Genomic DNA, 55,453 nt, shown 5'->3' with positions numbered 1-55,453 from the left:
CGTCCGCATCCATCATGAAGCGACCTACCGTGTCTTCGCCTTGGGCAGTGCGCCGGGTTTCGGCTATCTGCATGGCCTCGATCCGCGCATCTACATGCCGCGAAAGACCGTGCCGTCGCTGAAGATGCCGAAGGGCTGCGTGACCATCGGCGGCATGCAGACCGGCGTCGCCATGCTGACCGGTCCCAATGGCTGGAACTCCATCGGCTTCGCGACGCTTGAGATGTTCGACCCGAGCTCGCCGACCCCCGCCATGATGGCGCCCGGAGATACGGTGCGGTTCCTGCCTGCAAGGATCGAGCTATGATCGAGATTTGCGAAAGCGGCCCTTTCAACACGGTGCAGGATATGGGACGCCCCGGCTATCGTGATATCGGCGTGTCGGCGAGCGGCGCGATGGATCCGCTGGCGGTCAGGATCGGCAATATTCTCGTCGGCAATGACGAGAATGCGGCTGTGTTCGAGGTGCAGACCTTCCCGTTCAGCCTGCGTTTCGAGCGGCGCACCGTCTTTGCCGTGACCGGCACCGACGGTCATCCTCATCTGGACGGATCGGAACTCATTCCTTGGTGCGCCTATATGGCGGAGCCCGGACAGGTTCTCGAACTGAAGCAGCCCCCGCAGCTGGCGCGCGCCTATATTTCGGTCGGCGGCGGGCTGGATATTCCAGTTGTCATGGGGTCGCGCAGCACGTCGCTGCGCGGCGGTTTCGGCGGCAATGCCGGCCGGCCGCTGGCGAAGGGCGATCGGATCGCGGTCGGCGAGGACTTGGAGATTGCCATGCTGCCGGCCACGGGCCTCGCTGTCATCGAGCCGGCCGTGGCACTGCGTGAGATCTTCCCGGCGCCCGTCGATGGCGTGCTGCCGATCCGCGCCCTGCCTGCCGGCGAGCATGGTCTTTTCGCCGGAGACGGCGAAGCCTTCTGGAGCCAGATCTGGCGGATTTCCTCGCGTAGCGATCGCACGGGCTACCGCCTGTCCGGCGAGCCGATCACGCCGACCGCCACCATCGAGATGCGCTCTCATGGCGTCGTGCCCGGCGTGATCCAGGTTCCGCCCGGCGGCGAACCGATCGTGCAGATGAGCGATGCGAATACCGCCGGCGGCTATCCGAAGATCGCCGGCGTGATCGAATGCGACCTCTGGCGGCTCGGTCAGGCCCGCATCGGCGCCCGCCTGAAATTCGTCCGCTCGACGCATGCGGAAGCGCGCGCGGTCGAACAGGCCGCCGCCCGTTACGTCGAGGATGTCAGGCTGACATCCGGGATGGTCAAGCGTGCCCTGAAGGCTATGGCCTAAGGGAGGCAAGAGGAGGAACGGATGAAGATCGATCTGAATTCCGACATGGGCGAAGGATTTGGTCCCTATCGGCTGTGCGATGACGAAGCGATGATGAAGATCGTCTCCTCGGCTAATATCGCCTGCGGTTTCCACGGCGGCGACCCCGATACGATGGGGCGCATGGTGCGGCTGGCAAAGCAGAATGGCGTCGGCATCGGCGCCCATCCCGGCCTGCCCGACCGGCTGGGCTTCGGCCGGCGCGAAATCCCCTTTCAGGCGGACGAGCTTCGCCAGCAGATGCTCTACCAGCTCGGCGCGCTGATGGCGATTGCCAGAGCCGAGCGGGTCGCCGTCTCCCATATCAGCTTCCATGCGGCCATGGGTAACATGGTCAACCGCGACTCGGTCCTTGCCGATCTGATGATGGATGCGATCGCGGCCGTCGACGCCAATCTCGTCGTTTTCGTCACGTCAGGCAGCGAGATCGAGCAGGCGGCGAAACGCGCGCGCCTGAAAACGCTAGCGCTTTTCCTCGCGGATCGGGCCTATGACGCCGGCGGCAAGCTTGTCACGCGTGGGCTGCCCGGAGCCGTCATCAAGGACGAAGCCGCCGTACGCGCCCGTGTGCGGAAATTCCTCGTCGACGGCAGCGTCGAGTCGATCGACGGTGCGGTGATCGCCATGCCGGCACGCTCCATTCTCGTCCACAGCGACACACCGGGCGCCCTCGAGCTCGCCGGCATCGTGCGCGGTGAAATCGAAGCCACGGGCGCCACCCTCGCACCTGCCGCCGAACTCGCCGAATAACGCAATTCCGATCGCCTGCGGGCGGTCTCTCGTTTCAATCCCTCATCGAAGGACCATGTCAATGTCCGTCATCGCCGACCGACTGAAAAACGTCTCCATTTCAGCATCCGCCGCCATGACCCAGCGCGCCCGGGAATTGGCGGCCAAAGGGATCAAGGTGGTCAGCCTCTCCTCCGGCGAGCCGGATTTCCCCACCCCGGCGCATGCGATCGAGGCGGCCCATGCGGCTGCACTTGCCGGCGATACGAAATATCCGCCGATGGACGGCACGCCGGCGCTCAAATCCGCCATCATCGAAAAGTTCAAGCGCGACAACAATCTCGACTATGATGCCAGCCAGATCGTCGTCTCCGGTGGCGGCAAGCAGGTGATCTTCAATGCCATGCTGGCGACCTGCAATCCGGGCGACGAGGTCGTCATCCCGACGCCCTCCTGGGTCAGCTACGCCGACATCGTCAAATTCGCCGGCGGCGTGCCGGTTGCCGTGCCCTGCCACGAGCAGACCGGCTTCAAGCTTCGCCCGGAGGATCTGGAAGCGGCGATCACGCCTCGCACCAAATGGCTTTTCCTGAATTTCCCGAACAATCCCACCGGCGCAGCCTGCTCCCGGGCGGAGATGGCCGCTATCGCCGAGGTCATGCTGCGCCATCCCAACGTCTGGATCATGACCGACGATATCTACGAACACCTGGTCTATGACGACTTCCAGTTCTGCACGATTGCGGAAGTCGAGCCGAGACTATACGACCGCGTCCTGACGATGAACGGCGTCTCCAAGGCTTACGCCATGACCGGCTGGCGGCTCGGCTTCTGCGCCGGCCCGAAAGAGTTGATCTCGGCTATCAGCAACGTCAACGGCCAGAATGGCGGCGGTATCGCGACGCTGACCCAGGCGGCAGCGACCGCGGCGCTGGACGGGCCCCAAGACCTGCTGAATGAGCGGGCGGCGATCTACAAAACGCGACGCGACTTCGTCCTCGACAAATTGTCGGAGGTGGAAGGGCTGCGCTGCCATCGGCCCGAAGGCGCCTTTTATATCTATCCCAACATATCGGAGCTGATCGGCAAGACCAGCAAGGGCGGCCGAAAGATCGAGACCGACGTCGATTTTGTCATGGGTCTGGTTGAGGAGCATCATGTCGCGACTGTGCAAGGCGCGGCTTACGGAATGAGCCCCTTCTTTCGCATTTCCTACGCGACAAGCATGGAAAAGCTCGGGGAAGGCTGCGCGCGTATCGCCCAGTTCTGCAAGGAGATGCGCTGACCGCTTTTAACCCTTCAGCCGCGCCGTCAATTCCAGAAGGATGTCGCGGACGGCAAGGGCCGGTTCCGACAGGGGATTCTGGTCGGAAACGCAAAGCGACAGGGTTTCTTCGATCCGCGGCGAGACCAGCCGGCAGATCAGCGGCTCGCTCGATTCCGAGACGATGCGATCGGCAATCGCCTTCGGCATGATCGTCGCGCCGAGGCCGCTGCCGACCGCGCGGGCGAGCGTGCGCACGATCTCGACCTCCGCCACGACCTTCAAATTGGTGCGTGTGCGGGTGAAGGCAGTGTCGACCGCGCGGCGGACGAAGTTATAGGCCGGCGGCAGGAGCAGCGGTATGCCGTCGAGAGCGGTGACCGCAACGGGTTTCGTATCCGCTTCGATGGCAAAGTCGCGATGGGCGACCAGAAAAAACTCTTCGCTCAGGATCGGTTCGAAGCGCACGCCTTTGATCGGTCCGGTTCCATGCAGAAGCGCCATCTCCAGCCGGCCGTTCATGATCATCTGGCTATAGGTCTGGCCGACGCTTTCTGTCAGGTGCAGCAGAATACCGGGATGCCGCTTCCGGGTTTCCGCCAGCAGATCGACGGAGAGCGTCGCCGCACTGCTGAATGGCACCAGGCCGACCGAGACGCGCCCGGCAAGCGAATTGCCCGCCGCCGATGCATCGGCCTGCGCCTGCTCCATCTGCCGAAGGATGATCTGCGCATGGCGATAAACCGCGTGCCCGGCATCGGTCATGCTGACGCCCTGCTGGCTGCGGATCAGCAGCTTGTGGCCGAAATGCTCTTCCAGCGCCGCGAGCTGCTGGCTGAGAGCCGGCTGGGCGATATGCAAGAGATCCGCCGCGCGCGTGATGCTGCCGCTGTCGACGATCACGATGAAAGATTTGAGGCGTCTGATGTCCATGGGGATCGGGGGTACCATTCTGATCTGCGGATGGCATGTTTGCAGAGGCGCATTGCTTTTGCAACGCGGCGCGGCCTGAAGCGGGGCCGCGAGAGAATACCGGCATCGCCGCTTTCTCTTCTTCGGCAGACCGCGCCGGCTCCATAACCGTTGCTTATTGCTCCAGAGATAATCGGTCTTAGGCAAGGGGTTAAAGCTTCGCTACTGTCTCAATCAACCACAAGGGAACGACAATGCCATTCTCCGATTACAAGACCGCATTGGTGACCGGCGCATCCTCCGGGATCGGCGCAGCCGTGGTTGAGCGGCTTCGCCGGGAGAATATCGAGGTCCATGCCGTTGCCCGCAGCGCTGAAGCGCTGCAGCAGCTGGCCGAGCGTACGGGCTGTATTGCCCATGCCATCGATGTGACCGACCGGGCGGGGATGGCCGCGCTCGCAGGCCGGGTGGAGTTCGACATTCTCGTCAACAATGCCGGCGTCGACCGGCCGAAGAAGTTCCTCGAAGCCGACGAGAGCGATATCGACCTCCTCGTCGACGTCAATCTCCGCGCGGTTCTGCACATCTGCCGCCTGGTGGTGCCGGGCATGGTGGCGCGCGACCGCGGGCATGTCATCAATATCTCGTCGATCGCCGGCGCCTATAATTTCGGCGGCAACTCCTCCTATCACGCCACCAAGGCCGGCGTGAGCATGCTGTCCAACCAGCTGCGCATCGACGCGTTCGGCAAACGGGTGCGGGTCACCGAAATCTGCCCCGGCCGTGTCGCCACCGATATTTTCAATCACGTCCACGGCGATGATCCGAGCATCCGGGAAAAGTTCATCGACGGTTTCGAACTGCCTCAAGCGGCCGATATCGCCGACGCGATCGCCTTCGCCATATCGGCTCCCGTTGCCGTCAACATCGGACATATGGAGATCACGCCGACGCTACAGGTCATGGGCGGCCTGCAGACCGCAAGGCCGCAGCCGAAGACGGCTCCATCCGGGGAGCCAGGCTCGTGAGCGGCTTCGACCTTTCGGCAATCCTGGGGAATCCCGAATATGCGGCCATGCTGCTGCATGGCATCGAGATGACCTTCATCATCTATGCCGGGTCCTGGTCTCTGGCGATGGCGCTCGCACTGCTGCTGCTGGCTGTGCGCCTGTCGCCCTTCCGCTTCGGCGATCCGTTGGTCGCCGCTTACGTATCCTACCACCGCAACGTCCCCACCCTGGTTCAGCTGATGCTGTGGTATTTCGGGATTTTCACCCTGATGCCGAACGGGGTGGCGACTTGGCTCGCAAGCCACAATGCCGAGGCGATCTTCGCGGTGATCGGGCTCGGGCTCTGCCAGGCGGCCTATTTCAGCGAAGACCTTCGTTCGGGCGTGCGCTCGGTCGGTCCCGGCCAGATGGAGGCAGCCCGCGCTCTCGGCCACGGTTACGTCTCGGCGATGCGTTTCGTCATCATGCCGCAGGGCGTGCGCAACGCGCTGCCGCCGCTCATCAATCACAGTGTCTCCCTGTTCAAGAACAGCAGCCTCGCCGTCGTCATCGGCGCGTCGGAACTGACCCATGCGGTCAAGGAAATTGAAAACCTCAGCTTCCGCACCTTCGAGATCTACCTGATCGGCACGGTTCTCTACCTCTTCTTCTCGCTCGTGATCATGAGCATCGGCGCCTATCTGTCGATGCGCGCCGATCCTGCCAGGAGTGCGCGCGCATGATCCACGACATGATCGCCATCGTCCGCGACTACTGGCTGCTACTCCTGATCGGCCAATATCCGAACGGACCGCTCGGCGGGCTCGCCAATACGCTGATCCTGTCGGCGCTCAGCATCGCTCTCGCCTTTCCGATCAGCATCCTGTTTGCAATGGCGCGGCTCTCCAAATCGCCGCTGCTGCGCTGGCCGGTCACCGCCCTTGTCTATTTCACCAGGGGCGTGCCGCTCTTGATGCTGATTCTGTGGAGCTATTTCCTGGTTCCGCTGCTGACCGGCGCCGACGTGCCGAGCTTCGTCACCATGCTGACGACGCTCGTGGTCTATCAGAGCGCGTTTTTGAGCGAAGTCGTCAGAGCCGGCATCGTCGCGCTCGGTCCCGGCCAGATGGATGCGGCGCGGGCGCTTGGCCACAGCTATATCGGCGCAATGCGCTACATCATCCTGCCGCAGGCGCTCTACAACATGATCCCGAGCATCCTCTCCACCTTCGTCTCGACGATCAAGGATACGACGCTCGGTTACGTGATCAACGTGCCGGACCTGACCTTTGCCGCAAGCCAGGTCAACAACCAGCTGCTGACGCAGCCCTTCCAGGTCTTCCTCATCCTGGCGATCGTCTACTTCGCCATCTGCTGGACGCTGACCTACTTCGCAAATCGCCTCGAGCGGCGCATCACGCGGCGGCGTGCGGGACTTCTCAACGTCCCCGCCGCCGTGGTCACGCCGTCGAAAATCGTATCGGAGCAGCTATGACCATGTCCGTTTCAATGCAGGAATCGCAGACGATCCGGCTTTCACGGGTCTGCAAGAGCTATGGCGACTATCCGGTTCTGAAGGATATCGACGCCGAGGTGGCGCGCGGCGAGGTCGTGGTCATCTGCGGACCGTCCGGTTCGGGAAAATCGACGCTGATCCGCACGATCAATCGTCTTGAGGAGATCAACAGCGGATCGATCACGCTGGACGGACAAGATATTCATGCCTCGATGCGGGCAAAGGCGCTCAATGCGATGCGCAGCCGGATCGGCTTCGTGTTTCAGAACTTCAACCTGTTTCCGCATCTTTCGGTCGCCGAGAACGTATCGATGTCGCCGATCCGGGTGAAGGGCGTGGCGCCCGGTATCGCGCATGAAAAGGCCCTCAAGCTGCTCGATCGGGTCGGCCTCGCCGACAAGGCCCGCGCCTATCCCGGGCAGCTGTCTGGCGGTCAGCAGCAGCGGGTGGCGATCGCCCGTGCGCTTGCCATGGAACCGCCGGTGATGCTGTTCGACGAACCGACGAGCGCGCTCGATCCCGAAATGGTCGGCGAAGTGCTCGCGGTCATGAAGAGCCTGGCCGCCGAAGGCATGACCATGCTCTGCGTCACCCACGAAATGGGTTTTGCGCGCGATGTCGCCGACCGGATCTGGTTCATCGATGCCGGCCAGATCATCGAAACGGCAACTCCCGAGGACTTCTTCAAAAATCCGGCCCATCCCCGGGCTCAGCGTTTCCTCGCTGATCTCAGGCATTGATACCAACCACCAAAAACAAAGGAGAACAGCAATGAACTGGAAATACTTAAGCCTCACCGTCGCATTTGCCGGCCTGGCAGCCGCCTTGCCCGCGAAAGCCGATCAGCTCGACACCATCATGTCGGCCAAGACCCTGCGCTGCGCGACGTTCGCCGACGTTCCTCCCTTCGCTTCGCCGGATCCGAAGACCCGCGAAATGGCCGGCTTCGACGTCGATCTCTGCGGCGCCATCGCCAAGGAATTGGGCGTCAAGGCCGAGATCAAGCCGGTTTCGGTCGAAGCCCGCGTGCCGGAGGTCAAGCTCGGCCGCGTCGACATCACCGTCGCCAACCTTGCCTATACGCTGAGCCGCGCCGAGCAGATCCAGTTCAGCGATCCCTATTATCTCGCCAAGGAGATGCTGATCGTGCCGGCCGACGATGCCGGCAAGTCGAAGGCCGATTACGCCGGCCAGCGCATCGCTTCGACCAAGGGCTCGACCTCGGAAATGTCGATCAAGCTCAACAAATCCGACCCGCTGACCTTCCAGGATACCGCTTCGGCCTACCTCGCCGTCCAGCAGGGCAAGGCGCGCGGCATGGTCGCCAACACCATGACGACGACCAAGTTCGTCAATGAATCGAAGAGCAAGGGCAAGGAAATGCGGATGATCGAGGAGCCGATGCTCTATCAGCCGATCGGCATCGGCATGGCCAAGGATCAGCCGGCGCTGACCGCCAAGATCAACGAGATCCTGCACAAGCTCGACGAGTCCGGTGAAATCAACAAGATCTGGGACAAGTGGCTCGGCCCGAACACCGAGTACAAGATGACCCGCACCGACAAAGTCGTGCCGCTCGCGCAGCTGAAATTCGACCCGATCCCGTAGACCGACCGGTCTCGGAACCTCCCGAAGACATTCAACCGAGACAAGACGGCGGGATTTGCCCGCCGTCTACCAACGATGTGAGGCACCCATGATTCATATAAAAGACATCGCTGAACGGCCCAGCAAAGCTGACATCGAGGCCGTTTCGAAATTTTCGCCGGCGACCATCCACGAAGCCCAGGGGCGCCGCGGCGCACTTTCCTCCCGCCTCAAGCCCGTCGACTACCGCATGAAACTGTGCGGCCCGGCATTCACGGTCAAATGTGCGCCGCGCGACAACATCATGCTGCAGCTCGCTATCAACTATGCAAAGCCCGGCGATATCATCGTCGTCTCGGCCGGCGAATACGAAGAGGCCGGATCCTTCGGCGACGTGCTTGCCAATGCCTGCCTTGCCAAGGGCATCGGCGGTCTCGTCACCGACACCGGCGTGCGCGACACGCTGCAGTTGCGGGAACTCGGTTTCCCCGTCTTCTCGCTCAGCGTCTGCATCAAGGGCACGGTGAAGGAAACCATTGCGGCGGTGAACGACCCGATCATCGTCGGCGGCGAAATCATCAATCCCGGCGATATCATCGTCGGCGATGCCGACGGGCTGGTGGTCGTGCGCAGGCAGGAAGCCCGGGAAGCCGCCCGGCTGTCGCAGGCTCGCGAAGATGCCGAAGCCGGTTATATCGCCGCCTACAAGGCGGGCAAATCGGTCATCGAGGTCAGCAATCTGGCGCCGGTGCTGAAAGCCAAGGGCCTTGTCGTCGACATCTGACAAGGAACAGCAAAAGGCCTGAGCGCGCCAAAGTCACTCTGGACACCATTATGGACACATGTTCTATAAAGTGGACAGACTTGAGCGGAGCGCGCCATGCACCTTTCCATGTGGACTTACCCCTGGGATATCCAGGACCAGGGGCTCGATGCGATTGCCGCCGAGCTTCGCAACAGGGTAGGCCTCAACACGATCAGCATGGCGACCTCCTATCATGCCGGCCGCTTCCTGCAGCCGCGCAGCCCGCAGCAAAAGGCCTATTTTCCCGAGGACGGGACGGTCTACTTCCGGCCGGACGAGAGCCTGTGGCAGGACAAGCTGATCCGGCCGCTGATGGCGGAGAATGTCACCGAGCGCGGCGACATGCTGGAGGCGCTGACCAGGGGACGCGACGCGACCGGTCTGCGGGTCTCCTGCTGGACGGTCTGCCTTCACAACAGCCGCCTCGGCATGCTGTATCCCGACCACGTGACGCGCAACGCCTTCGGCAATCCCAACTATTATAATCTCTGCCCCTCCAGCCCGGCGGCGCGCGCCTATGCCGTCACCCTTGTCCGCGACATCACGGAGAATTACCGGCCGGATATGGTGGAGTTGGAAAGCCCGAACTTCATGGGCTTCGCGCATGAATACCATCATGAGAAAGACGGCGTCGGCCTCAATGCCGAGGATGATTTCCTGCTGTCGCTCTGCTTCTGCGACCATTGCACGGCGCGCGCGGCAAAGGCCGGTGTACCGGTCGAAGGCGCACGCCGAACGGCTGCGCGCTTCATCGCCGAATTCTGCGAGCGTGATGTCCCGGAACGCCAGTTCCCGGATTTTCCGGCGGCCGGCATCGACGCCTTCCGCGACCACCCCGATCTGCACGCCTATCTCGCCTGGCGCAGCGAACCGGTGACCAGCCTGATCGGTGAGATCAAGGCGGCGGCCGATCCGGCGAGCCGGATCGTGCTGATCGACCTGAAGGACGGCTGGCTCGGCGGCGTCGATCTCTCAGCTGTCGGCAAGCTCTGCGACGGGGCGATCCTCTGCTGCTACGACATGACGCCGGATGCTGTCGCCGATGTCATGCGCGCCGGCCGGGCGGCACTTGGATCGGAGAAATTCCTCGGTGTCGGCCTGCGCGTCTTCTATCCCGAGGTCGGTGAAGCCTCGGTGCTGGCGGCACGCGCCCAGGCGGCCGTCGATGCCGGCGCTGACGGCGTGAACTTCTACAATTACGGCCTGATCCCGGCCAAACGTCTCGACTGGGTCAGCGCGGCAGTCGACGGGCTTCGCTAAGCGGCAATCGGTTCGGCGACCTGGATCAGGCAATCGCCGGCCTGGCTGTCGCAATGCAGCCGGTGGGAAATGACGATACCGCCCTCGGCAAAGTGCAGCTCTTCCTCCGGCTGCTCCAGGCGTTCCAGGTCATGATACCATCCGGCCAGGTCGCCGGCCGAAACCATGGCGCCAAGGGCTGCGGCCGGCTCGAACCAGCCTCTGCGATCGGCGTAGATGCCCTGGCTGTGCCGGGACAGCGAGAGGAGTTGCAGCGGCCCAAGCTCAGCCAGTGGCGTGCGGGAAAGGACCGGACGCCTAATAATGCCGAGCGCCAAAAGCAGCCGATCGATCGCTGCCGCCGTGAAGGCCATCGTCGCAGGCGTCACGGTTCCACCGCCGCCGAACTCGCCGGAAAGACCGACGATACCGGCCCTTGCCGCAGCCCCCATCGATGTCGGCGCCGCCGGGCCATTGTCAGCGATGAAGGCATGCGATGCGCCCATCGCCCGCATCAGCGCGACCGACCGCTCGAAGCGGACGGCGTCGGCCTGCCGCTCGATCAGCGTGCAGGGCAGGTGCGCCATCGACGTGCCGCCCGAATGCAGGTCGAGCATGACGTCATGGCGCGGGAAGAGTTCGTGTTCGAGGAAATGCGCCAAGCGCGCCGTTGGGACCCCCGCGGGATCGCCGGGAAAGGCCCGATTGAGGTTGCCGCCGTCGAAGGGCGAGCAGCGTTTGGCCGCCATCACCGCCGGCAGGTTCGCCATCGGCAGGATGGTGACGGCGCCACTTATATCAGCAACATCAAGCAGGCGCATCAGCCGGCCGAGCTGCAGTTCGCCCTCGTATTCGTCGCCGTGGTTGCCGGCCATCAGCAGCAAAGACGGCCCTTCGCCATTTTTGAGGCGAAGGATCGGAATGCGGATCTGATAATAGGGCGAACGGTCGATCGAATAGGGAATGGCGAGATGGCCGGCCTGCCGGCCCTCACGCGAAAAGTCGATCGGATTGACGAGGCCGCTATGCATGGTCCCTCCAGTGCGGGGCGGTGCCGCGCGGTTACAGCGCCGCGACCGCGGTCATTTCGACGCGCAGGTCCGGATCGGCCAGACGCGCTTCGGTGCAGGCGCGGGCCGGCGGGTTTTCAATGTCGATCCAGCTGTCATAAACGCCGTTCATTGCTTCGAAATCGGTAATCGCCGGCAGGAAGACGTTGACGGCGAGGAGACGCGAGCGATCGGTCCCAGCTTCCGTCAAAAGGGCGTCGATCTTGCCGAGCACATCGCGGGTCTGCTCCTCGATATCAGCCTTGCGATTTTCCGCGACCTGGCCGGCAATATAGACGAGACCGCCGTAGCTGACGGCCTGGCTCATACGCGAGCCCTTCTGATAGCGCTGGATCATGCAGCTTTTCCTTTTCTTGGTTTTACATTCTTGGTTTTGCAGGGAGAATTCAGCCGAAGCTTGTGAGATAGGCTGCCGTTACCGAATGATCCGGATCGAGGCCATAAAGGATCGCATGCCGGTCCAGGCAGGTGCAGGGATGCGAGATGCCGAACTCGATGATGTCGCCCACGGCGACGTCGCTGTCATCGGCAAGCGCCATGAAGGCGTGCTGGTCGTTGAGGCGGAAAACTCTGGCGCCGTCGAGATCGGCGAGGCGCACGCCATTGCGATAAAGCGCCAGCGGCCGCGGCAAGTCCTGGTCTATCGCCACGTCGCGCACGCCCATGCCTGAAATCGCAAGCCCTGGCTCCGGCCGCGACAGGACCTCGGCCCAGACCCTGAGCGCCGGACGGAAACCCGCCGCCGCGGAAACGATGTCGCCGCCGATGCGAAAGCCGCCGCGCGCATCGAGACCGGCAAGGCCGCGCTCATAGACGCCGTGGTCGTGAAAGAAGATCGCGCCGCTGCGCAGCACGAGCCGGCAGGCGGGATCGGCCGCGACGACGGCCGAAAGCCGCGCGACGACGATATCGAAAAAAACCGAACCGCCTGATGTGACGAGAAGCGGCCGCTCTCTTCCGATGCGGACGCGGATCTTCGGCAGGAAATCTGATATCATCGCCATCAGCGCGTCGATGCGAAGCATCGTTTCTTCCGGATCGGCGGTCGCGGCCGCACCCTCATAGGCGGCGATGCCGCTCAGCCGCAAGGCCGGCGTCTCCACGGCAAGGATTGCGTCGAGAATTCCCGCCGCGGCTTCGGCGCTGCGAAGACCGGCGCGGCCGGCGCCGAACTCCACCAGCAGGCCGAGAGGCGGCAGGTCTCCGCGCTCCTGCCAGGCGAAGGCAAGCGCCTCGACGAGCGCTGTCGAATCCACGAAGACATGGAGCTCCGCATCGGGATAATGGCCGAGCAGGGCCGCCAGCCGGCGGGCCGCGGCGACCCCGCCGATCTCGTTGGCGAGGATCAACCGGCGCTGTCCGGCCTTGAGCAGCACGGCGGCCTGACGAATGTCGGCAACCGTCGCGCCCCAGGCGCCCGCCGAAAGAAGCATGTCCGCCAGCGCCGTCGACATCGGCGTCTTGGCGTGCGGCGCGATTTCGGCCCTATTGCTCTTCACATAGGCCATCATCAGCTCGACATTACCGGCGAAGGCCTGCCGGTCGAGCGAGATCAGCGGCAGCGCCATCCGGCCGTCATAGGGCTTCCATCCCCGGGTTCCGATGGCCGCGAGCGGCAGCGGCGGGTGGCCGGGCGGAAAGCCCCGCACCCGCTCGTCGATCAGCACGTTTTCTGTCATCGCATGAAGGTCAGACATGGGAACCTCTCCCGATCTCGGCCGGATCGGCCAAACCAAGGCGATAGGTGTCGTTGGCGGTGGCAAAGAACAAAGCACGCTGCTCGTCCAGAGAGAACTCGGCGGCGACCGCGCGGAACACCTGATAGACCTCGTCGAAAGACGCATGCAGGCCGGCGACCGGGAAGTCGCTGGCAAACATCGCGCGCTCAGGGCCGAAACAAGCGAGGCAATGTTCGATCACCGGCCGCAGGCTTTCGAGCGTCCACGCATGGTCATAGGCGACGAGGTCGGAGATCTTCAGGCGCAGGTTCGGCTCTTTGCCGAGCGCCCGCAGGCCGCGATGCCAGAGCGCCATGCCGTCCTCCGTCCGGTCGGCAGGGCTGCCACCGTGATTGAGAACGAAAAGCGTTTGCGGAAAGGCCCGCACCAGATCGAGCGCCTCCGCCATCTGCCAGGGATAGAGCATCAGGTCGAAGACCAGCCCGAGCCGCGTGGCATGGGCAAGCCCCGCGCGCCAGGCGGGATCGCCCATGCGATCCGGGCGCGGCGCAAAACGCTTCGCCGCATCGGGATGCCAGCTCAGAATATCGCGGATGCCGACGACGTTGGGGTTTTCCGCTTCTGCCTCGAGCAGGCGCGCGGCATCCGGCCCGTCGAGAGGAACGCGTGCGACATAGCGGCGCGCCACGCCGGAACTGCGGTCGAGACCCTCAAGCCAGCGGCTCTCTTCCAGCGGGTAGGCAACCGACCAGCCGGCCTCCACATGCACCGTCGCAATGACGTTCTGTCGCGCGGCATCGGCGCGATAATCGTCGATGCCGTAATCACGCAGGATCGGTCCGAGGTTTCCGACCACCATCTCCTCGCCGGTCTCGCGCGCTTTCTGAAGCCAGGGATGGCGCTGCAGGCTGAGGTCCCAGAGATGATGATGCGGGTCGATCACCGGCCCGTCATAGCGCTTCGTCATCTGCGCGCCTCGCGGCCGGAAACGAGCAGCAGGGCAAGGATCAGCGTGCCGAACATGATCGAGCGCCAGCCGGGCGAGGCATTGACGACGGTGATCAGCGCTGTCGTGGTGACGAGCAGGATCGCCCCCGGAATGGTGCCGGCATAGGTGCCGCGGCCGCCGAGGATGGAGGTGCCACCGAGCACGACGGCGGCGATCGAGGTCAGCAGATAGGGGTCGCCGATGCCGACATAACCTTGCCGGTTCATGCCGAGCACGAGAATGCCGGCAAGCCCGGCGAAGAAGCCGGACAGGGTGTGGACGATCAGCGTGTTGCGGGTGATACTGACGCCGGAAAGCCGGGCGGCGAGCGGGTTTGCCCCGAGCGCCCGGAACCGGGCGCCGATCGGCATGCGGTGGACGAGTAGCAGCACGACGATCGAGACGGCGAGCCATAGCAGAATGCCCGAGGGAATGCCGAGCGGCCGCGCCTGCCCGAGCAGAATGACTGCCGGGTTGCTGACGGTGACGGCGCTGCCGCCGGCGACGATGACGAGCAGGCCCTGCAGGAAGGTCGCCATGGCAAGCGTCATGATGATCGGCGGCACGCGAAGATAGGCAGCACCCGCACCGTTCATCAGGCCGATGCTGGTGGCGATGGCAAGCGCCGCCGCGATGCCGGCAAGGCCGGTCGGATCCCAGGCCGGCGAAATCAGCGGCAGCAGGATCGCCGTGACGGTGATGACGGCCCCGACCGAAAGATCGATGCCGCCCATCAGGATGACGAGCGTCTGCCCGGCAGCGACAATGCCGATCACCGCGGCGAGTTCAAGCAGGTAGCGCAGATGGCCATAGGCGCCGAAACCGCGCAGCGTGACGCTTGCGACGATCCAGACGAGCGCGACCAGAAGGAAGGTGAGCAGCGGCGGATTGCGAAACGCGGATCTGACGATGTTCATCGCCTTGCCCTCCAAACCTTAAGAAGTTCCGGAATGGCGACCGCGCCGACGATGATCAACCCTTGAGCGACATATTGCGCAACCGGCGGGAAGCCGAGGAAAAACATCACGTTGATCATCACCGAGAGCAGCAGGCTGCCGCAGATCGCGCCGCGCATCGTGCCCTTGCCGCCGAGGAAGCCGACGCCGCCGAGCACGGCGGCGGCGATCGAGTTCAGCGTGAAGGGTGTGCCGATCACGGGATCGCCCGAGCCGGTCTGCGCCGCGACGAAAAGGCCGGTCAGCGCCGCAAGCAGACCGGAGAGCGCGAAGGCTGCGACCTTCACCTGCTCGACCGGGACGCCGGAGCGGAAGGCACCGACCGGATTGTCGCCGGCCGCATAGATGCCGAGGCCGAGCGGCGTTGCGAGAAAGGCTTTCCAGAGCATGAGGATGACGACCAGCAGCAGGAAGGCGACGGGCGTGTGGCCGGCAAGCGCCGTCGACAGCCAATCGGGAATGAACCCGCCCGGCCGCGGCAGCAGGATGAGCGCGACGCCGCTGATGATGAAGGAGCCGGCCAGGGTGACAATGATCGCCGGCAATCTCAGATGCGTCACGATGGCGCCGATGACGGCGCCGATCGACAGGCCGGCGAGCACGACAGCCAGAATGCCGCCCGGCACACCGAGCACCCCTTGCATCGTCGTCGCCGCGATCACGGCGCCGAGGCTGACGAGCGGGCCGATCGCCAGGGTGATGCCACCGTTCAGCATGAGCAGCGCCTGCGCCATGGTGACGAGCGCGAGCGGGAACCAGTTCTGCGTGAATTTGGAAAAGCCGCCGATCGAAAGAATGCCGGGAAAGAGCACCGCATAGAGGATGAGAAAGGCGGCGACGACGAGATAGAGGCCGGCGAGGCCGCGGTTGCGGCGGAGCTGGATCGACCCGTAAAGCCGGGATGATGAAATCGTGCTCATGCCGCCTCTCCCTGCGTCGCAGCCGCAATACCCATGGCCGCGCCGACGATTGCGCCTTCGCTGATCGCATCCTGTGATAGTGTTGCCGCGACCCGCCCCTCGCGCAGAACCACGACGCGGTCGCAGAGATGGACGAGCTCCGGCGTATCGGAACTGACGAGAATGACGAGCTGCCCCTCGGCGGCGAAAGCGCGCAGCATCAGGTAGATTTCCCGCTTGGTCTCGATGTCGACACCGCGCGTCGGATCGTTGAGCAGCAGAATGGAGGGATCGAGCGGCAGCCATTTGGCCAGCGCCACCTTCTGCTGGTTGCCGCCGGAAAGCGCCTGCACCGGGCGGGCCGTATCGCCCTTGATCGTCAGCCGGCGGGCGAGATCGGCAACCAGACCGCTTTCCGCCGTCAGGTCGCGCAGCCCCTTGCGGGTGAGCCGTCCGAGCGAGGGCAGGACGAGATTGGCGGCGATGGAATGGGGCAGCACCAGCCCCTCGTGTTTGCGGTCGGCCGGCACATAGACGATGCCGGCTGCATTCGCCGCACCGACATTGGCGGGCAGGTCGGGCTTGCCCGATATTTCCGCCCGGGCCGCCGACGCGGGAATCGCGCCGTAGAGCCCCAGCAGCAGGTCTTCCTGCCCCTGTCCCACCAGCCCGCCGATGCCGACGATCTCGCCGGCGCGGGCAGAGAAGCCGATATGGCGTACGATGCCGGCGGAAAAATCCTCGACGCTGATGCGCATCGCACCGGGCTTGGCGGCGACACGCGGCGGGAACAGGTCGCCGGTTTCACGGCCGACCATCAGGCGGACCAGCCCCTCGCCGTCGATGCCGGAGAGCGACTGATCGGCCGTGACCCCGCCGTCCTTCAGCACCGTGACATGCGAGCAGAGCGCCTGCACCTCGTTGAGGCGGTGGGAAATATAGAGAAGAGCGATGCCGCGGCCCTTGAGCGTCTCGATGAGGCGGGCAAGGATGCCGGCTTCATGCGCGGAGAGCGATGAGGTCGGCTCATCCAGGATCAGCACGCGCGGTTTGCGGAACAGCGCCTTGGCGATCTCCACCATCTGACGGCGGCCGAGCGCGAGATCGGCGACCGGCATGTCGAGCAGTTCAGTGAGCCCGACCATATCGCAGACCTCCTGCACGCCACGATGCAGCGCTGCGTAATCGATCAGGCCGAACCGGCGCGGAAAGGCGCCGGTCCCGATGTTTTCGGCAATCGACAGGCTGGCCGTCAGGCTCAGCTCCTGCTGAACCACGGCGATACCGGCCGCGCGCGCCGCCGCCGGGCTGAAACGCCCGACAGGCTTGCCGTCGATGAGGATGGAGCCGCTGTCCGGCTGAAGGGCGCCGGACAGGAGATTGATCAGCGTCGACTTGCCGGCGCCGTTTTCGCCGAGCAGGGCGTGAACCCTGCCCGGCAGAAGGGCGATGTCGACGCCCTTCAAAACGAGGTTTCCGAAAAATCCCTTGAACACCTGCCGGGCTTCCAGCAACGGCCGTTCTTCCGTCATGACGGTTTCCTCAGCTCAGGATTACTTGGCAAGCAGCTTGTCGAAGAGCGCCTGGTCGTAATCCGAGTAGATATAGCCGTCGGCCGGGAACTTGTCGGCCCGGGCGAGGTAGCTGCCGATGGTGCTGTCGTCGATGACGGGCAGCGGCACCTTGACGAAAGCCGGCACGTCCTTGCCTTGCAGCGCCTGTACGGCGGTATAGACAGAGAGCGCGCCGAGCCAGTTCGGCTGCATCGTCGCCCAGCCCTTCAGGCCCTTCTCCTTCCACAGCTCCAGGAACTGCCTGGCATTTTCGCCCGTCGTCGGCACCTGGTCACGGCCCTGGCGCTCGAAGGCGAGGACGGAACCGGCCGACAGCGCGCCGCCGAGCGACAGCACGCCGTCGATGTCGGGGTTGGCAAAGAGCAGGCTGGTCATCGCTTCCTGTGCGGGCGCGACGTTATATTCGGTGTTGGTCTCGGTGATCACCTGCAGACCCGGATTGGCGTCGAGCACCGGCTGGGCACCCTTGCGGCGATCATCACTGACCGAAATGCCGGCCGGGCCGTTCATGATGATGATCTTGCCCTTGCCGCCGAGCTGGCTGACCATCCACTTGGCAGCGGTCGCACCCCATTCGTTGGAATCGGTGTTGATCTTTGCCGTCACCTTGTCGGTGTTCACCAGACTGTCGAAATTGACGACGGCGATGCCCTTGTCGCAGGCATCTGAAATGACGCGGTCGAGCGCGTTGGAGGAGCCGGCGATGACGACGATGGCGTCGACATTGGCGTCGATCATCGACTGGATATGCTGGATCTGCGTCTGGGCGTTGCCCTGCGCGTCGGTGATCATCAGGTCCTTGACGAGACCCGCCTTCTTCAACTCGTCCACCTCGGCCGCGATGGTGCCTTCGGTCTGCTTCATCCACGTCGGCACCGAATAGATGTTCGCCCAGCCGACCGTATAGGGCGCTTTCCTATCGCCCTTGATGCAATTGGCGGCGGCCAAGGCCGTGCCCGTAGAAAAGACGAGGAGGGCCGCGGCAGCGGCAGCGCCGGCGAGAAGGCGGCGGCGTAGTGAAGCGGAAATGCTGTGTTCAAAATTCTTCATGTCGATCCCCTTTTTTTGTGCGGCAGCCTTGACGGCCTGCCATCGATGTCCAATATACCGTACACATGATCTTTATACCGGACGAGGCGATCTTATGCCGATTTTTCTACCTCGCAAGAGGGGTGAAAAAAATTTTCGTCTGCTGTGAAATCACGGAGGTCGGTTGACAGATGCGGCGGAGGATTTGAAAAGCTTGGCCGAACAGAAATTGGGATCGACAGCAATGGATGCAGTTCAGGACGAAGCAGCCGGCAAACGCGCCCGCGGGCTCGACCGCGCCTTCGAAATCCTCGATTTCCTGCGCCAGAAACGGCAAGCGCTGAAGCCGAACGAAATCGCAGCGCAGATCGGCGCGCCGCGCTCCTCGGTCTACGAACTCGTCAACCTGCTGCTGAGCAACGGCATTCTGGAATTCACCGGCGGCGAGGGACGGGTCTATCTCGGCCGCAAACTCTATTTCCTCGGCGCCGCCTATGAAAATCATTTCGATTTCACCCGCGAATGCGAGGCGACGCTGGAACGGCTTGCCGACGAGACACGCGAGACGGCGCAGTTCTGCATGCTGGATGGCAACCGGTATACGGTGGTGCGCATGCGCGAAGGCGCGCGGCCGTTCCGCATTTCGACCGATGTCGGCCAGTCGGTGCCGATCCCGTGGACGGCGTCGGGACGGCTGCTGGTTGCGCATCTTTCGGATCAGGACATCCTGAATTTCATTCCGCCGCAGGATTTCCGCCTGCCGGGCGGCGAATGGCTCGAGCCCCAGACCTTCATCGCCGAGGTGCGCCAGGCCGAGCGCGAGGGCCTCTTCACCTTCAACAGCATCGTCGACAGCTTCACCCATTGTTTTGCCGTGCCGGTGCGCGGCGAGGAAGGCCATGCCGCCGCAACGCTCTGCCTCGTCACCCCGCGCGACGACGGCATCGCCAACCGGGACCGCTATCTCGACTGCCTGAAGAGGGCCGCCGCCGGCCTGGAGCATGCCCCGGCCCGGCCAAAACGAAGCTGACGCCCGGGCGGAAACATATGATCGATCGCCGGCGATACGGGAATCGTGCATAAACCGGTCACCAGCGGCATGCCCTTTTAGTCACGCGCCCCAGGCTCTTCGCCGGGCTCGCGGAATGCTGCGTATCGACCTATCCGGACCGAAGACGTGGAAGACCTCCCCGTTTAGCCCGATCGTTGATTTCCAGATTCAAGCCAATCCCGAAAATCTATTCACTCTTCTCCCGAAACTACGGAATGAAGTTTCTCTATAAAATCTATGGAGAACGTATTTTAGTACTCCGGCAGCCGACCTTTCATACCTTGGCTTGGGAAAGACCGGGCTGCGGACGGCAAACGGAGAGGACACGAAATGACACGGAAAATCAGGCTTGGAGCATTTCTCCCCGGTGGCGGTCAGCACGTCGCCTCGTGGCGCCATCCCGACCAGCCGGCCGACGGCGCCACCAGTTTCGAGTTTCACAAGCAACTCGCCCTGACGGCTGAGCGCGGCCTCTTCGATGCCTACTTCCTGGCCGATGGGCTGGCCGTCGGTTTTGGCGGCGCACGCGAAGGCGGCAATGCCCGTGTCGCCGGCTTCGAGCCTGTCACCTTGTTTTCCGCACTCGCGCCTCTGACCACCCATCTCGGTTTTATCGCCACCTCCTCGACCACCTATGAGGAGCCTTATACGACCGCCCGTAAATTCGCTTCGCTCGACCTGATCTCGGAGGGCCGCGCCGGCTGGAATGTCGTCACCACCACAGGTGATCTCACGGCGCAGAACTTCAATCGCGACACGCAGCTTCCGCATGCCGAGCGCTATCGCCGTGCTGCCGAACATGTCGACGTCGTCCGCAAACTCTGGGAGAGCTTCGAGGACGACGCGTTCATCCGCGACAAGGAGAGCGGCGTGTTCTTCGATCCGGCGAAGCTGCACGATACCGACCATCGCGGCGAGCATTTCAGCGTGCGCGGCCCGCTCAACGTCTCGCGCTCGCCGCAGGGACATCCCGTCATCGTCCAGGCCGGGCAGTCGGACGACGGGCGCGGGCTTGCCGCGGCAACGGCCGAAGTGATCTTCACCGCCCATCAGCACATCGAAACCGCCCAGGAATTCTACCGTGATATCAAGGCACGCGCCCGCGGTCTCGGTCGCAACCCCGATCACATCCTGGTCATGCCCGGCGTCTCCGCCTTCGTCGGCAGGACCGAAGCCGAGGCGCGGGAGAAATACGACCGCCTGACCTCGCTCATCGTCGAAGAGGACGGGATCGGCCTCCTCAACGGCCTGACCGGCGGCACGCTCGACCTGCACGGCTATGATCTCGACGGTCCTTTGCCGCCGGCGCCGCCGACCGAAGGTATGAAGAGCCGCCAGGCCCTCATCCGCCAGATCGCCGATGAAAACAACTTCACCATCCGCCAGCTCTATCAGTGGATCGCATCGGCCCGCGGCCACTACACCATCGTCGGCACGGCCGAGCAGATCGCCGACACGCTGCAGACTTGGTTCGAGAACGAAGCGGCCGACGGCTTCAACATTCTGCCGCCCTGGCTGCCGACGGCCCTCGACGATTTCGTCGATCTGGTCATCCCGGAACTGCAGCGCCGCGGCCTGTTCCGCACCGCCTATGAGGGCAGGACGCTCCGGGAAAATCTCGGCCTGCCTTTCCCCGCCAATCGATGGGCTGCCGAACACGCAGCCCTTCAGGCAGCAGAGTGAGGAGCGACCCATGGCCTATGAAATCAACCAGGTCCTCCCGAGAAGCTTCGGCCGCCTGAAAAGCGGCGAAACAAGCACGATCTCGATCCTCGCATCCTATCTGCGCGGCGCGCTGGCATCGCTTTTGCCGCGTTATGGCCTGCTCCTCGCTTTCCTCGCGCTCTGGCAGGTATCGAGCACCGAAGGTTGGGTCAATCCCGCCGTCTTCCCGCCCTTGAACGCAATCCTCTCGGCTCTGTGGACCAACCTTGCCAACGGCGCGCTGCTCGATGACATCGCCATCAGTCTGCAGCGATCCGGAACCGCCTTCGTCTTTGCCGTCGTGATCGGCATTCCGCTCGGTCTGTTCATGGGCCAGGTTCGTGCCGTCGAGCAGGCACTCGATCCCATCCTGCAACTCTTCCGCCAGACCTCGGCGCTGGCGCTCTATCCGGTCTTCATCCTGCTGCTCGGCCTCGGCGAAACGTCCAAGATCTTCGTGATCTTCTGGGCGACGCTGTTTCCGGTGCTGCTCGCCACGATCGGCGGCGTCAAGGAGGTGGACCAGAAGCTTATCGAGATGGCGCGGACCTATGGCGCCGGATCGCTGACTGTCTTCCGCCGCGTCATTCTGCCGGCCTCCGTCCCCGCAATCTTCGTCGGTCTGCGCCTCTCGGCGACGACGGCGCTGCTCCTGCTGATCGCCGCCGAGATGATCGGCGCCAACAAGGGCATCGGCTTCCAGGTCATGAACGCCCAGTACAATTTCCAGATCCCGCTGATGTTTGCGGCGATCCTGCTGCTCGCCTTTCTCGGCCTTGCCGCCAATGCCTTGCTGGTTCTCCTGCAACGCCGCCTCTGCCGCTGGTCTCAGCCGAACGCTTGATCTCTTTCTCCGATTTTCCTCTTCCGAAAGGACACGTCATGACTTTCCATCCTCGCAACCTTCTCCTGCCGGCCGTGATCGCGCTCGGTCTCGCCACGCCGGCAGCCGCCACCGATACCGTCAAGCTGCGCTATCTCGCGAGCCAAGGCGGCCTTGCCGCCCATGAACTCGCCGATGCGCTCGGCTATTTCAAAGACACCGGCATCACGCTGGAAAATGTCGGCTATGCCCAGGGCGGACCTGCCTCTCTCATCGCGCTCGCATCCGGTGACGTCGAGATCGGCAGCGCCGCCACGTCAGCCGTTTTGAACTCGATCATCGGCGGCAACGACTTTGTCGCCGCCTATCCGTCGAACGGCATCAATGACGAGGTGCAGTCGACCTTCTACGTGCTGGAAGACAGCCCGATCAAAAGCATCAAGGACATTGCCGGCAAGAGCATCGCCGTCAACACGCTCGGCGCCCATCTCGACTATACGATCCGCGAGGCCCTGCACTCTGTCGGCCTGCCGAGCGACTCCGCCAATCAGGTCGTCGTTCCCGGGCCGCAGCTCGAACAGGTGCTGCGCTCCAAGCAGGTCGACATTGCCGCCTTCGGCTATTGGCAGACGACCTTCGAGGGTGCGGCGCTGAAGAATGGCGGCCTGCGGGCGGTCTTCGACGATACCGACGTGCTCGGCGACATTGCCGGCGGCTTCGTGGTTCTGCGCCGCGATTTCATTCAGAAGCATCCCGAAGCCTCGAAGATCTTCGTCGAGCAGTCGGCCCGCGCCCTCGATTATGCCCGCGAACATCCCGAGGAAACCAAGAAGATCCTGGCCAAGGCCCTGACCGAACGCGGCGAAAACCCTGATATTGCTCAATACTTCCGCGGCTACGGCGTGCGCGCCGGCGGTCTGCCTGTTGAACGCGATATCCAGTTCTGGATCGACGTCCTGGTTCGCGAGGGCAAGCTGAAGCAAGGCCAGCTAGCGGCGAAGGACATCATCTTCGCGGCCGATGCCAAGCCGGCAAGCAACTGAGGAAGAGTGATGAGCCTCGCCCAAGACATTCGCCGCGGAGAGGTGACGATCCGTCACCTCTCCAAATCCTACAAGCTGAACGGCAGCCATCTGCAGGTTCTGAAAGATATCAATCTCCACATCCGCTCCGGCGAAAGCCTTGCAATCGTCGGCGCCAGCGGTTCGGGCAAGACGACCCTGCTCAGGGTTCTGGCCGGCCTCGAAGAGGCCGACACTGGTGACGTGCTTGTCGACGGCAAGGCGATCCGCGGCGTCGGCGCGGAACGCGCCGTCATCTTCCAGGAGCCGCGCCTTCTTCCCTGGCTCGATGTCCTCGGCAACGTCGCCTTCGGCCTGGAAACCAGAGGCCTCACCCGCGAGCAGGCGAGGGCGCGTGCGCGTCACTACGTCAAGCTCGTCGGTCTGCAGCAGTTCGAGGCGGCCTATCCCCGGCAACTCTCCGGCGGCATGGCACAGCGCGTCGGCATCGCCCGGGCGCTTGCCGTCCAGCCGGAAATCCTGCTGCTCGACGAACCGCTCGGCGCGCTCGATGCGATGACCAAGATCGGCATGCAGCAGGAACTCGCCCGGATCTGGCGCGATGAGGATGTGACGACCATTCTCGTCACCCACGATCTCGAGGAAGCGATCTATCTCGCCGACCGGATCCTGATCCTGCCGCGGGAAAAGGGGGCCGAACCGCGCCTGATCGATATCGATCTGCCGCGCCCGCGCGACCGAAGCGCACCGGAATTCGTCCGCCATCGCGAGGAACTGCTGAACCTGTTCGGGTTGCATTGAAGGCTGTTTGCCGCAGTCTTCCCGGCTATGCGATCCAGGGATCGATGAGCTCGATACCAAAGCCTTCGAAATCTTTCGTGTTGCGCGTCGCGAGGGTGAGATCGTGAGCAACCGCGGTTGCGGCGATCAGCCCATCCATTGAGGAGAGGCCGCGACCGCTCCGCTTCGCCCGGCCCATCAGGTCGCCCCAGGCCAGGGCAACCGGCTCCTCCACCGGGATGATGCGGCGCTCGAAGCGTTGCGGCAGGTCCCGGGCAAGCCAGTCGGCCAACGCGTCGCGTTTTCGTCCGCTGTCCATCAGGGCGACACCACGCCTGATCTCCGCGATCGACACGATGCTGATGAAGGTGCGATCCTCGTCGAGCTTGTCCAGCCACGCCAAGACGCGCATGTCAGGGTTCGGCTTCGTCACCTCGGACAGGACGTTGGTGTCCAGCAGAAGCCTCACAGTTCAGGATCACGCGGTTCGTCGCGTTGACGCTCGAGATCCAGAGCAGCGCCGCGCAGCGGCGAACTCATCAGAAATTCGACAAGCGTACCCTTGCGCTCGGTCTTGCGCTGCCATTCCTCGGCTGAGACGACGACGACGCTCGGCTTGCCGTTCCGGGTTATCGTCTGCGGGGCGGATTGCGCCCGTTCGATAACCTCGGAAAGCTTCGCTTTTGCGCTGGCAACGGTCCAGCTTTCATCGCCCTGCCGTGATGGCTGCATTGCGCAACTCCATGACCAGAATGACCATAGTGACTATATAAGCCGAGTTTGGAGGAGTGGCAAGCGGCGCGGCTATTACGGTTTGCTTCTCGCTCCTGCGGTCAAATAGGGCCGTCGATCTAATTCCGCGGACCTCAAGGAACTGCGCAGCCGCAGCAGATCTTTTCGGGCGATCAGACCGCGCAGTCTGCCCGATGCCGGATCGACGATCGGAATACGGCCATTGTCCGTCGACAGCATCAGATCGGCAATGAATGCGACCGTATCGTCAGGATGCCCGACGGGAACGGAATCATCCGTGACGGTTTCGCCAAGCGTCTGGGCGGCGAGATCGGGCTTGCCCTGCCAGAGCAGGGCATCGGCCCGCGAGACGATGCCGGCCAGTTTGCCCTGAGTATCGACCACCGGATAAATCCGGTGCGTCTTCTGCTCGGAGGCGAAGAAATCGCAGGCCTCGCCGATTGTCATCGTAACGGGAAGCGTGTCGACATCACTGATCATGATCTCCCTTGCCCGTGAGAGTTCGAAGGGATCGACGCCGTATTCGCGGGTGATGTGCTGCCCGCGGCGGGCGATCTTCTCGGTAAGGATCGAGCGGCGCAAGAGAAGAACCGTGACGGCATAGGCCACCACCGTTGCGGCGAGCAGAGGAACGAGCGTGCTGATGTCGCCGGTGATCTCCATGGCAAAGAAGGTCCCCGTCAGCGGCGCGCGCATGGTTCCGCCCATCATCGCCGCCATGCCGAGCAGCGCCCAGAAGCCCGGATCATTGCCGGGCATGACAAGGCCGACCAGCCATCCGAGCGCGCCGCCGAAGATCAGAAGCGGCGCGAGCACGCCGCCGGAGGTGCCCGAAGACAGGGCAAACAGCCAGATGACGGTCTTCACCAGCAGGATCGACATCACCGCCGGGGCGAGCAGCCGGTTGTTGAGCAGGCCATCGATAATGTCGTAACCGACACCCATCGCCCGCGGTTCGATCAGGCCGCCGAGGCCGATGACGAGACCGCCGAGCATCGGCCACCACATCCAATGGATCGGCAGCGCCTCGAACAAGTCCTCGATCCGATAGAGCAGTGTCGTCAGCAATCCCGATTGCAGCCCCGATATGATGCCCATTGCCGCACAGGCGAAAATTCCCCACCAGGGCAAATCCACCTGGAAATGGGTCGGGAACAGCGGTCCGGTGCCAAAGAGCAGCGGACGCCAGCAGATCGACACGCAGGCAGCAACGGCGACGGGAATGAAGCTGCGCGGCTTCCATTCGAACAGCAGCAATTCGACCGCCAGCATGACGGCGGCGATGGGTGAACCGAAGATCGCCGTCATGCCTGCGGCGGCACCCGCGACGAGCAGCGTCTTCCGCTCGGCCGCGCTCATATGGAAGAATTGCGCGAACAGCGATCCGATCGCCCCGCCGGTCATGATGATCGGCCCCTCGGCGCCGAACGGGCCGCCGGTACCGATCGAGATCGCCGACGACAGCGGCTTCAACACGGCGACCTTCGGCGACATCCGGCTGCCGCCGATCAGGATCGCTTCGATTGCCTCGGGAATGCCGTGGCCGCGAATTTTTTCCGACCCGAAGCGGGCCATCAGGCCGATCACCAGTCCGCCGAGCGGCGGCACCAGCACCACCCACAGCGAGCGCGGCACTGGAGCCAGAGAGTTAGGCTGAATGCCGATCTCTCCGAACCAGACGACATTGGTCACCAGCGCGATCAGGCTGACGAGACACCAAGCCGCAAAGGCGCCCGCGGTGCCGACGATGATGGACATCCCGACCAGCAGGAGAACCCGCTTGTCGGTGGTGAAATCGCCGGCCTCGCGCCGGGAAAGACCGCCGGTAAAATCATGCGGCCGGTTGCTGGGTTGATGCTGCGCCATGGAAGCCTCTGCTACGCGGAAATGGGTCTGCTTGAGTGGCGTGATTATATCGTGATACGATATAAATCAATGGGCGAAAGCAAGAAGGCGAAAATCTCTCGGAAGATGCCTCACTTGACCGGCCGGCGGCTGCCCATCTATTCGAGATCGGCAATAGCGCGCGCATGGATCGCCTCCTGCGAACCAAGCGGCAGAGGAGAATGAGTGTGAAGAAAATCCCGCCGCCGCTGAGACAGGAGGATTATGAGGCGCTCGCCGACCTCAGATTCGCGCTTCGCCAGTTCATGGACTTCAGCGCGTCGGCCGCCCAGTCGGAAGGACTGCCCGTGCAGCAGCATCAGGCGCTGCTGGCGATCAAGGGGCAACGCGGCGGCGAAACCATGACCATCGGCATGCTGGCCGAGCGGCTGATCATCGCGCCGCATACGGCGACCGAGCTCGTCGGGCGGCTATCGGATGCCGGACTGGTCGAACGCCATGCCGATCCCACAGACAGGCGCCGCCAGACGCTGCTGCTGACCGAGAAGGCGGATGAGCTTCTGACGAGGCTGAGCGCCGTTCACCTTTCGGAAATCAGGGTGATGGCGCCGAAGCTGATCGAGCTTCTGCTCGAGCTGCAGAAGACGGCGCCGAAAGCGCAGTGAACGCGGCTGCGGCTGGCGGCACTCACACAGTCTCGGCGACCAGCGGCTGAATGACGGGCTGACCGCGGTGGTCGCGCAAAACCTCAACATCCACGCCATAGGTCTGCGCGATCAGCGAAGGCGTCACGATCGATTGCGGGTGACCATTCGCTTTCATCGCGCCATCCGCGATCACCAGCAGGTTGTCTGCATATTGGCAGGCCAGATTGAGATCATGCAGCACGACCATGGTGACCCAGCCATTGGCGCGCGTTTCCCGGCGCACCAGGTCGAGCAGCGCGATCTGATGCTTCAGATCGAGCGCGCTGACGGGTTCGTCCAGCAGCATGACTTTCGGCGCGCGCATCAGCACCTGCGCAAACAGCGCCATCTGCCTTTGTCCGCCGCTGAGCGACGCGATGTCGCGGCCGGCAAGATGGGCGATGCCGGCCTGCGAAAGCCGCGTCATCGCCATGTCGAGCGTCTCGTCATCAATGTGCAGCGAGAGCCGGCCAAGCCGCCCGAGCACCACGACTTCGAGAACGGTGAGCGCAATATCGGCGGCGGTGTCCTGCGGCATATAGGCGAAGCTTTCGCGCCAGGACTTCAGCGTCCGCGCGCTCGTGCGTCCGGCGGAGAGGCTGTTGCCGCCAAGCGTCAGCCTGCCCTCGGCGAGCGGCAAGTCGCCGAAGAGCGCCCGCAGAAGCGTGGTCTTGCCGGTGCCGTTGGGGCCGATGACGGCGTGAATCTTGCCGGTCTCCAGGCAGGTGTCGATACCGGAGACGATCCTTTGACCACCGCGTTCGATGGCGATGTTTTCGAGGCGGATCATGCGCCGGACCTCTTCGGCGCAAAGATCAGCCACAGCAGGAACGGCACGCCGACGATGGCGGTGACGATACCGACCGGAAACAGCGCGCCCGGAATGATCGACTTCGACACGACGGAAGCCGCCGACAGCATCAGCGCGCCGCTGACGACGGACATCGGCAGAAAGAAACGCTGATCTTCGCCGACCGTCATGCGGGCGATGTGCGGGGCGACGAGACCGATGAAGCCGATCACGCCGACGAAACTGGTGGCGGTCGCTGTCATGATGGCAACGATGACGAGGACCTTCATGCGTAAGAGCCGGACATTGACGCCGAGGCTTGCCGCCCGCATCTCGCCCATGCGCAGGGCCGCCAGCTTCCAGGAATCCGCCATGAGCATAGCGCAGCAGACGAACGTGACAGCCGCGGTCAGACCGAGTGTCGGCCAGGTCGCCTTCGTCAGACTGCCGAACAGCCAGAACAAGATCTGCTGCGATAGCTCCGGCGAGGAGAGAAACTGGATCAGCGATAGCAGCGACTGGAACAGGAAGAGAAGGGCGATGCCGCCGAGAATGATGGTTTCCGCTGTCATGCGGCGCATCGATGCGAGGGTGAAGAGAAAGAGCGCCGCCAGCATGGAAAAGACGAAAGCGCCGAGCGGCACGGCGATCATCGCATCGAGGCCGAAGCCGCCGAGCGCCAGAACCAATGCTGCTCCGAACCCGGCCGCGGCCGCCATGCCGAGCGTATAGGGGCTGGCCATCGGATTGTTGAGAAGCGTCTGCATCTGCGCGCCTCCGGCCCCGAGCGCTCCACCGACGGCAAGCGCCATCAGCGCCATGGGCAGGCGCAAGCCGCGAACGATGGCATCAGTCATTCCTGCCCGCTCGCCGAGACCCGTGAGCGACCGCACCACTTCTGCCGGCGACAGCCGCGAGGGGCCTGTCGCGATATCGAGAACGAGACAGACCGCCATCAGCGCGACAAAAAGGAGCAGGCTGCGCCAGCGCCTGCGTTCACGCAGCCGGTGCGCGCCGATCGCTTCGGCATTGCGGGCGGTCACTGTCATGGGAAAACTCTCGATTGGAAACGAGCGCCACCGAAGATGGCGCTCGCGGAGATGGGCCGGCCGGGATCAACCCTTGACGGCAATGGCGAAGGTGCCTTCGGGAACCACCGGCAGATACTTCTTGTAATAGCCGAGGTAGTCGGCAACCGGGTCGACGTCTTTGAACTGCTCGGGATAGAGCTGCTTGGCGATATACTGCACCATCGCGAAATCCGAGATCGTCCGGGACGCGCCTTGATAAACGCCGAAGAGCTGGCCGTTCTTGACGGCGGGAAGCTCGCTCCAGCCCCGGCGGGTTTCGAAGGCCTTCAGCTTGCCGCGGGCTTCGTCGGCCTTCACGCCCTCGCCCATCGGCAGGGCGGTCTCGCTCTTGTTGTTCTCGCGGCCGGAGATGAAGATGGCGTCTGGCTTGGACGCCAGGACCTGCTCGGGATTGATCGGCCCCCACCATTCGACGAAGGGTGCCGCGATATTGTCGCCGCCGGCTGCCGTGGACATGGCGCCCCACATGTTCTTGCCGTAGGTGAAGGAATACTCCGCCGGCCCCTTATTGCCGAATTCGACATAGACCTTCGGCTTCGGCTTGCCCGACGCAGCGATGCGGGTGGCGATGTCCTTCAGCGCGCCGGCATAAAAATCGGCGATTTCCTTGCCGCGCGAATCCTGACCGGTCAGTTGTCCTAACAGCACGGTCGAGGCGACATGGCGCTCGACCGTCTGGGCGTTGTAATCGACGATGACGACCGGAATGCCTTGTTCTTCCAAGCGATGGACGTCCTGGCCGAGCGCCTGGTACTGCCAGTCGGCAAGGATGACCAGGTCGGGGTTGAGGCTCAACACCTTCTCGATGGAAAAGGTCTGTGCTTCCACTTCGCCGACATCGGCGATGTCGCCGAGCGAGGGGCGGTGGGTAATGTGCATCTTCCAGTTCGCAGGCACCCAGCCTTCCCATGCCTCGCGGGAAATGCCGACGACGGAGTCATAGGCCTTCTCGCCGCCGACGGCCATGTAATCTTCGAAATAGAAGCCGAGAACGACGCGCTTGGCCGGAAGCTCGACCTTCACGTGACGGCCGATCACATCGGTGATCGTCTTCTGCTCCGCCATCACAGACGGGGCAAAGAAAACAACGGAAACAGAAATAATCGAGGCAACCAGCCAGCCGGCTCCGGATCTAAAATTCATGACGACCTTCCATGAGTTAAATACGAGGCCGAGTTATAAAAGTTGATCAAATAAATCAAGTTATTTATCGACAGGCTCTTCCCCTGCAGAAACACAAGTGACGGCACCGAAAATAATGGTGCGCCATCATCTCCATCGATGCGTGGCGGCGGCGGTATGACAACCACCGCCGCCCTGCCGTGTCAGCGCAAAAGCACCTTGCCGAGGCGGTGAATATGAGCGGCACCGATGCCGCAGCAACCGCCGATGATCGTGGCGCCAGCCTCGGCCCAGGAGCAGGCAAAACGCGAATAGGCGTCGTCGTTCAGGTCGCCGCGAGTCTCGTGCAGGCCTTCATTGGCGGCCGATTCGCCCTGTTCCCCTTCGAAGGCATTGGCGTAGACGCCGATTTCGATCTGGGCACCCGCCTTCCGGAACGTCCCGGCGGCCGTCTCGACGGCGGCTCGCATGACTTCGGGTTTGCTGCAATTGAACAGGAAGGCTTCGGCGCCTGACGACACTGCCCAGGATGCCGCCGCCTCGACGCTTTCGCCGGAGCGAAGCCTCGGTTCGCCGCTTTCGATATCCGCCGCGTCATCCGCCAACGTGAAGGAGATCCAGAAGGGCTTGCCTGATGCCGCCACCGCCTGGCGGACGGCCTCGCCCTCGGCGATCAGGCTCAGCGTCTCGCCGAGCCATATGTCGACAAAGGGGGCGAGGTTTTCGACCAGCACCTTGAGGTAATCCTGCACTCGCGAAGGCTGAAAATTCTGTGGCTCGTAGGAGCCGAAGATCGGCGGCAGCGAACCGGCGACCAGCACCTTGCGGTCGGCGATTGAATCGGCCGCCTCGCGCGCCAGGCGGCCGGCGAGACGGATCAGTGCTGGCCCCTCCTTCTGGAATCGGTCCTCGCCGATATGGAAGGGCACGAGCGCATAGCTGTTGGTCGTGATGATCTCAGAGCCGGCGGCGATAAATTCCTTATGCACCTCGCGGACGATATCCGGCGAATTGATCAGCGCGAGCGCCGACCATTCTGGCTGTTTCAATTCGGCGCCGAGCCGCAGCAGCTCGCGGCTCATGCCGCCATCGAGGATTCGTGTCCTGCTCATGAAGGGTCTCCATTCGGGCCGCCACGCCGTTACCGGCGGGCGTGCTTTTCATTTACAAAAGGGGTGAGTGTGCGTTGTTCGCTCCGACAGGCGGCGGGGTTCATTGCGAGCTCTTTCCGATCGGCTAACGACGAACCGGCACTTGCGCTTCGAGACCTCGAAAGACGCGGGCAATCACTGCGGTCAGGGCGAGATAAAAGAGAGTGACGACGAGCAGTGGCTCATAGACCAGGAGCGTATCCTGACGGACCTTGTTGGCCACGGCGTAGAGATCCATCACCGTCACCGTGAAGGCGAGCGGCGTCGCCTTCAGCTGCATGACGATCTCCCCGGCAATCGTCGGCAGGGCGATGCGGATGGCGCGCGGCAGCCAGATGCGGCGGGTCAGCTTCCAGGGCGACAGACCGAAAGCCCGCCCGGCTTCCAGCTCGCCCTTGGGAACGGCAAGCAGCGCGCCGCGCAAAACCTCCGCCTCATAGGCCGCATAATTCAGCGTGAAGCTGACGGCGGCAAAGAAAAAGCCCTCGCGCAGGATCGGCCAGAACAGGCTCTGGCGGATGCCGGGGATCATCGGCAGCAGCGAGCCGACCCCATAGTAGAGCAGCCAGAGCTGGATCAGCAGCGGCGTGCCGCGGAAGAAGGTGCAGTAACCGCGGGCCAGCAGCCGCGTCAGCCTGCCGCCGCTGACCTGCGCGAAGGCGAGTCCGATGGCAATGATGAAACCAAACACCACTGAGATGACCAGCAGCGCCACGGTCTGCCAGGCGCCGGTCAGAAGCAGCGGCCAATAGGAGGAGATCCAGGTGAAACTCATGGGCGCGGCTTCCTCAGGCGAGACGCGGCTGTCCGCGCCGCACCCGCCCTTCGATCAGCTTGAAGGCGACGTTGGAAACGAGAGTGATGGCGAGGTAGAGAAAGGCGGAGGCGAGGAAAAACACGAAATAGTGTTTGGTGCTTGCCCCGGCAAGCCGGGTGGCGAGCGCCAGTTCCTGGTAGCCGACGACCGCGACGAGCGCGCTGTCCTTGGTGATCGACATCCAGAGATTGGCAAGCCCTGGCAGCGCGTTCGGCAATAGCGCCGGCAGCAGGACGCGGCGGAACCGCAGCATCGGCCCCATGCCGAAGGCCTTGGCCGCCTCGATCTGACCGGTGGGAATGGCGAGGATCGCGCCGCGCAGCACCTCGGTCATATAGGCGCCCTGCACGAAGCCGAGCACGGCGACGGCGGCGACGAAGCCGTTCACATTGACCGGCGGCAGATCGAGTGCCGCCAGCAGCCGGTTGAGGCCGTCGGTGCCTGCATAATAGAGGCCGACGATGAGGATCAGTTCGGGAACGGCGCGGATGAGCGTGGTGTAGAGATCGAGCACCAGGCGCAGTGCTCGATTGCCGGAAAGCTTTCCGAGCGCGCCGCCGGTGCCGAGCAGCAGGCCGATGGCGAAGGCGCAAGCCGAGATGGCGACCGTGGAGACAGCACCTGTCAAAAGAACGCCGCCCCATCCCGGAGGATAGGGAGACAGCAGATCCAGAATGCCTTGTTGCGCGGTCGCCATTTTTGCAGTGCTTACTTCGCGCCGTAGATGTCGAAGTCGAAGTATTTCTTGGTGATGGCGTCATACTGGCCGTTGGCGCGAACGGCAGCGATCGCCGCATTCAGCTTGGCTTTCAGCTCCGTGTCTTCCTTGCGCAATCCGCCCGAAACGCCGGCTCCGAGAATTTCCTTGTCGTCGGCGACATCTCCCATCTTGGCGCAGCAATCCTTGCCGCCGTCGCTTTTGAGGAACGCGTCGAGCGCCAGCGAATCGCCGAAGACGTAGTCGATACGGCCGGAAGCCAGATCCTGGAAAGCCTCGTCGAGCGTCTGGTAGGTCTTTTCCTCGGCGGCGCCGGCAAAATACTTCTTGTAATATTCAGACTGGATCGTCGACACCTGGATGCCGATGGTCTTGCCCTTCACGTCCTCGGCGGTGGCGCCCGGCTTCTGGTCCTTGGGACCGATCAAGGTGCTCGGCGTGTTATAGTATTTGTCGGTGAAATCGATCACCTTCGAGCGTTCCGCCGTGTTCGACATCGACGACCAGATCACGTCGAACTTCTTACTCTGAAGCGCCGGAATGAGACCGTCCCAAGAGATGTCGACGATCGAGCATTTCTCCTTCATCTCTGCGCAGACGGCGTTCATCAGATCGATCTCCCAGCCGTGCCACTCGCCGGAGGCGTCCTTGGCGAAGAAGGGCGGGTAGGATTCGTTCATGACGCCGAAGCGGACTTCGGCCTGTGCGGTGACGGCGGAAAGCGCAAGGGCCGCGCCGGCGAAAAGCATGGGAAGCAGTTTCATTCGCAGAATTCTCCAGGTTCGTGTGTTGTCGATGATGGCTGATGTGGATCAATGGGCGCCGAGACGGGTGAACTCCCGGCAGCGGGCGCTGACCGGCGCCCCGAAAACTTGCTCCGGCGGCCCTTCCTCCTCGATCCGCCCCTGATGCAGGAAGAGGACGCGGCTCGACACATCCCGGGCGAAGCGCATTTCATGCGTGACGATCAGCATGGTGCGGCCTTCTTCCGCGAGATCGCGGATGACCTTGAGGACCTCGCCGACCAATTCCGGATCGAGCGCCGATGTCGGTTCGTCGAACAGCATGACGGCAGGATCGACGCAGAGCGCCCGCGCAATCGCCGCGCGCTGCTGCTGACCGCCGGAGAGAAAGGCGGGGTAGGCGTCGCGCTTGTCGAAAAGCCCGACCTTGTGAAGCAGGGCCTCCGCCTTTTCGACCGCCTCGCGCCTGGAAATGCCCATGACATGGACCGGCGCCTCGATGATGTTTTCCAATACGGTGCGATGAGCCCAGAGATTGAAACTCTGAAACACCATGCCGAGCCCCGTCCGCAGCCGTTCGATCTGCCGCCAGCTCTGCGGCTGCAGCTTCCCGCCGCGGCCGGCCCTCATCCCGACTTCCTCGCCGTTCACCGCAATGCGGCCGCGATCCGGTGTTTCCAGGAAATTGATGCATCTGAGAAAAGTGCTCTTGCCGGAACCCGACGAGCCGATGATAGAGATCACATCCGACTTGTGGGCCTCGGTCGAGATACCCTTGAGAACCTGTTGCGAGCCGAAGCTTTTGTGGAGATCTTCGACGCGAAGAGCAGGAAAGGGTTGATCCGACATGCATGGGTCCGGCTGAACTTGAGATGCGAAGGATAATGATAAAATAACGCGGTTTTTTCGCGCAATTATCACCTATTTTGCATATTTTGTGCAAAATAATCTTCCTCGCGCATCGAATGCGGCAGAATGTATGATGTGCCGCAGCTGAAATGGGAATGGACAATGGAACAGCTGGATCGTTTTGACCGTGACATCCTCGATATCGTTCAGCGTGATTGCCAGCTGAAGGCCGAAACGATCGCCGAACGGATCGGCCTGTCGGTCTCGGCCGTGCAGCGGCGGTTGAAACGGCTGCGCGAGGAGGGGATCATCAAGGCCGAGGTCGCCGTCGTTGATCGGAAAGCGACGGGAACATCGATGGTGTTCATCGTCGGCATGGAGATCGAGCGGGACAATTACGACGCTTTGGCGAAGTTTCGGCTATGGGCGGAGAAGCAGGATCATATCCAGCAGGTCTATTACGTCACCGGCGCCGTCGATCTGATTGCCATCGTCACCGCCCGCGACGTCGAGCATTATGACGACATCGCCGCCCTGATCATGGCTGACAATCCGCAGATCCGCCGCATGCACACCAATGTCGTGCTGCGCGACGTCAAGCTCGGCCTGTTCGTGCCGCTGGAATAGGATCGGGGCAAGCGGCTGGACTCATATCGGGCAAAGGGCATAATTCCGGGCGCAGATCCTTGGGAGGAATGACCGTTGACGCTACGACACCAGATCATCGCATTGGCGATCGTTCCGCTGGTCATTTCGATCCTCGCGATCACCACCTTCATCACCTGGCAATCGGCAAACCTCGCCAAGAACAGCATCGACACGTTCGAGCAGAACATGCTGAAGACGAGGGAAGCCGAGATTCTCAATCTGACCAATCTTGCGCTCTCCGCTATCCAGACGATCTATGACAAGGCCGGGGCCGACGACGAAGCCGCCAAGCGGCAGGTGGCTGAGATCCTGACCTCGCTCGACTACGGCAAGGACGGGTATTTCTTCGTCTATGATTACGACGGCAACAATATCGTCCATCCGCGCCAGAGTTTCCGCCATGGGCAAAATTGGCTCGACCTTACCGATCCCGATGGCGACAAGGTCATCGCCGAACTGATCGCCACGGCAAAGGCCGGCGGCGGCCTGCACCAGTACAAATGGCAGAAGCCATCGACCGGACAGATCGCCGACAAACTCTCCTTCGTCGTCAGCCTCGACAAATGGCACTGGGTCGTCGGCACCGGCGTCTACCTGGATGACGTCTTTGCCCAGAGTGCCGCCGCCAATGCGGTGACGCGCGCCAACATCAGACGGACCTTCGTCATCGTCGCGCTGATCGCCGTGCCTTCGGTGCTGGTCGTGTTCACCACCTGCATGCTGCTGACCTTCCATGAGCGCCGGATGGCCGACAGCCGGTTGAAGGAACTGACGCAGCGGGTCATCGACACCCAGGAAGAAGAGCGCACACGGCTGGCGCGCGAGCTGCATGACGGCATCTCCCAGACCCTTCTCGGCGTGCGCTATGCGATGGATCTCGCCGGCCGCAAAGTCAGGACCAATGTCGACGATGCGGCGCTGACCATCGAGCGCGGCGTCGAGGCGCTGAACGGCGCGATCAAGGAAATTCGGCTGCTCTCGCATGATCTGCGCCCCCGCGTGCTCGACGATCTCGGCCTGACGGCTGCGCTGGAGGCGCTCTGCCATCACTTTGCCGAACGGACGGGCATCGAGACGGAGATCGACGCCTCGGGCTTCACCGGCACGCTGAAGGCGGAAGCCAGTACCGCCCTTTATCGCGTCGCCCAGGAGGCCTTCAACAATGTCGAGCGGCATTCGGGCGCCTCGAAGCTCTCGGTCAAGCTCTGGAGCGACGGCGGCCGCGCCCGCATGACCATCTCCGACAACGGCAGCGGCTTCGATGGCGCGTCCGGCGGCTCGGGCCTCGGCCTGCGCAACATGCAGGAGCGGATGGCGCACTTCCGCGGCCTGCTGCTGATCGACAGCAGCGAGGCCGGCACGACGCTGACGGCAATGATGCCGAGATCGGCCAATTTTGCCGCCGGCAAGCAGGCGGAAGCCGCATGACGGAACGCCCGAAAATCAAGGTCCTCCTGATCGACAACCATCCGCTGGTGCTGGACGGGTTGAAAGCCGTGCTCGAAACCTTCGACCATATCGAAGTCGCCGGCACCGCCGGGCTGGCGCAGACCGGGCTCGATATCGCCCGGCAGATCCAGCCGCAGGTGGTGCTGATGGACATCAACATGCCGAAGCTCAGCGGCATCGATGCGATCGAACTGTTCAGGAGTGAACTTCCGCAGACCCGCGTCGTGATGCTCTCCATGCATGACAGCCGCGAGTATATTTCCTCGTCGGTCATGCATGGCGCCGCCGGTTATGTGCTGAAAGACGTGTCCACCGACGAGATCGTCGCGGCCATCGAGACAGTGGCGGGCGGCGGCACCTATTTCTCCTCCGGCGTCTTCGACGCGCTGATGGGTGAGCGCGTAGAGGAGGGGAGCGATCCCTTGACGCCGCGCGAGCGCGATACGCTCGGGCTGATCGTTGCCGGCAGGAGCAACCGCGAGATCGCCGAAGCGCTCGGGATAAGCGCCGCCACGGCGGAAACCCACCGCAAGAACCTCAAGAAAAAGCTCGGCATCGCTACCACGGCAGGCCTCATCCGCTATGCGCTCGACCACGGCATCGTCTCGACAATCGACGCGAATTCGCGCCTACCCACTTCTGGGTAGGCCCCGGTATTTCGCCGCCGCGCCCATCTTGTGAGGATAAAACCAACGCCCTAGGACTCCATTCGCGGCCAGCCAAGTGCCAAGCCGTTGGGAGGAATTCACATGCGTTACATCAGCTTCCGATCCGCCGGAAAAGCTCGAGCGACCCGAACCGGGCCTGCTGCCGCCGCCGGCTGACAGACCTGCCTTCCACGCCGACAACTGGAACATGGCGACCGCCGCCCGCGGCGCCTGAAAGGTATTCCGACATGGAAAAACCACGTAGCAAGGCAGCGCTCTGGCTGCTGATCATTCCGTATATAGGTCTGCTCTGGCCATCATTTTACAATGTCCGCGAGCCGGCGCTTTTCGGCTTTCCCTTCTTCTACTGGTATCAGCTTCTCTGGGTGCCGATCACGGCGACATTGACCTGGATCGCTTATCGGAGCGTTCGCCATGACGACTGACATCAACGGCACGGCGCTTGCCGTCTTCATCTTCTTTTTCGTCCTCGTCACCGTCATGGGCTTCGTCGCCAGCCGCTGGCGCAAGCCCGAGACGCTCGCCCATATCGATGAATGGGGCCTCGGCGGCCGCAATTTCGGCACCTGGATCACCTGGTTCCTTGTCGGCGGCGATTTTTACACCGCCTATACCGTGATCGCCGTCCCGGCGTTGGTCTATACGGTCGGCGCCTACGGCTTCTTCGCGCTGCCCTACACCATCGTCGTCTATCCCTTCGTCTTCATGGTCATGCCGGTCCTGTGGAAACGCGCCAAGGATTTCGGCTATGTGACGGCGGCCGACGTCGTCCACGGCCAATACGGATCGCGCGGCCTCGAACTCGCGGTCGCGGCTACCGGCGTCATCGCCACCATGCCTTACATCGCCCTCCAGCTCGTTGGCATGACGGCGGTCCTCAAGGCGCTCGGGCTGCATGGCGAACTGCCGCTGGCGATCGCCTTCATCGTGCTGGCGCTCTATACCTATTCAGCGGGCCTGCGCGCCCCGGCCCTGATCGCCTTTGTCAAGGACATCATGATCTATATCGTGGTGATCGCAGCCGTGGCGTTGATCCCGTCGAAGCTCGGCGGCTATGCCAATGTCTTCGCCTCGGCCGATGCGGCCTTCCAGGCCAAGGGCTCCGGCAACCTGCTGCTCGGCGGCAACCAGTACGTCGCCTATGCCACGCTCGCTCTCGGTTCGGCGCTGGCGGCCTTCATGTATCCGCACACGCTGACGGGCATCTTTGCCTCCAACAGCGGCAAGACGATCCGCAAGAACGCAATCATGCTGCCCGCCTATACGCTGCTGCTCGGACTTCTGGCCCTGCTCGGCTATATGGGCCATGCCGCCAATCTGAAGCTCGACAGTGCCAATGATGTCGTTCCGACCCTGTTCAAGACGCTGTTTTCAGGCTGGTTCTCCGGCTTCGCCTTCGCGGCGATCGCCATCGGCGCGCTGGTGCCGGCGGCGGTAATGAGCATTGGTGCCGCCAATCTCTTCACCCGCAATTTCTGGAAGGCCTATGTCGATCCCAAAGTCAGCGATGCGGGCGAGGCCAAGGTCGCGAAGGTCACCTCCCTGGTGGTGAAGGTCGGCGCGTTGCTCGTCATCATCTTCCTGCCGACGCAGTTCGCACTCGACCTGCAACTGCTTGGCGGCATCTGGATCCTGCAGACGCTTCCGGCCCTGGTCTTCGGTCTCTACACCAACTGGTTCCGTGCACCCGCTCTGCTTGCCGGCTGGTTCGTCGGCTTCTGCGGCGGCACCTTCCTGGTCTGGGATGCCGGCTGGAAGCCACTGCATATGATCAGCCTCGGTGGCGAACCCTTCACCGTCTATACCGGACTGCTGGCGCTGGCGGCAAACATCGCGGTCGCGGTGGTGATCAATGCCCTGCTTCCGGCCAAGGTTCCAGCCCGGGCATAAGAAAAAACGAAGGGCAGCAAACGCTGCCCTTCGTTATTTTATTTTCAGCAGAACGCTCCAGCAATCAGAACTCTTCCCAATCGCCGGCCAATGCCGCATTGCCCTGGGTCGCCGTCCCCTGGAACGACCTGCCCACCTTGGCGATCATTTGGCGCGCCGGCGATGCCACGGGTTGAGCATGATGAGCCGCGGGGGCGGGCTGCGATATGCGCTTCGGCGCCGCTACTCCGCCAATCTTGAACTGACCCAGAAGCTGGAACAGCGCATCGGCTTCCCTGGCAAGACTGTGGGCGGCGGCTGTGGCTTCTTCCACCATCGCGGCGTTCTGCTGCGTGCCCTGATCCATCCTGTTGACGGCAGTATTGATCTCTTTCAGCCCGGTCGCCTGCTCCTGCGAAGCGCCGACGATGGCGCCGACATTGCCGTCGACCTGCTGGACCTGCGTCGCAATCTCCTGCAGGGCTTTTCCGGTTTCGCCAACCAGGGCGACGCCATTTTTCACGTGGCCGTTCGAAGCGTTGATCAGTTCCTTGATTTCCTTTGCCGCCTTGGCGGAACGCTGCGCCAATTCGCGCACTTCCTGGGCAACGACGGCAAAGCCTTTGCCTGCTTCGCCGGCACGGGCGGCTTCGACGCCGGCATTCAGCGCCAAGAGGTTGGTCTGGAAGGCGATCTCGTCGATGACGCCGATGATGCTGCCGATCTCGGTGGCAGAGGATTCGATCTTGCCCATGGCGTCGACCGCGTCGCGGACGACGCTGCCCGAGCGTTCCGCATTGTCCTTGGTCTTGCGAACGAGCTGGCCTGCTTCCTGAGCTCTGTTGCTGGAATCGGCGACGGTGGTGGTGATCTCCTCCAGGGCCGCGGCGGTTTCCTCGACGGAGGCTGCCTGCTGTTCGGTCCGCTTGGCGAGATCGTCCGAAGCGGAGCGGATCTCCTGCGCGCCGGCCGCAATGGCGCTGGCGTTCTGGGAAACCTTCTGCATGGCTGCGCGCAGCTTTTCGACCGCGGCATTGAAGTCGGCTCTGAGCTTTTCCAGAGACGGAATGAACGGCGTGGCGATCTGCTGCGTGAGGTCGCCGTCGGCCAGCGCCTGCAGCGCATCGCCAAGCTGGCCGACCGCCCGGTCCGTCTGCTCGGCAAGGGTGCGGCGTTCATCGGCATCCTGTTCGAGCCGATGCCGTTCCGCCACCGCCCGCTTGGCTTCCGTGTCGGCTTCCCGCTCCGCCTTTGCCGAAATGGCATCGCGCAGGCCGGCCACGGCCCGCGCAAGCTTGCCGATCTCATCGCCGCGCGCCTCGAGACGACGATCGCCGTCGAGATTGCCTTCGGCCATCGCCTTCAGCGACAGCTGCAGTTTTGCCAGCGGGCCGACGATCGTACGCGATGTAATGGCAGCGGCAACGATCGAAAGAAGAGCGGCGATGGCGAGCGCCGTCAGGACGATCGGCTTGAAGCCGCTTGCCGTGCTGCGAACCTCGCCGCCGATCGATTTGTTCAGCGCTTCCTGATAGTCGATGAATTTGTTGATGGCGCCGAGCCAGGCAACGAAGGCCGGACGCGCCTGTTCGAGCAGGATCTTGCGGGCTGCCTCGCCGTCACCCTTCTCCTGCAGCGCGATGATCTGAGCGACCAGGGGGTTGGTTTTCGCCTGGATGTCGGCGATCTCGCTCAAAATGGTCTTTTCCTGATCTGTCGCCCCTGCCGGCGATGCAACCATCTCCGCCATGCGTTTCTCGTTCTCGGCGTAGGAGGCGGCCAGCTTTTCGATCAAGGCCTCGGCTGCCTTGCGTTCATCGGCAGAGGTCACAAGCGTCACGTCGCGAATGGCGATCGCCCGGTCGTGCACGCTGCCGCGATAGTTGATGGCAAACCGCTGCTTGACGCTGTTGACGTCGTTGATCGTCCCGAGATTGTTATTGATTTCCGCGACCTGCACCGTCGAGTAAATGCTGAGGCCCGCCATCAGCAGGATCAGAAAGCTGAAACCAAGGGCGAGACGCATCGCGATCCCGAAACTCTTCATGCTGTTCATTCGCGCGCTCCATCTGTCGGCGAGATTTAAAGATGTCTGTGACCAGGATCTGTCCCGAATGCCCCCGCCATCCACCGCTGCGCGCGTCGCGTCTAAAACGGGGCGTGCGTCAGGGTAACAAGGTCGATTGCATGCGAGATTTCGGGATACCTGGCCGGCCATCATGGCGTAGGTGACGATCCTCAGAACGTCGCTCCGATATCGTTAAAAATAGGAGGAGATATTTTAGAGAGTGTAAACGAAGCCGATAAGGCGCCATTGTGCTGCGCATTTTGTATATTTTGACGCATTTTACGTCACAAATGGCCCGAAGTCCGCATGGGAAAGAGTACATCAAGTTGCTGATTTGAATTGGCACACATCTCCTGTTGCAAAACGGACCGCTTAGATCCACTTGCCGGCACTGATGTTCAGCGATGAAGTTCGCCGTTAAGCGCAACTCTTTGAGAATTGTTAGAAGTTCTCGCAGACTATGCGGTGCGGAAAGAATGGGGCAGAGGTGGCACGACGGGCGTCTTCCGAGTCAAGGCACGATCAGAACCCGGCAGCGAGTTGGCAGGAACTGCTCGACAGTGCCGTGCGCCTGGACTGGGAATGCCGCACCCGCGAAGCGCTCGAGGTGGCGGAAACAGCCTATGAGGCAGCACTCGAGGCGGGTGATGTTGCCGGAGCCCTGCGTGTTTCACATCGACTGGCGCTCATCCATTTCAACAAGGAGACCCTGGGGGAAGGCCTGAAGATCTGCCTTCGCGCCGAAACCTGGCTCCGATATTGCCAGGATCAGGCCGCCGTCATTTCCCTGCAGTCGGTCCATGGCGGCATTCTCGTGGCGCTCGGCGATCTGGAAACCGGCTTCGGCCTGCTGACGGATTGCCAGAAACGCGCCAAATCCTGCCCGATCCACTGGCCAATTGGCGGGCGCGCACCGCCTATGCGGTGGCCCTGTTCGATTCGAACGACTTCGATCGCGCCGCCGAGGCCGCGGCCGAAAGCCTCAATTATGCGGAGACGAGCGGTCTCGCCAAGGGCTCCGTGCTGATCGCCCGCTCGATCGCCAGCCGCATGGCGGCGCGTGCGCTCGGCGAACATCGGCTGGCACGGAGGGAGATCGATGCTCTCCTGCTTGCCCGCACCGAGGAGCAGCTGCAAGCGATCCTGATAGAGGCTCAGGCTGAGAAGCTGAGCTATGAGATTGCCGAATGCCATTGTTATCTCGGTCTTCTGGCTTGGACCCGCGGTGAAGACGCCCTGGCGGCGGGCCGATATGTCGCCGCCATTGCCGCGTCTCGGGTCGCGCAGGACGAGGTGCTGGAGGCGGAGACCTCCTATTGGTATGCCTATCTTCTGGCAGGGCAGGGCGCTTTCGATGAAGCGCAGTCGCTGCTTGCCGGCATCGAGGCGTTGGAGCAGGTTCTGGCCGTGCCGCGCATGAAGCTGCGTCATTTCGACATGCGATTCCGGATTGGCGAAATGGCCGGCGACTGGCGGGCGGCCTTCGACCATCACAGGATCTATCACGAGCTGGTGGTCGAGGATTACCGTCGGCTTGCCTCGGCGCGCGCTTATACGATGAAGCTTTCGCTCGATCTGGAGACGATGCGCCGTAAGGAAGACAGTGCCCGTCTGGAGCGCGAGCGCCTGCTGGAGGAAAACCTGAGGCTTGCCGCCGAACAGCGCGAGGCGGTGCTGGCCTCGCGCACCGATCCGCTGACCGGTCTCGGCAACCGCCGCGAATTGCAGCTCAAATGCCGGGAGTGGGCCCAATCCGGCGTCACCCATGCGGCCCTGATGCTCTGCGACATCGACCATTTCAAACGCATCAACGATGTCTTTTCCCATTCGATCGGCGATATCGTCCTCTCCCGCCTTGCCGGCTTGCTGGGTGATGCCGGCGCGGAAGGCGGTCTGGCGATCCGCATGGGCGGCGAGGAATTCCTGCTTCTGCTCCCCGATACGCGGGCCGTGGACGCCTTTGCCGCTGCCGAGCGGCTGCGCCTGCGGGTGCAGGACCACGACTGGTCCGAGGTGGCCCCGAAGCTCGCCGTCACCTGCTCCATCGGCCTGGCGGATTGGTCCTTGGCCGATAGCATGGAAGCGGCGCTGCAAGTGGCGGACGCCAATCTCTACGCCGCCAAGAATGCCGGCCGTAACCGATGCGTGGCGCCGGCGACCTGACGCTTTCGCACATCCGTCGCCGCCCCGACTTCAGCCGCGCAGCAACGGCAGAAGCTGATCGCCCTGCCGCTTGATCTCGGAGAGATAGGGCGTGTCGGACAACACGAAATGCACGATCCCGAGATCCTGGTATTTGCGCAGCGAGCGGGCGACATCTGCCGCCGAGCCGACCAGCCAGGTGGTGCCGGCCCCGCCGCCGCCGAATTTTCCCGGCGCGGTATAGAGATTGTCGTCGAGGACGTCGCCGCGCTCATGGAGAGCGAGCAGCCGCTGCTGGCCGACGGCGAGCACGCGCTGGTGATCGTGCCAGCCGGCGCCTTTGCTCCTGGCCATCTCGGCGACCTTCGCCTCGGCGTCGGCCCAGGCCTCATCCGTCGTGTCGCGGACCAGCGTCGTTATCCGCAGCCCGAATTCCAGCGGCGGGAGATCGCGGTCGAGTTCCCGGCTCAGGCCCTTGAGCCGCTCGATCCGCTCCCGGACGCCCTCGAGCGGCTCGCCCCAGAAAAGCTGGACATCGGCCTCGGTCGCCGCCACCCGCTCGGCCGCTTCCGAGGCGCCGCCGAAATAGAATTTGGGATGACGGCGATCGCCGCGGGCCGCGATGCGCGGCACCACGGTGGAGTCGGCGACCCGGAAATGATCGCCTCCCGCCGTGACATTTTCCTCCGTCCACAACCGGCGAACCAGCCGCATGAACTCCTTGGTCCTGGCATAGCGATGCGCCTGGTCGCCCTCGCTGTCGCCATAGGCGGCCAGATTGTCCTTGCCCGAGACGACGTTGATCCGCACCCGGCCGCCCGTCAGATGGTCCAGCGTCGCCGCCGCAGAAGCAAAATTCGCCGGCCGCCAATAGCCCGGGCGGATCGCAATCAGCGGCTCGAAGGTGGTGGTCCGCGCAGCAAGGGAGGCCGCGACGGTGAATGTGTCGGGCCGGCCCCAGCCGGTGCCGATCAGCGCGCCCTTCCAGCCATGCTCCTCCAGCGCCCGCGCGTGGCTGGTCAGCGTATCCAGGCTGTTGTGGTTGTCGACGGCGGAATCGCCGCGATGACCTGGTCTGACGTCGTTCGGAATATACCAGAGAAATTCGGAATGCTTGCTCATGCGATGCCGGTTTATTCGGGATTGGAAGAAGGATGCCAAGGAAAGGCCGGGAAGATCATACGGCTGCCTGTGCTGCCTGCGCCTGAAGCGCAAAACCGTTCGGCGGGCGCTGGAGGCCGAGATTCTCCCGCAGCGTCGTGCCTTCATATTCATGCCGGAACAGGCCACGCCGGCGCAGGATCGGCACGACCTGATCGACGAAGTCGGTGAGCGCGGTGGGCAGGACCGGCGGCATGATGTTGAAGGCGTCGGCGGCGCCGTTCTCGAACCAGCTCTGCATCGCATCGGCGATCTGCTCGGGCGTTCCGACGACGGTACGATGGCCGCGCGCGGTGGCGACCGCCAGATAGAATTGGCGCAGCGTCAGATGATTGCGCGAGACCAGGTCGGAAACCAGCTTGAGGCGGCTTTTGTTGAGTTCGGTATTGTCAGGCAGGGGAGGGGCGGGATCGTCGAGCGAATAGCCGGAAAGATCGACGCCCCTATAGTGGCGGGCAAGGATATTCCAGGCGATAGCGGGATGCACCAGCGATTGGATATGCTCATAATTCGCTTGAGCTTCCGCCTCCGTCCCGCCGAGAACGGGAAATATGCCGGGGCTGATCAGAAGGTCGTCCGGCCGCCGCCCGTAGCGGGCAAGCCGCCCCTTGACGTCGGAATAGAATTCCTGGGCATCCTCGAGCGTCTGATTGGCGGTAAAGATCATCTCGGCGGTGCGGGCGGCAAGTTCGCGTCCCGGTTCCGATGCGCCGGCCTGCACGATGACGGGATAGCCCTGCACCGGACGGCCGACATTTAGCGGACCCGCCACCGAGAAGAACTTGCCCTTGTGATTGACGAGATGCACCTTGTCGGGATCGAGATAGACCCCGCTTTGCTTGTCGCGGATGAAGGCATCGTCCTCGTAGGAATCCCACAATCCCTTTACCAGGTCGACGAATTCCTCGGCCCGCTCATAACGATCGGCATGGGCGGGATGGCCTGCGATCGAGAAGTTCTTCGAAACGTCGGCGCCCGTCGTGACGACGTTCCATGCGGCGCGGCCCCTGGAGATATAATCCAGCGACGCGAATCTGCGGGCGAGAAGATAAGGGTCCTCGTAGGTCGTCGATGCCGTGGCGACGAAGCCGATATGACTGGTCGCCTGGGAGAGGGCGGCCCAGAGGGTCAGCGGCTCGAAATGAGCGCCCTGGGCAATGCGGCGAAACGCTTCCGGATCCGCGGCCCGCTCCCATCCCGCGGGGCTGTCGGCGACGAAGACGAGATCGAATTTCCCGCGTTCGGCGGTCTGCGCCAGGTCCCGGTAGTGATCGATATTGAGGCCGGCATCGGCCTGCGCATCCGGATGGCGCCAGGCGGCGATATGATGGCCGGTCGCCATGATGAAGGCGCCGAGCCGCATTTGCCGTTTCGATGTGCTCATTGGCTTGCTTCTCCGCTGATATCAGGCTGCTTTGCGGCCGGGGACGCTGACCCCGAGCCGGCCGAGAAGATGGCTTCGGAACTCTGCAAAACGCGGATCGCCGTGATCGCGCGGCGCCGGCAGATCGATCCTGAGATCCTCGATGAGCCGGCCGTCGTCGAGAACCAGAATCCGGTCGGCCAGCGAGATCGCCTCGTCGACGTCGTGGGTGACGAGCAGCACGGCGGGACGGTGCCTTGCGCATAATTCCCGCAGCAGATCATGCATCTTCAGCCGGGTCAGCGCGTCGAGCGCGCCGAAGGGCTCGTCGGCGAGAAGCAAGGCCGGCTCGCGCACCAGGGAACGGGCCAGCGCGACCCGCTGCTGCTCGCCGCCGGATAGCTGGTTCGGCCATGCCGCTTCCCGCCCCGCAAGTCCCACTTCCACCAAAGCCTTCCTGCCGCCTTCCTGGCCGGAGGCGCCGTTGAGGCCGAGCGTGACGTTCTGGATGACGCTGCGCCACGGCAGCAAGCGGGCATCCTGGAAAACCACGGAGAGCCTTTCCGGCGTCTCAAGGGTTCCGCTTCCCTCGACACCGTGATCGAGCCCAGCAAGGGCGCGCAGGAACGTGCTTTTGCCGGAGCCGCTGCGGCCGAGCAGGGCAACGAACTCGCCCTCCGCGATATCGAGATCGACGCCATCGAGGATCGTCTTTGCCGCAAACCGGCGGACGAGGTTTCGCACATGGACGGCCGTGGCCGCCGGCTTCAGTTTGCCAGGGTGCGGCGCCATGAGAGAGCCCTCCGTTCGATGAGGCGGACGAGACCGTCCGAGACCAGACCCAGCAGCACATAGACCACGAGGCCGACGAGAATGACGTCGGTCTGCCCGTAATTGCGGGCAAGATCGATCATGTAGCCGAGCCCGCTGGTGGCGTTGATCTGCTCGACGACGACGAGAGAAACCCAGCAGAGGGTGACGGCAAAGCGCAGCCCCAGCAGGAAACCGGGTAAAGCGCCCGGCAGCACGACCTGAAGGATGAAGTCCTTCCGGCTCATGCGCAGCGTCTCGGCCAGTTCGACATAGCGGCTGTCGATGCTGCGCAATGCATTGTGCGTATGGATGTAGATCGGCACGATGACGGCGAGCACGATGGTCGTAACCTTCATGCTCTCGCCGATGCCGAACCACAGGATGAGCAAGGGGATCAGCGCCAGCGTCGGGATCGCCCGCTTGATCTGGACCGGCCCGTCGATCAGCGCCTCGCCGATCCGGGAAAGGCCGGCGATGACGGCCAGGATCGTGCCGATCAGCAAGCCGATGCCAAGGCCGAGCAAGGCGCGCGTCGCCGACGTCACGAAATTGTCCTGCAGCCGACCCTGCTCTATCAGCCGTACAAAAGCCTCGACCACCGTCCAGGGCGCCGACAGGGTGCGTGGGTCGATCCAGCCGAGCGCCGAGCCGGCGACCCAGGCCAAGACCAGCAATGCCGGCCCGATCTGCAGCCCGAGCGGTATCGCCGGTCCCGGGCCCAGTCTGCGCCGGGCACGAGGGCCGGCAGAGCTGATCGGGCCGGCCATTTTAGCCAGACGTGAACCTGAATGCTCAATTCTGCTGCCGGGTCGCGGCGATAGTTTCGCCTCGCCCGCATCCCAAATGGTTGCCATGCTTCAGATCTCCTCTGCGAAGGGGTATCGAGAATTACAGGCCCTTGGCCAAAGCCGCCGCACCGAACTTTTCAAAGCGATTGTCGAAAATCTGCTCCACGTCGAAAGGCTTGTAACCGAGCTCGTCCGCCAGCAGGTCGATCGTTTCCTGATGGCGCTTCTTCACGTCACTCCAATCGGCGGGGACGATCTGTTCGCCGGTCATCTTGACGAGATATTCCCCGTCTTCCTGGCCGAGGCCCTGCTGACCGACGTAGTATTCCTTGATCCAGAGGTCCGGGTTGCGGTTCACCCATTCGGTGGCGCGCGCCCAAAGGCCGACAAATTCCGCGAGAGCCGCCGCCTTGGCGGGATCGTCCAGAACCCATTGCGGTGCATAGAGGTGGCCGGGATCATCCCGCAGGCCATGCTCAAGAAGCGTGGCGCCGTCAGGTCCGTATTGGGTGATGTAGCGCCTGATATAGACGGTGCCGAGCGGCGCGATGTCGACCTGTTTGCTGGCCAGCGCCTTCGGGTATACGTCGCCGGTGCTCGGCAATTCCACGAGGGTGACGTCGCTGCTCTTCAGACCCGCCGCGTGAAGCGCGCGCAGGACAAGCGTGCCCTGGGCCTGACCGGGACTGAAGGCAATGCGTTTGCCGCGGAAATCCGCAAGCGTCTTGACGCCGGCACCGGGCGCGATGCCGAAGCGGTAGATCGGATTGGCGATCGGGTCACGGCGTTCGCGATAGGCGATGTTGCGGACGGGCAGGTTGTTCCAGTTGGCAAAGATCGAGGGGATCTCGGCCACCGAGCCGACATCGAGCGCATGGGCACGGAAGGCTTCCGACGTCTGCGGCCCGCCACTGATATTGGCCCATTTCACTTCGAACGTCAGCTCTTTATCGAGGCCGGACACTTCAAGCGCCTTCTGCGTGACCGGATCGCCGATCGTCAGCACGGTGCCCGGCGGCACCTTGGCAAGGAGGGGAGCATTCGCCTGGGCCGCAGCGGAATTGTGCATGGCGCAGAAGCCAAGCACACTGAACAATGCGATTTTGAATGTCTTTGCCAATGTCATCGTCGATCTTCCCGTTTCGATTGCTGATTGCAGGAACGATGCACGGTAAGATCGGATATAATCTACTAAATCGATAGACTATTTAATTTAATAATGACGCCTTGGATAAAAAATTGTCCCGAAAAGCCGGGCCGCCGTAACTGTCGGGTCCCGCATGAGGGCGCGTTCAGAATCGAAAAAGCGCCCGCAACTCGTCGCGGGCGCTTCGCCGATGTGGTCGGCATCGACGGATATCAGGCGGTATGCGGCGGATACTCGTTGGCCTGGAAGACGTGATGATGCACCTTGCCGGTGAAGAGCCGCAGCAATTCACCGGTGACCTCGCGGCTCTCGAAGCGCACGTCGGAACGCAGCGCCGCGTTGACCGCATCCATATCGGGATACCGGATGGCGAGCGCCATCGCATAGACCGGGGCGCCGTCGTCGCGCTCCATTCCATCAAGCACACGGACTTCCTCGGCACCCGGAAATTTCGTCCAGAGAGGGACGAGCCGCTTTCTGACAAAGGCGCGGAACTCCTCTTCCCGGCCTGGATGGATTTCGCCTTCAAACAAGGCATAACGAATGATCATAGCTTCTCTTTTCCAAAACTCGCCGGAGCTGGATCGATGGTGATGCGGAGCGGGGAGGGCGTATCGGTCGATACGCCCTGATCGGAGGCCTATTTGCCCCAGATTTTCTTGTATTGATCGCGATAGCCGTTGTCGGGATCGAAGCTGTTCTTCGGCCCGCCGTCGAACTCGACATTCGCGCTGGTCACCACGTGCAGCGGCGACACATAGCCAGACCACGGGGCGCCGGCGAAAGCGCGGTTCAGCTCATCGACGAGCTGCCAGCCCTGCAGGTTGAGCGGCTCGGCGACGGTGACGGCCTGGTACTGCTTGGCGCGGATACGCTGATAGGCGCTCTCCGAACCATCGCCGGCCGCAACGTTCACCGGCTTTCCGTCGCCGGCAATGCCGGCCGAGGCGAGCGACGGGCCCATGAAATCGTAATAGAGGTCGTTGATCGCCAGCGAATGCGTCCACTTCGCGCCGTACTTCTGCAGCAGCGACGTGGTCAGCTGCGGCATGCGCTGCGAGGTTTCGGCGATCGGCGTGTCGACATATTCGAGCACGGTGCCGCCGAGATCCTCGATCTCCTTCTTCATGCGGTCGGCCTTGGCAATCGCGATCGCATAGGTGGAGTCGGTGAAGATAATGACTCCAGGCTTGCCGCCGGCATCGGCGAAGGCCCAATCGGCCGCAGACTTCGAGACTTCCATTGCATCGGTGGTGACGTTGGCGAAAACGCCGACGTCGGGAACCGGGCCGACGGCCGAGGCGGCGTGCCAGGAGACCATCGGAATGCCGGCCGCCTTGGCCGCTTCCATCGCCGGCTTCTGCTCGACGGCGTCGAAGCCGTTGATGATGATGCCATCGGGCTTCAGCGCCATGGCCTGGCCGAAGGCCGCCGTCCGTCCGCCGATCGAGCCGGCGCCGTCAAGCGCCTTCACCGTCCAACCCAAAGCGCCGGCCGCTTCCTGAACGCCGTTGACGACGCCGAGAATGCCGCCGTTCTTCATATCGCCGGCGAGAATGACGATGTTCTTGCCGCTCGCACCCTTCGGGCCGCTCGTCGGGCCATCCCAGGCGCTCACCTTGGACGCATATTTGTCGACCACCGCCTTGGCGTCAGCCATCGAATCCGCCATCGCCGGCATGCTCAGCATAAGGGCGACGGTTGCGACCGTTGCCTGCATTAAAGTCCTGCGCTTCATGTTCACTCCTCCATTTTGTTTGTTATGAAATGCCGGTGAGCCGGCATCCTCATTTGGATGCGGGTGTGATCCTCCTCACAGCTCCGCGCTTGCGCTGGGCGTAGCCTGCAATGCCGATGGCAATCAGCAGGGTCACGCCGTTGAACAGCGGTTCGACGAAGAACGAGCCGCCGAATTGCTGAATTCCAGATATCCCGACCGCCAGGATGATGACGCCGATCAGCGTGCCCCAGACATTCACCCGGCCCGGCTTGATCGTCGTCGATCCGAGGAATGCGCCGACAAGCGCCGGCAGCAGATATTCGAGGCCGACGCTCGCCTGACCGATGCGCAGTTTCGAGGCGAGAAGCACCCCGGTCAGAGCCGCCAGCAGGCCCGATGTGACGAAGGCGCCGATCACGAATTTGCGGACCGGGATGCCATTGAGGGCGGCGGCCTTGGGATTGGCGCCGATGGCGTAGAGATAACGGCCGATCGGCAGATATTCGAGCACGATCCACATGCAGATCGCGATCAGGAGCACATAGAAGCCGGTGATCGGCAGGCCGAACAGCATGGTGCCGTTCAACGCGTAGAAACCTTCCGGCAGGACGCCGACCACCTGCCGGCCGCCGGTGTGCCAAAGGGCAAGCGCGTAGAGAACCGTTCCCGTGCCGAGCGTGGCGATGAAGCTGTCGATCTTGGCGACCTCGACGAGCAGGCCGTTGATGAAGCCCGTGAGGACGCCGAGCGCCAGCACGATGATCACCGCGACCGGCCAGGGCAGGCCGTAGGCCGTCTGCAGGCTGATGGCGAGAATGTGCCAGAGCACGATGCCATAGCCGACGGTCAGGTCGATGCGGCCCGACGCCATCGGGATCATCGCGGCGAGCGACAGTAGCGCGATGATCGCCTTGTCGGAGACGATCGAGCGGACGTTCAGCACCGTCGGGAACGTATCCGGCAGAAGGATCGAGAAGATCACGATCAGGCCGAGGGTGAGGATCACCAGCCCGTAAACCGGGATCAGGCGGCCGATCTTCTGGCCGGTGGACAGGCCGGCCATTTCGCTCTTGGTCGGCTCCAGCGCGGTGGATTCAATGGATTGCATGGCTGTTCTCCCGATGGCTCAAGCCGCTTCCGACGCCGAGGCGGCCGTGATGACCGCCTCCGTGGTCAGAGCGCTTCCACTCAGTTCGCTGACGATTTTTCCGCGCGAGAAAACCAGCGCGCGGTGGCAGATATGGGCGATTTCCTCGAAATCCGTCGAGACCACGACGACCGCGAGACCGGCTTCCAGCGCCTGGGTGATCAGGCGGTAGATTTCCGCACGGGCGCCGATGTCGACGCCGGCGGTCGGGTCTTCGGCGACCAGCAGCTTGCGGCCGGTCGCCAGCCAGCGGCCGACGACCACCTTCTGCTGATTGCCGCCCGACAGCGCCTCCACCGGCAGATCCGGATCGTTCGGCCTGAGGCCGACGGAATGGCCGATCGCATGGGCAAGACCGGCTTCGCCACGCGGCGACAGGAAGGAGAAAATCCCGCGGCCGACGGCGCCCGGATTGAGATAGGTATTTTCCCGAATGGACAGCGACAATGCGACGGATTCCTCCGTCCGGTCGCGGGCAATCAGACCGATACCCGACGCCATCGCCTGCCGCGGGCTGGAAAGATCCGGCGCCTCGCCATGCAGCCGGACCGAGCCGTTGAAGGGCTCGCAGCCGAACAGCGCCCGGCCGATCCTTTCCTGGCCGGCGCCGCGCAATCCAACCAGCCCGAGCAACTCACCCTCGCGGATATCGAAGGAGATCGGGCTCGTGCCGGCACAGACGAGGTCGCGAACCTCGACGATCGCCTTGCCGGGCTTGATCTCGGCCTTGGAAAAGAGGCTGTCACTGCTGCGGCCGATGATCATCGTCACCAGTTCGTCGGGAGTGGTCTCGCTGACCGGCTTCTGGCCGACCATGCATCCGTCGCGCAGCACGGCGACGCGATCGGCGATACGGAAAATCTCGTCGAGCCGGTGGGAGACATAGATCATGCCGACGCCGCGCTCCTTCAGGGGACGGATCGCGTTGAACAGCCGATCGACTTCGTTGGCGGGCAGGCTCGCCGTCGGCTCGTCGAGCACCAGAACATCGGCTTCGACGGCAAGCGCGCGGGCAATGGCGACAAGCGATTTTTCGGTGCGCGACAGGGCCGAGACCCGCGTCGTCGGATCGAAGTCGCAGCCGACGAGCTTCAGCGCTTCCTTGGCCCGCGCCTGCGTCCTGTTCCAATCGATGAGACCGCTTCGCATCGAGAAGCCCTGCGACAGACCCATATTCTCGCCGACCGTCATCCACTCGATCAGACCGAGATCCTGATGGATGAAGGCGACCGGCTGCCGCTCGTTCGGTTTCGGCGGGCGATGATGGTAGCTCTGGCCGCGGAAAAGGATGTCGCCGTGATCCGGCTTGTAGATGCCGGCAAGCGTCTTGATCAGCGTTGATTTGCCGGCGCCGTTTTCGCCCAGCAGCGCCAGGATTTCGCCCTCGCGCAGATCGATCGATACGTCACGCAGCGCCTGCGTGCCGCCGAAGCTCTTGGTAATCGATTGGAACTCCAGCAGTCTCTTGGCTTCCACTGTGGCTCCTCCCAAAGCTGCAGCTCTTATAAAAATATGTTATCGATAACATTCATCGATAGTCAAGCGGAAAATGACGATCCCCAACCCCGCGAAATGACATCAGCCGGGACGAAATCCGTCGAGAAGGCGCATCATCTCGGCAGAGTCCTTCGGCCCAAGACCGGCGGCGCACAACAGGCGGTGAATCTCCACCACCGCACCCGTCATCGGCAGCGGCGTCTTGGCCTTCAGCGCAAAGGCCTGAAGCGAATCCAGGTCTTTCAGCATATTGTCGATCCGGCCCGTCGGCGAGAAATCGCGGGCGGCAAATTTCGCCATGAATTCCTGCAATATCCGGCTGTCCGCCCTGCCGCCGGCAAGGGCTGCCGGAATGGCTGCGGGATCGACGCCGCCGGCTTCGGCGAGCTTGACGGCTTCCGCCACCGCCTGGAACAGCACGGCGCAGAACAACTGATTGATCAGCTTGGTGGTCTGCCCAGCGCCGGAGGCGCCCATCAACGTATAATTGGCAGCAAGATGCCGCATCACCACACGCGCCCGCTCGAAATCCTCGGCGCTGCCGCCGGCCATGATCGTCAGCTTGCCGCCGAGCGCGCCAGGCACGCCGCCCGACAGCGGGCAATCCACCCATGCCATGCCGGTGTCCGCCCGCAGCCGTTTCGCCATGTCGGCGGTCTCGGCAGGGTCGATGGAGGACATGTCGATCAGCAGCTTGTCGGCGCTGGCCGCCGCCGCAACCCCCTTCTCGCCGAAGACGACGGCGCGCACGATGCTGGCGTGATTGAGGCTGAGAATGCAGAACTCCGACGCCGAGACGGCACTCGCCACGGAACTCGCCGCGTGCGCGCCTTTGGCCGTCAATGCCGCGACCTTTTCGGCATCGAGATCGAAGACCGAGACTTTGTGGCCGGTTTCGATCAGTCGCGTGACGATCGCCGTTCCCATGATGCCGGCGCCAATGACGGCGACGTCTGCTCGATAATCATCCTGCATGAAACCCTCCCTTGATGGCCGCGCTTTTCAGCCCCTCACAGGCCAGCGCCACCATATCATCCAAAGCCATGTCGATCGCCACCGTCACAACACCGACTTCACCGGTCGGCGGCTCCAGCGTCTGCAGCTGGCTGTCTAGCAGCGACGCCGGCATGAAGTGGCCCTGACGGGCCTGCATCCGCGACAGCAGCAGATCGCGCGATCCTTCGAGGAATACGAAGGCCAGCCGTCCGCCAGCCGCCTGCCGCAGCCTGTCCCGATAGCTTCTTTTCAGCGCCGAACACGAAATCACCAATCCCTGCGATGCGTCTTGCGCGGTCTTTATTTCCGCGCCGATCCGGTCGAGCCAGGGCAGGCGGTCGTCGTCGGTGAGCGGTATGCCCTTCGCCATCTTCTCGACATTGCGAGCCGGGTGGAGCTGATCGCCCTCCACAAACCGCATGCCGTTTCGCGCGGCGATGCCCTCGCCGACCGAGGATTTGCCGCAGCCGCTGACGCCCATGACGACGACGGCCGGAGGCGGTGTTTCTTTCTCGAGCTTCATCGTCGCGTCCCTGTCAGAGGCAGGTGGTGATGCCGCCGTCGACGTAAAGCGTGTGGCCGTTGATGAAGGATGAGCCACGGCCGGAGAGAAAGACAGCAGCACCCACAAGTTCCTCGACATTGCCCCAGCGTCCGGCCGGCGTCCGCTTCTCCAGCCAGGACGAGAATTCCGGATTGTCCACGAGCGCCTGATTGAGCGGCGTCTTGAAATAGCCCGGCGCGATCGCATTGATCTGCAGGCCGTGCTTGGCCCAGTCAGCGCACATGCCGCGCGTCAGATTGCGCACCGCGCCTTTGGTCGCGGTATAGGGGGCGATGCCCGGGCGCGCCAGTTCACTCTGCACGGAAGCGATGTTGATGATCTTGCCCTGGCCGCGGGCGATCATGGCTTTGGCAGCCGCCTGACCGACGTAAAATACGCTCGAAATATTGGTGGTCAGCAGCAGTTCCCATTTGTCCGCCGGGAAATCTTCCAGCGGCGTGCGAAACTGCATGCCGGCATTGTTGATCAGGATGTCGAGCGGGCCGATATCGGCCTCGATCGCATCGATGCCCGCTTTGGCGGCGTCCTTGCTGGTTACGTCGAAGATGGCCGCATGGGCAGACAGTCCCTGCGCCTTGAGGCTCTCGACGGCACGTTTGACGCTTTCGGGCGTGCGGCCGTTGATGACGACCTCGGCGCCATGCTGCGCCAGGCCCTCGGCCAGCGCATATCCGATCCCCTGGCTCGAGCCAGTGATCAGGGCAAGCTGCCCGGTCAGATCAAACAGGTTCTTCATGCAAATAACTCCTCCGGTGTCGCTGCGAATGACGGCTTATACCGCCACTTCAGGTGAAACTCACTTGACATCGCTTTTTCGAATTATATGTTATCGATAACATAATCAACTGTCAAAATGCGGGACGGAGATGGAATGCCTGAGCTAGAGATCTTGA

58 protein-coding genes (1 of these 58 cut by a window edge) are annotated in these 55,453 nt (G+C 63.1%); 24 read left to right on the top strand and 34 right to left on the bottom strand.

The window, feature by feature from the left end; translation table 11 throughout:
* The 4 genes from pxpB to ATY75_RS21845 all read left to right on the top strand — a co-directional run.
* Positions 1-307, top strand: the final stretch of a protein-coding gene (pxpB, locus tag ATY75_RS21860; protein WP_088939172.1) for a 5-oxoprolinase subunit PxpB. Its footprint begins 401 nt before the window's first position; only the last 307 of its 708 coding nucleotides appear in the window; its start codon lies beyond the left edge, outside the window; it ends in the stop codon at positions 305-307.
* Positions 304-1,299 carry a biotin-dependent carboxyltransferase family protein gene (locus tag ATY75_RS21855; RefSeq protein ID WP_088939171.1) on the top strand — a complete coding sequence of 332 codons (996 nt, stop codon included), beginning with the start codon at positions 304-306 and terminating at the stop codon, positions 1,297-1,299. Before pxpB ends, ATY75_RS21855 begins: the two co-directional genes overlap by 4 nt.
* 21 nt (positions 1,300-1,320) lie before the next feature.
* The gene (locus ATY75_RS21850; protein WP_088939170.1) at positions 1,321-2,088 is read left to right on the top strand and encodes a 5-oxoprolinase subunit PxpA; all 768 of its coding nucleotides are present in this window, start codon (positions 1,321-1,323) and stop codon (positions 2,086-2,088) included.
* Positions 2,089-2,149: 61 nt separating this feature from the next.
* Complete coding sequence (locus ATY75_RS21845) at positions 2,150-3,352, top strand: pyridoxal phosphate-dependent aminotransferase (RefSeq protein ID WP_088939169.1); 1,203 nt, start codon at positions 2,150-2,152, stop codon at positions 3,350-3,352.
* Positions 3,353-3,358: 6 nt separating this feature from the next.
* On the opposite strand, the gene nac is transcribed toward ATY75_RS21845, so the two are convergent.
* A complete protein-coding gene (gene nac, locus ATY75_RS21840) occupies positions 3,359-4,264 on the bottom strand; it encodes a nitrogen assimilation transcriptional regulator NAC (RefSeq protein WP_088939168.1) in 906 nt (301 codons plus the stop codon).
* Positions 4,265-4,497: 233 nt separating this feature from the next.
* Here nac and ATY75_RS21835 point away from each other — a divergent pair, with 233 nt between their 5' ends.
* From ATY75_RS21835 to ATY75_RS21805, 7 genes are all read left to right on the top strand, one after another.
* Positions 4,498-5,271, top strand: a complete 774-nt coding sequence (locus tag ATY75_RS21835) for an SDR family oxidoreductase (protein WP_088939167.1) — start codon at positions 4,498-4,500, stop codon at positions 5,269-5,271.
* Positions 5,268-5,975: an amino acid ABC transporter permease gene (locus tag ATY75_RS21830; protein ID WP_042119768.1), complete on the top strand. Its 708-nt coding sequence runs from the start codon at positions 5,268-5,270 to the stop codon at positions 5,973-5,975. The genes ATY75_RS21835 and ATY75_RS21830 overlap by 4 nt, the downstream gene beginning before the upstream one ends.
* Positions 5,972-6,727: an amino acid ABC transporter permease gene (locus tag ATY75_RS21825; RefSeq protein WP_064841714.1), complete on the top strand. Its 756-nt coding sequence runs from the start codon at positions 5,972-5,974 to the stop codon at positions 6,725-6,727. Before ATY75_RS21830 ends, ATY75_RS21825 begins: the two co-directional genes overlap by 4 nt.
* Positions 6,724-7,488, top strand: coding sequence for an amino acid ABC transporter ATP-binding protein (locus ATY75_RS21820; RefSeq protein ID WP_088939166.1), 765 nt, complete (start codon positions 6,724-6,726; stop codon positions 7,486-7,488). Before ATY75_RS21825 ends, ATY75_RS21820 begins: the two co-directional genes overlap by 4 nt.
* 31 nt (positions 7,489-7,519) lie before the next feature.
* Positions 7,520-8,356, top strand: coding sequence for an ABC transporter substrate-binding protein (locus tag ATY75_RS21815; protein ID WP_064841712.1), 837 nt, complete (start codon positions 7,520-7,522; stop codon positions 8,354-8,356).
* 88 nt (positions 8,357-8,444) lie between these two features.
* A complete protein-coding gene (locus ATY75_RS21810) occupies positions 8,445-9,119 on the top strand; it encodes a 4-carboxy-4-hydroxy-2-oxoadipate aldolase/oxaloacetate decarboxylase (protein ID WP_088939165.1) in 675 nt (224 codons plus the stop codon).
* A gap of 96 nt (positions 9,120-9,215) precedes the next feature.
* Complete coding sequence (locus ATY75_RS21805) at positions 9,216-10,400, top strand: hypothetical protein (RefSeq protein WP_088939164.1); 1,185 nt, start codon at positions 9,216-9,218, stop codon at positions 10,398-10,400.
* Here the strand turns inward: ATY75_RS21805 and ATY75_RS21800 are convergent.
* Genes ATY75_RS21800 through ATY75_RS21765 form a run of 8 tightly spaced genes read right to left on the bottom strand, consistent with a single transcriptional unit; the run spans position 10,397 to position 18,595 of the window.
* A complete protein-coding gene (locus ATY75_RS21800) occupies positions 10,397-11,410 on the bottom strand; it encodes a succinylglutamate desuccinylase/aspartoacylase family protein (protein WP_088939163.1) in 1,014 nt (337 codons plus the stop codon). The genes ATY75_RS21805 and ATY75_RS21800 overlap by 4 nt on opposite strands.
* Before the next feature lie 31 nt (positions 11,411-11,441).
* Positions 11,442-11,786, bottom strand: a complete 345-nt coding sequence (locus ATY75_RS21795) for a RidA family protein (RefSeq protein ID WP_088939162.1) — start codon at positions 11,784-11,786, stop codon at positions 11,442-11,444.
* 49 nt (positions 11,787-11,835) lie between these two features.
* Positions 11,836-13,146 (bottom strand): alanine racemase, encoded by a 1,311-nt coding sequence (locus ATY75_RS21790; RefSeq protein ID WP_088939161.1) that lies wholly within the window; start codon positions 13,144-13,146, stop codon positions 11,836-11,838.
* Positions 13,139-14,095, bottom strand: coding sequence for an amidohydrolase family protein (locus ATY75_RS21785; protein WP_088939160.1), 957 nt, complete (start codon positions 14,093-14,095; stop codon positions 13,139-13,141). Before ATY75_RS21785 ends, ATY75_RS21790 begins: the two co-directional genes overlap by 8 nt.
* Complete coding sequence (locus tag ATY75_RS21780; protein WP_088939159.1) at positions 14,092-15,033, bottom strand: ABC transporter permease; 942 nt, start codon at positions 15,031-15,033, stop codon at positions 14,092-14,094. The genes ATY75_RS21785 and ATY75_RS21780 overlap by 4 nt, the downstream gene beginning before the upstream one ends.
* Positions 15,030-15,992: an ABC transporter permease gene (locus ATY75_RS21775; protein ID WP_088939158.1), complete on the bottom strand. Its 963-nt coding sequence runs from the start codon at positions 15,990-15,992 to the stop codon at positions 15,030-15,032. Before ATY75_RS21775 ends, ATY75_RS21780 begins: the two co-directional genes overlap by 4 nt.
* Positions 15,989-17,503: a sugar ABC transporter ATP-binding protein gene (locus ATY75_RS21770; protein WP_088939157.1), complete on the bottom strand. Its 1,515-nt coding sequence runs from the start codon at positions 17,501-17,503 to the stop codon at positions 15,989-15,991. Before ATY75_RS21770 ends, ATY75_RS21775 begins: the two co-directional genes overlap by 4 nt.
* A gap of 21 nt (positions 17,504-17,524) precedes the next feature.
* Positions 17,525-18,595 (bottom strand): ABC transporter substrate-binding protein, encoded by a 1,071-nt coding sequence (locus tag ATY75_RS21765; RefSeq protein ID WP_088939156.1) that lies wholly within the window; start codon positions 18,593-18,595, stop codon positions 17,525-17,527.
* A gap of 223 nt (positions 18,596-18,818) precedes the next feature.
* Here ATY75_RS21765 and ATY75_RS21760 point away from each other — a divergent pair, with 223 nt between their 5' ends.
* The 5 genes from ATY75_RS21760 (at position 18,819) to ATY75_RS21740 (ending at position 23,975) form a co-directional block, all read left to right on the top strand.
* On the top strand, positions 18,819-19,604 hold the full coding sequence (locus ATY75_RS21760; RefSeq protein WP_088939155.1) for an IclR family transcriptional regulator: 786 nt from the start codon (positions 18,819-18,821) through the stop codon (positions 19,602-19,604).
* 351 nt (positions 19,605-19,955) lie between these two features.
* Positions 19,956-21,308 carry an LLM class flavin-dependent oxidoreductase gene (locus ATY75_RS21755; RefSeq protein WP_064841700.1) on the top strand — a complete coding sequence of 451 codons (1,353 nt, stop codon included), beginning with the start codon at positions 19,956-19,958 and terminating at the stop codon, positions 21,306-21,308.
* 10 nt (positions 21,309-21,318) lie between these two features.
* Positions 21,319-22,173: an ABC transporter permease gene (locus ATY75_RS21750; RefSeq protein WP_064841699.1), complete on the top strand. Its 855-nt coding sequence runs from the start codon at positions 21,319-21,321 to the stop codon at positions 22,171-22,173.
* 38 nt (positions 22,174-22,211) lie between these two features.
* Positions 22,212-23,195, top strand: a complete 984-nt coding sequence (locus ATY75_RS21745; RefSeq protein ID WP_088939154.1) for an ABC transporter substrate-binding protein — start codon at positions 22,212-22,214, stop codon at positions 23,193-23,195.
* A gap of 9 nt (positions 23,196-23,204) precedes the next feature.
* Positions 23,205-23,975 (top strand): ABC transporter ATP-binding protein, encoded by a 771-nt coding sequence (locus ATY75_RS21740; RefSeq protein ID WP_064841697.1) that lies wholly within the window; start codon positions 23,205-23,207, stop codon positions 23,973-23,975.
* 25 nt (positions 23,976-24,000) lie between these two features.
* On the opposite strand, the gene ATY75_RS21735 is transcribed toward ATY75_RS21740, so the two are convergent.
* The 3 genes from ATY75_RS21735 to ATY75_RS21725 form a co-directional block, all read right to left on the bottom strand.
* The gene (locus ATY75_RS21735; protein WP_088939153.1) at positions 24,001-24,423 is read right to left on the bottom strand and encodes a type II toxin-antitoxin system VapC family toxin; all 423 of its coding nucleotides are present in this window, start codon (positions 24,421-24,423) and stop codon (positions 24,001-24,003) included.
* Complete coding sequence (locus tag ATY75_RS21730) at positions 24,420-24,686, bottom strand: type II toxin-antitoxin system Phd/YefM family antitoxin (RefSeq protein ID WP_088939152.1); 267 nt, start codon at positions 24,684-24,686, stop codon at positions 24,420-24,422. The genes ATY75_RS21735 and ATY75_RS21730 overlap by 4 nt, the downstream gene beginning before the upstream one ends.
* 75 nt (positions 24,687-24,761) lie before the next feature.
* On the bottom strand, positions 24,762-26,573 hold the full coding sequence (locus ATY75_RS21725; RefSeq protein ID WP_088939151.1) for a chloride channel protein: 1,812 nt from the start codon (positions 26,571-26,573) through the stop codon (positions 24,762-24,764).
* Between the two features lie 206 nt (positions 26,574-26,779).
* Here ATY75_RS21725 and ATY75_RS21720 point away from each other — a divergent pair, with 206 nt between their 5' ends.
* Positions 26,780-27,217 (top strand): helix-turn-helix domain-containing protein, encoded by a 438-nt coding sequence (locus ATY75_RS21720; RefSeq protein ID WP_064841693.1) that lies wholly within the window; start codon positions 26,780-26,782, stop codon positions 27,215-27,217.
* A 22-nt stretch (positions 27,218-27,239) separates the two neighbouring features.
* Here the strand turns inward: ATY75_RS21720 and ATY75_RS21715 are convergent, their stop codons facing one another.
* The 8 genes from ATY75_RS21715 to ATY75_RS21680 form a co-directional block, all read right to left on the bottom strand.
* Positions 27,240-28,028 carry an ABC transporter ATP-binding protein gene (locus ATY75_RS21715; RefSeq protein ID WP_088939150.1) on the bottom strand — a complete coding sequence of 263 codons (789 nt, stop codon included), beginning with the start codon at positions 28,026-28,028 and terminating at the stop codon, positions 27,240-27,242.
* On the bottom strand, positions 28,025-29,077 hold the full coding sequence (locus ATY75_RS21710) for an iron ABC transporter permease (RefSeq protein ID WP_088939149.1): 1,053 nt from the start codon (positions 29,075-29,077) through the stop codon (positions 28,025-28,027). The genes ATY75_RS21715 and ATY75_RS21710 overlap by 4 nt, the downstream gene beginning before the upstream one ends.
* A 66-nt stretch (positions 29,078-29,143) precedes the next feature.
* Entirely contained in the window at positions 29,144-30,262 is a 1,119-nt protein-coding gene (locus ATY75_RS21705) for an ABC transporter substrate-binding protein (protein WP_088939148.1), read from the bottom strand.
* Positions 30,263-30,444: 182 nt separating this feature from the next.
* Complete coding sequence (locus ATY75_RS21700) at positions 30,445-31,353, bottom strand: homocysteine S-methyltransferase family protein (RefSeq protein ID WP_088939147.1); 909 nt, start codon at positions 31,351-31,353, stop codon at positions 30,445-30,447.
* Between the two features lie 124 nt (positions 31,354-31,477).
* Entirely contained in the window at positions 31,478-32,167 is a 690-nt protein-coding gene (locus ATY75_RS21695) for an ABC transporter permease (protein WP_064832009.1), read from the bottom strand.
* A 13-nt stretch (positions 32,168-32,180) separates the two neighbouring features.
* Positions 32,181-32,906, bottom strand: coding sequence for an ABC transporter permease subunit (locus tag ATY75_RS21690; RefSeq protein ID WP_064841689.1), 726 nt, complete (start codon positions 32,904-32,906; stop codon positions 32,181-32,183).
* A gap of 11 nt (positions 32,907-32,917) precedes the next feature.
* Positions 32,918-33,691, bottom strand: coding sequence for a transporter substrate-binding domain-containing protein (locus ATY75_RS21685; RefSeq protein WP_088939146.1), 774 nt, complete (start codon positions 33,689-33,691; stop codon positions 32,918-32,920).
* 48 nt (positions 33,692-33,739) lie between these two features.
* Positions 33,740-34,519, bottom strand: a complete 780-nt coding sequence (locus tag ATY75_RS21680; RefSeq protein ID WP_088939145.1) for an ATP-binding cassette domain-containing protein — start codon at positions 34,517-34,519, stop codon at positions 33,740-33,742.
* A gap of 162 nt (positions 34,520-34,681) precedes the next feature.
* On the opposite strand from ATY75_RS21680, the gene ATY75_RS21675 reads away from it, so the two are divergent.
* From ATY75_RS21675 to mctP, 6 genes are all read left to right on the top strand, one after another.
* Positions 34,682-35,146: an Lrp/AsnC family transcriptional regulator gene (locus tag ATY75_RS21675; protein ID WP_054183600.1), complete on the top strand. Its 465-nt coding sequence runs from the start codon at positions 34,682-34,684 to the stop codon at positions 35,144-35,146.
* Positions 35,147-35,221: 75 nt separating this feature from the next.
* On the top strand, positions 35,222-36,595 hold the full coding sequence (locus ATY75_RS21670) for a cache domain-containing protein (protein WP_088939144.1): 1,374 nt from the start codon (positions 35,222-35,224) through the stop codon (positions 36,593-36,595).
* The gene (locus ATY75_RS21665; protein WP_088939143.1) at positions 36,592-37,263 is read left to right on the top strand and encodes a response regulator transcription factor; all 672 of its coding nucleotides are present in this window, start codon (positions 36,592-36,594) and stop codon (positions 37,261-37,263) included. The genes ATY75_RS21670 and ATY75_RS21665 overlap by 4 nt, the downstream gene beginning before the upstream one ends.
* A 76-nt stretch (positions 37,264-37,339) precedes the next feature.
* Entirely contained in the window at positions 37,340-37,498 is a 159-nt protein-coding gene (locus ATY75_RS34680) for a hypothetical protein (RefSeq protein WP_190241404.1), read from the top strand.
* A gap of 13 nt (positions 37,499-37,511) precedes the next feature.
* Positions 37,512-37,709, top strand: coding sequence for a DUF3311 domain-containing protein (locus ATY75_RS21660; protein WP_088939142.1), 198 nt, complete (start codon positions 37,512-37,514; stop codon positions 37,707-37,709).
* A complete protein-coding gene (gene mctP / locus ATY75_RS21655) occupies positions 37,699-39,174 on the top strand; it encodes a sodium:solute symporter family monocarboxylate transporter (RefSeq protein ID WP_088939141.1) in 1,476 nt (491 codons plus the stop codon). The genes ATY75_RS21660 and mctP overlap by 11 nt, the downstream gene beginning before the upstream one ends.
* 64 nt (positions 39,175-39,238) lie before the next feature.
* Here the strand turns inward: mctP and ATY75_RS21650 are convergent, their stop codons facing one another.
* Positions 39,239-41,209, bottom strand: a complete 1,971-nt coding sequence (locus ATY75_RS21650; RefSeq protein WP_088939140.1) for a methyl-accepting chemotaxis protein — start codon at positions 41,207-41,209, stop codon at positions 39,239-39,241.
* 682 nt (positions 41,210-41,891) lie between these two features.
* Positions 41,892-42,023: a hypothetical protein gene (locus ATY75_RS35485; RefSeq protein WP_280950612.1), complete on the bottom strand. Its 132-nt coding sequence runs from the start codon at positions 42,021-42,023 to the stop codon at positions 41,892-41,894.
* Between the two features lie 56 nt (positions 42,024-42,079).
* Between ATY75_RS35485 and ATY75_RS21645 the strand changes: the two genes are divergently transcribed.
* Positions 42,080-43,384: a GGDEF domain-containing protein gene (locus ATY75_RS21645; RefSeq protein ID WP_245317615.1), complete on the top strand. Its 1,305-nt coding sequence runs from the start codon at positions 42,080-42,082 to the stop codon at positions 43,382-43,384.
* Between the two features lie 30 nt (positions 43,385-43,414).
* Here ATY75_RS21645 and ATY75_RS21640 read toward each other — a convergent pair whose 3' ends face one another.
* The 12 genes from ATY75_RS21640 to ATY75_RS21585 all read right to left on the bottom strand — a co-directional run bounded on the left by ATY75_RS21640 (position 43,415) and on the right by ATY75_RS21585 (position 55,296).
* Complete coding sequence (locus ATY75_RS21640) at positions 43,415-44,485, bottom strand: LLM class flavin-dependent oxidoreductase (protein ID WP_088939139.1); 1,071 nt, start codon at positions 44,483-44,485, stop codon at positions 43,415-43,417.
* 55 nt (positions 44,486-44,540) lie between these two features.
* Positions 44,541-45,908, bottom strand: coding sequence for an LLM class flavin-dependent oxidoreductase (locus ATY75_RS21635; RefSeq protein ID WP_088939138.1), 1,368 nt, complete (start codon positions 45,906-45,908; stop codon positions 44,541-44,543).
* A 21-nt stretch (positions 45,909-45,929) separates the two neighbouring features.
* On the bottom strand, positions 45,930-46,679 hold the full coding sequence (locus ATY75_RS21630) for an ABC transporter ATP-binding protein (RefSeq protein ID WP_088939137.1): 750 nt from the start codon (positions 46,677-46,679) through the stop codon (positions 45,930-45,932).
* Complete coding sequence (locus tag ATY75_RS21625; RefSeq protein WP_190241403.1) at positions 46,655-47,554, bottom strand: ABC transporter permease; 900 nt, start codon at positions 47,552-47,554, stop codon at positions 46,655-46,657. The genes ATY75_RS21630 and ATY75_RS21625 overlap by 25 nt, the downstream gene beginning before the upstream one ends.
* 34 nt (positions 47,555-47,588) lie before the next feature.
* Complete coding sequence (locus tag ATY75_RS21620; RefSeq protein WP_088939135.1) at positions 47,589-48,614, bottom strand: ABC transporter substrate-binding protein; 1,026 nt, start codon at positions 48,612-48,614, stop codon at positions 47,589-47,591.
* Between the two features lie 233 nt (positions 48,615-48,847).
* Positions 48,848-49,186 carry a hypothetical protein gene (locus ATY75_RS21615; RefSeq protein ID WP_088939134.1) on the bottom strand — a complete coding sequence of 113 codons (339 nt, stop codon included), beginning with the start codon at positions 49,184-49,186 and terminating at the stop codon, positions 48,848-48,850.
* A gap of 89 nt (positions 49,187-49,275) precedes the next feature.
* On the bottom strand, positions 49,276-50,373 hold the full coding sequence (locus ATY75_RS21610; protein WP_088939133.1) for a substrate-binding domain-containing protein: 1,098 nt from the start codon (positions 50,371-50,373) through the stop codon (positions 49,276-49,278).
* Positions 50,374-50,422: 49 nt separating this feature from the next.
* The gene (locus ATY75_RS21605) at positions 50,423-51,463 is read right to left on the bottom strand and encodes an ABC transporter permease (RefSeq protein WP_071092236.1); all 1,041 of its coding nucleotides are present in this window, start codon (positions 51,461-51,463) and stop codon (positions 50,423-50,425) included.
* An 18-nt stretch (positions 51,464-51,481) separates the two neighbouring features.
* Positions 51,482-52,978, bottom strand: coding sequence for a sugar ABC transporter ATP-binding protein (locus tag ATY75_RS21600; RefSeq protein ID WP_088939132.1), 1,497 nt, complete (start codon positions 52,976-52,978; stop codon positions 51,482-51,484).
* 102 nt (positions 52,979-53,080) lie between these two features.
* Positions 53,081-53,974 carry an NAD(P)-dependent oxidoreductase gene (locus tag ATY75_RS21595; protein ID WP_088939131.1) on the bottom strand — a complete coding sequence of 298 codons (894 nt, stop codon included), beginning with the start codon at positions 53,972-53,974 and terminating at the stop codon, positions 53,081-53,083.
* Positions 53,964-54,518: a gluconokinase gene (locus ATY75_RS21590; RefSeq protein WP_088939130.1), complete on the bottom strand. Its 555-nt coding sequence runs from the start codon at positions 54,516-54,518 to the stop codon at positions 53,964-53,966. Before ATY75_RS21590 ends, ATY75_RS21595 begins: the two co-directional genes overlap by 11 nt.
* Positions 54,519-54,531: 13 nt before the next feature.
* Positions 54,532-55,296, bottom strand: coding sequence for an SDR family oxidoreductase (locus ATY75_RS21585; RefSeq protein WP_010029976.1), 765 nt, complete (start codon positions 55,294-55,296; stop codon positions 54,532-54,534).
* Positions 55,297-55,453 lie beyond the last annotated feature (157 nt).

The organism is Rhizobium sp. N122, assembly GCF_002211295.1.
GTDB lineage: Bacteria > Pseudomonadota > Alphaproteobacteria > Rhizobiales > Rhizobiaceae > Rhizobium.
The sequence above is the reverse complement of the archived record's forward strand: the minus strand, read 5'-3'. Positions and strand labels throughout refer to the sequence as shown.

Excerpts from the sequence above, each read along its gene's own strand:
- ATY75_RS21595 (WP_088939131.1), bottom strand. The coding sequence starts at position 53,974 with ATGCAGGATGATTATCGAGCAGACGTCGCCGTCATTGGCGCCGGCATC.
- ATY75_RS21715 (WP_088939150.1), bottom strand. The coding sequence starts at position 28,028 with ATGATCCGCCTCGAAAACATCGCCATCGAACGCGGTGGTCAAAGGATC.
- ATY75_RS21795 (WP_088939162.1), bottom strand. The coding sequence starts at position 11,786 with ATGATCCAGCGCTATCAGAAGGGCTCGCGTATGAGCCAGGCCGTCAGC.
- ATY75_RS21620 (WP_088939135.1), bottom strand. The coding sequence starts at position 48,614 with ATGACATTGGCAAAGACATTCAAAATCGCATTGTTCAGTGTGCTTGGC.
- ATY75_RS21800 (WP_088939163.1), bottom strand. The coding sequence starts at position 11,410 with ATGCATAGCGGCCTCGTCAATCCGATCGACTTTTCGCGTGAGGGCCGG.
- ATY75_RS21625 (WP_190241403.1), bottom strand. The coding sequence starts at position 47,554 with ATGGCAACCATTTGGGATGCGGGCGAGGCGAAACTATCGCCGCGACCC.
- ATY75_RS21725 (WP_088939151.1), bottom strand. The coding sequence starts at position 26,573 with ATGGCGCAGCATCAACCCAGCAACCGGCCGCATGATTTTACCGGCGGT.
- ATY75_RS21685 (WP_088939146.1), bottom strand. The coding sequence starts at position 33,691 with ATGAAACTGCTTCCCATGCTTTTCGCCGGCGCGGCCCTTGCGCTTTCC.
- ATY75_RS21660 (WP_088939142.1), top strand. The coding sequence starts at position 37,512 with ATGGAAAAACCACGTAGCAAGGCAGCGCTCTGGCTGCTGATCATTCCG.
- ATY75_RS21610 (WP_088939133.1), bottom strand. The coding sequence starts at position 50,373 with ATGAAGCGCAGGACTTTAATGCAGGCAACGGTCGCAACCGTCGCCCTT.
- ATY75_RS21815 (WP_064841712.1), top strand. The coding sequence starts at position 7,520 with ATGAACTGGAAATACTTAAGCCTCACCGTCGCATTTGCCGGCCTGGCA.
- ATY75_RS21850 (WP_088939170.1), top strand. The coding sequence starts at position 1,321 with ATGAAGATCGATCTGAATTCCGACATGGGCGAAGGATTTGGTCCCTAT.
- ATY75_RS21825 (WP_064841714.1), top strand. The coding sequence starts at position 5,972 with ATGATCCACGACATGATCGCCATCGTCCGCGACTACTGGCTGCTACTC.
- ATY75_RS21780 (WP_088939159.1), bottom strand. The coding sequence starts at position 15,033 with ATGAACATCGTCAGATCCGCGTTTCGCAATCCGCCGCTGCTCACCTTC.
- ATY75_RS21590 (WP_088939130.1), bottom strand. The coding sequence starts at position 54,518 with ATGAAGCTCGAGAAAGAAACACCGCCTCCGGCCGTCGTCGTCATGGGC.
- ATY75_RS21705 (WP_088939148.1), bottom strand. The coding sequence starts at position 30,262 with ATGAATTTTAGATCCGGAGCCGGCTGGCTGGTTGCCTCGATTATTTCT.
- ATY75_RS21845 (WP_088939169.1), top strand. The coding sequence starts at position 2,150 with ATGTCCGTCATCGCCGACCGACTGAAAAACGTCTCCATTTCAGCATCC.
- ATY75_RS21665 (WP_088939143.1), top strand. The coding sequence starts at position 36,592 with ATGACGGAACGCCCGAAAATCAAGGTCCTCCTGATCGACAACCATCCG.
- ATY75_RS21585 (WP_010029976.1), bottom strand. The coding sequence starts at position 55,296 with ATGAAGAACCTGTTTGATCTGACCGGGCAGCTTGCCCTGATCACTGGC.
- ATY75_RS21710 (WP_088939149.1), bottom strand. The coding sequence starts at position 29,077 with ATGACAGTGACCGCCCGCAATGCCGAAGCGATCGGCGCGCACCGGCTG.
- ATY75_RS21805 (WP_088939164.1), top strand. The coding sequence starts at position 9,216 with ATGCACCTTTCCATGTGGACTTACCCCTGGGATATCCAGGACCAGGGG.
- ATY75_RS35485 (WP_280950612.1), bottom strand. The coding sequence starts at position 42,023 with ATGGACCGACTGCAGGGAAATGACGGCGGCCTGATCCTGGCAATATCG.
- ATY75_RS21765 (WP_088939156.1), bottom strand. The coding sequence starts at position 18,595 with ATGAAGAATTTTGAACACAGCATTTCCGCTTCACTACGCCGCCGCCTT.
- ATY75_RS21755 (WP_064841700.1), top strand. The coding sequence starts at position 19,956 with ATGACACGGAAAATCAGGCTTGGAGCATTTCTCCCCGGTGGCGGTCAG.
- ATY75_RS21770 (WP_088939157.1), bottom strand. The coding sequence starts at position 17,503 with ATGACGGAAGAACGGCCGTTGCTGGAAGCCCGGCAGGTGTTCAAGGGA.
- ATY75_RS21650 (WP_088939140.1), bottom strand. The coding sequence starts at position 41,209 with ATGAACAGCATGAAGAGTTTCGGGATCGCGATGCGTCTCGCCCTTGGT.
- ATY75_RS21785 (WP_088939160.1), bottom strand. The coding sequence starts at position 14,095 with ATGACGAAGCGCTATGACGGGCCGGTGATCGACCCGCATCATCATCTC.
- ATY75_RS21790 (WP_088939161.1), bottom strand. The coding sequence starts at position 13,146 with ATGTCTGACCTTCATGCGATGACAGAAAACGTGCTGATCGACGAGCGG.
- ATY75_RS21740 (WP_064841697.1), top strand. The coding sequence starts at position 23,205 with ATGAGCCTCGCCCAAGACATTCGCCGCGGAGAGGTGACGATCCGTCAC.
- ATY75_RS21680 (WP_088939145.1), bottom strand. The coding sequence starts at position 34,519 with ATGTCGGATCAACCCTTTCCTGCTCTTCGCGTCGAAGATCTCCACAAA.
- ATY75_RS21820 (WP_088939166.1), top strand. The coding sequence starts at position 6,724 with ATGACCATGTCCGTTTCAATGCAGGAATCGCAGACGATCCGGCTTTCA.
- ATY75_RS21775 (WP_088939158.1), bottom strand. The coding sequence starts at position 15,992 with ATGAGCACGATTTCATCATCCCGGCTTTACGGGTCGATCCAGCTCCGC.
- ATY75_RS21605 (WP_071092236.1), bottom strand. The coding sequence starts at position 51,463 with ATGCAATCCATTGAATCCACCGCGCTGGAGCCGACCAAGAGCGAAATG.
- ATY75_RS21630 (WP_088939137.1), bottom strand. The coding sequence starts at position 46,679 with ATGGCGCCGCACCCTGGCAAACTGAAGCCGGCGGCCACGGCCGTCCAT.
- ATY75_RS21730 (WP_088939152.1), bottom strand. The coding sequence starts at position 24,686 with ATGCAGCCATCACGGCAGGGCGATGAAAGCTGGACCGTTGCCAGCGCA.
- nac (WP_088939168.1), bottom strand. The coding sequence starts at position 4,264 with ATGGACATCAGACGCCTCAAATCTTTCATCGTGATCGTCGACAGCGGC.
- ATY75_RS21640 (WP_088939139.1), bottom strand. The coding sequence starts at position 44,485 with ATGAGCAAGCATTCCGAATTTCTCTGGTATATTCCGAACGACGTCAGA.
- ATY75_RS21635 (WP_088939138.1), bottom strand. The coding sequence starts at position 45,908 with ATGAGCACATCGAAACGGCAAATGCGGCTCGGCGCCTTCATCATGGCG.
- ATY75_RS21760 (WP_088939155.1), top strand. The coding sequence starts at position 18,819 with ATGGATGCAGTTCAGGACGAAGCAGCCGGCAAACGCGCCCGCGGGCTC.
- ATY75_RS21615 (WP_088939134.1), bottom strand. The coding sequence starts at position 49,186 with ATGATCATTCGTTATGCCTTGTTTGAAGGCGAAATCCATCCAGGCCGG.
- ATY75_RS21695 (WP_064832009.1), bottom strand. The coding sequence starts at position 32,167 with ATGAGTTTCACCTGGATCTCCTCCTATTGGCCGCTGCTTCTGACCGGC.
- ATY75_RS21810 (WP_088939165.1), top strand. The coding sequence starts at position 8,445 with ATGATTCATATAAAAGACATCGCTGAACGGCCCAGCAAAGCTGACATC.
- ATY75_RS21700 (WP_088939147.1), bottom strand. The coding sequence starts at position 31,353 with ATGAGCAGGACACGAATCCTCGATGGCGGCATGAGCCGCGAGCTGCTG.
- ATY75_RS21750 (WP_064841699.1), top strand. The coding sequence starts at position 21,319 with ATGGCCTATGAAATCAACCAGGTCCTCCCGAGAAGCTTCGGCCGCCTG.
- ATY75_RS21855 (WP_088939171.1), top strand. The coding sequence starts at position 304 with ATGATCGAGATTTGCGAAAGCGGCCCTTTCAACACGGTGCAGGATATG.
- mctP (WP_088939141.1), top strand. The coding sequence starts at position 37,699 with ATGACGACTGACATCAACGGCACGGCGCTTGCCGTCTTCATCTTCTTT.
- ATY75_RS21690 (WP_064841689.1), bottom strand. The coding sequence starts at position 32,906 with ATGGCGACCGCGCAACAAGGCATTCTGGATCTGCTGTCTCCCTATCCT.
- ATY75_RS21745 (WP_088939154.1), top strand. The coding sequence starts at position 22,212 with ATGACTTTCCATCCTCGCAACCTTCTCCTGCCGGCCGTGATCGCGCTC.
- ATY75_RS21675 (WP_054183600.1), top strand. The coding sequence starts at position 34,682 with ATGGAACAGCTGGATCGTTTTGACCGTGACATCCTCGATATCGTTCAG.
- ATY75_RS21835 (WP_088939167.1), top strand. The coding sequence starts at position 4,498 with ATGCCATTCTCCGATTACAAGACCGCATTGGTGACCGGCGCATCCTCC.